Annotated in this window: 52 protein-coding genes and 5 tRNA genes (1 of these 57 running past the window's edge); 17 read left to right on the plus strand and 40 right to left on the minus strand. The window is 39.5% G+C overall.

What is annotated here, in order from left to right; all coding sequences use genetic code 11:
* Positions 1-22: 22 nt before the first annotated feature.
* From CVS93_RS06420 to CVS93_RS06435, 5 genes are all read right to left on the minus strand, one after another.
* A tRNA-Ser gene (locus CVS93_RS06420) sits at positions 23-112 on the minus strand.
* A 58-nt stretch (positions 113-170) separates the two neighbouring features.
* Positions 171-326, minus strand: coding sequence for a hypothetical protein (locus tag CVS93_RS09835; protein ID WP_187422162.1), 156 nt, complete (start codon positions 324-326; stop codon positions 171-173).
* A gap of 32 nt (positions 327-358) precedes the next feature.
* Positions 359-432, minus strand: a tRNA-Cys gene (locus CVS93_RS06425).
* A 6-nt stretch (positions 433-438) separates the two neighbouring features.
* Positions 439-525 (minus strand) — tRNA-Leu (locus tag CVS93_RS06430).
* Between the two features lie 8 nt (positions 526-533).
* Positions 534-608 (minus strand) — tRNA-Gly (locus CVS93_RS06435).
* Positions 609-713: 105 nt separating this feature from the next.
* Here CVS93_RS06435 and CVS93_RS06440 point away from each other — a divergent pair.
* The 6 genes from CVS93_RS06440 to CVS93_RS06465 all read left to right on the plus strand — a co-directional run bounded on the left by CVS93_RS06440 (position 714) and on the right by CVS93_RS06465 (position 5,168).
* Positions 714-789 (plus strand) — tRNA-Ala (locus tag CVS93_RS06440).
* A 218-nt stretch (positions 790-1,007) separates the two neighbouring features.
* On the plus strand, positions 1,008-2,135 hold the full coding sequence (locus CVS93_RS06445) for a PepSY-associated TM helix domain-containing protein (RefSeq protein WP_107687014.1): 1,128 nt from the start codon (positions 1,008-1,010) through the stop codon (positions 2,133-2,135).
* Positions 2,136-2,202: 67 nt separating this feature from the next.
* Complete coding sequence (locus tag CVS93_RS06450) at positions 2,203-3,225, plus strand: ribonucleotide-diphosphate reductase subunit beta (protein WP_009494790.1); 1,023 nt, start codon at positions 2,203-2,205, stop codon at positions 3,223-3,225.
* A gap of 161 nt (positions 3,226-3,386) precedes the next feature.
* Positions 3,387-3,707 carry a hypothetical protein gene (locus CVS93_RS06455; RefSeq protein WP_199907244.1) on the plus strand — a complete coding sequence of 107 codons (321 nt, stop codon included), beginning with the start codon at positions 3,387-3,389 and terminating at the stop codon, positions 3,705-3,707.
* Positions 3,708-4,475: a carbon-nitrogen hydrolase family protein gene (locus CVS93_RS06460; RefSeq protein ID WP_107687015.1), complete on the plus strand. Its 768-nt coding sequence runs from the start codon at positions 3,708-3,710 to the stop codon at positions 4,473-4,475.
* Positions 4,476-4,535: 60 nt separating this feature from the next.
* Positions 4,536-5,168 carry a protein-L-isoaspartate(D-aspartate) O-methyltransferase gene (locus CVS93_RS06465; RefSeq protein WP_107687016.1) on the plus strand — a complete coding sequence of 211 codons (633 nt, stop codon included), beginning with the start codon at positions 4,536-4,538 and terminating at the stop codon, positions 5,166-5,168.
* A 37-nt stretch (positions 5,169-5,205) separates the two neighbouring features.
* Here the strand turns inward: CVS93_RS06465 and CVS93_RS06470 are convergent, their stop codons facing one another.
* The 5 genes from CVS93_RS06470 to CVS93_RS06490 form a co-directional block, all read right to left on the minus strand.
* A complete protein-coding gene (locus CVS93_RS06470; RefSeq protein ID WP_107687017.1) occupies positions 5,206-5,790 on the minus strand; it encodes a hypothetical protein in 585 nt (194 codons plus the stop codon).
* A 222-nt stretch (positions 5,791-6,012) separates the two neighbouring features.
* Entirely contained in the window at positions 6,013-8,019 is a 2,007-nt protein-coding gene (locus tag CVS93_RS06475; protein ID WP_107687018.1) for a TonB-dependent receptor domain-containing protein, read from the minus strand.
* 225 nt (positions 8,020-8,244) lie between these two features.
* The gene (gene recJ, locus CVS93_RS06480; protein ID WP_107687019.1) at positions 8,245-9,819 is read right to left on the minus strand and encodes a single-stranded-DNA-specific exonuclease RecJ; all 1,575 of its coding nucleotides are present in this window, start codon (positions 9,817-9,819) and stop codon (positions 8,245-8,247) included.
* 352 nt (positions 9,820-10,171) lie between these two features.
* Positions 10,172-10,723 (minus strand): NAD(P)H-dependent oxidoreductase, encoded by a 552-nt coding sequence (locus CVS93_RS06485; protein ID WP_107687020.1) that lies wholly within the window; start codon positions 10,721-10,723, stop codon positions 10,172-10,174.
* 105 nt (positions 10,724-10,828) lie between these two features.
* On the minus strand, positions 10,829-12,463 hold the full coding sequence (locus CVS93_RS06490; RefSeq protein ID WP_107687021.1) for a CTP synthase: 1,635 nt from the start codon (positions 12,461-12,463) through the stop codon (positions 10,829-10,831).
* A gap of 125 nt (positions 12,464-12,588) precedes the next feature.
* Here CVS93_RS06490 and CVS93_RS06495 point away from each other — a divergent pair, with 125 nt between their 5' ends.
* The 4 genes from CVS93_RS06495 to CVS93_RS06510 all read left to right on the plus strand — a co-directional run bounded on the left by CVS93_RS06495 (position 12,589) and on the right by CVS93_RS06510 (position 17,493).
* Complete coding sequence (locus CVS93_RS06495; protein ID WP_021091886.1) at positions 12,589-12,804, plus strand: DUF4492 domain-containing protein; 216 nt, start codon at positions 12,589-12,591, stop codon at positions 12,802-12,804.
* Position 12,805: 1 nt separating this feature from the next.
* On the plus strand, positions 12,806-14,341 hold the full coding sequence (locus tag CVS93_RS06500; RefSeq protein WP_107687022.1) for a cytochrome ubiquinol oxidase subunit I: 1,536 nt from the start codon (positions 12,806-12,808) through the stop codon (positions 14,339-14,341).
* Complete coding sequence (locus tag CVS93_RS06505; protein ID WP_107687104.1) at positions 14,334-15,458, plus strand: cytochrome d ubiquinol oxidase subunit II; 1,125 nt, start codon at positions 14,334-14,336, stop codon at positions 15,456-15,458. The genes CVS93_RS06500 and CVS93_RS06505 overlap by 8 nt, the downstream gene beginning before the upstream one ends.
* Positions 15,459-15,723: 265 nt before the next feature.
* On the plus strand, positions 15,724-17,493 hold the full coding sequence (locus CVS93_RS06510; protein ID WP_107687023.1) for an aryl-sulfate sulfotransferase: 1,770 nt from the start codon (positions 15,724-15,726) through the stop codon (positions 17,491-17,493).
* Between the two features lie 35 nt (positions 17,494-17,528).
* Here the strand turns inward: CVS93_RS06510 and CVS93_RS06515 are convergent, their stop codons facing one another.
* Both CVS93_RS06515 and CVS93_RS10010 read right to left on the minus strand, forming a co-directional pair.
* Complete coding sequence (locus CVS93_RS06515) at positions 17,529-17,879, minus strand: hypothetical protein (protein ID WP_085658427.1); 351 nt, start codon at positions 17,877-17,879, stop codon at positions 17,529-17,531.
* A gap of 75 nt (positions 17,880-17,954) precedes the next feature.
* Positions 17,955-18,083 (minus strand): hypothetical protein, encoded by a 129-nt coding sequence (locus tag CVS93_RS10010; RefSeq protein WP_257638070.1) that lies wholly within the window; start codon positions 18,081-18,083, stop codon positions 17,955-17,957.
* A 318-nt stretch (positions 18,084-18,401) separates the two neighbouring features.
* Here CVS93_RS10010 and ilvD point away from each other — a divergent pair, with 318 nt between their 5' ends.
* Together ilvD and rmuC are read left to right on the plus strand one after the other, a co-directional pair.
* Positions 18,402-20,075, plus strand: coding sequence for a dihydroxy-acid dehydratase (gene ilvD / locus CVS93_RS06520; RefSeq protein ID WP_107687024.1), 1,674 nt, complete (start codon positions 18,402-18,404; stop codon positions 20,073-20,075).
* Between the two features lie 78 nt (positions 20,076-20,153).
* Positions 20,154-21,722 (plus strand): DNA recombination protein RmuC, encoded by a 1,569-nt coding sequence (gene rmuC, locus CVS93_RS06525; protein WP_107687025.1) that lies wholly within the window; start codon positions 20,154-20,156, stop codon positions 21,720-21,722.
* Between the two features lie 31 nt (positions 21,723-21,753).
* On the opposite strand, the gene CVS93_RS06530 is transcribed toward rmuC, so the two are convergent.
* The 16 genes from CVS93_RS06530 to purB all read right to left on the minus strand — a co-directional run bounded on the left by CVS93_RS06530 (position 21,754) and on the right by purB (position 38,251).
* Entirely contained in the window at positions 21,754-22,044 is a 291-nt protein-coding gene (locus CVS93_RS06530; RefSeq protein ID WP_107687026.1) for a DUF5339 domain-containing protein, read from the minus strand.
* Between the two features lie 99 nt (positions 22,045-22,143).
* A complete protein-coding gene (locus tag CVS93_RS06535; RefSeq protein ID WP_107687027.1) occupies positions 22,144-22,788 on the minus strand; it encodes a ferritin family protein in 645 nt (214 codons plus the stop codon).
* A gap of 93 nt (positions 22,789-22,881) precedes the next feature.
* A complete protein-coding gene (locus CVS93_RS06540) occupies positions 22,882-23,106 on the minus strand; it encodes a DUF2798 domain-containing protein (RefSeq protein WP_107687028.1) in 225 nt (74 codons plus the stop codon).
* The gene (locus CVS93_RS06545) at positions 23,103-23,663 is read right to left on the minus strand and encodes an NAD(P)H-dependent oxidoreductase (RefSeq protein WP_107687029.1); all 561 of its coding nucleotides are present in this window, start codon (positions 23,661-23,663) and stop codon (positions 23,103-23,105) included. Before CVS93_RS06545 ends, CVS93_RS06540 begins: the two co-directional genes overlap by 4 nt.
* Before the next feature lie 29 nt (positions 23,664-23,692).
* Positions 23,693-25,228, minus strand: a complete 1,536-nt coding sequence (locus tag CVS93_RS06550; protein ID WP_234400103.1) for a tannase/feruloyl esterase family alpha/beta hydrolase — start codon at positions 25,226-25,228, stop codon at positions 23,693-23,695.
* Between the two features lie 41 nt (positions 25,229-25,269).
* Positions 25,270-25,950: a putative quinol monooxygenase gene (locus CVS93_RS06555; RefSeq protein WP_107687030.1), complete on the minus strand. Its 681-nt coding sequence runs from the start codon at positions 25,948-25,950 to the stop codon at positions 25,270-25,272.
* 15 nt (positions 25,951-25,965) lie between these two features.
* On the minus strand, positions 25,966-27,402 hold the full coding sequence (locus CVS93_RS06560) for a subtype B tannase (protein ID WP_107687031.1): 1,437 nt from the start codon (positions 27,400-27,402) through the stop codon (positions 25,966-25,968).
* Between the two features lie 69 nt (positions 27,403-27,471).
* The gene (locus CVS93_RS06565) at positions 27,472-28,242 is read right to left on the minus strand and encodes an SDR family NAD(P)-dependent oxidoreductase (RefSeq protein WP_107687032.1); all 771 of its coding nucleotides are present in this window, start codon (positions 28,240-28,242) and stop codon (positions 27,472-27,474) included.
* Positions 28,239-28,880 (minus strand): NAD(P)H-binding protein, encoded by a 642-nt coding sequence (locus tag CVS93_RS06570; RefSeq protein WP_107687033.1) that lies wholly within the window; start codon positions 28,878-28,880, stop codon positions 28,239-28,241. Before CVS93_RS06570 ends, CVS93_RS06565 begins: the two co-directional genes overlap by 4 nt.
* 29 nt (positions 28,881-28,909) lie before the next feature.
* Positions 28,910-30,055: an iron-containing alcohol dehydrogenase gene (locus tag CVS93_RS06575; RefSeq protein ID WP_107687034.1), complete on the minus strand. Its 1,146-nt coding sequence runs from the start codon at positions 30,053-30,055 to the stop codon at positions 28,910-28,912.
* 74 nt (positions 30,056-30,129) lie between these two features.
* The gene (locus CVS93_RS06580; RefSeq protein ID WP_107687035.1) at positions 30,130-30,804 is read right to left on the minus strand and encodes an anaerobic ribonucleoside-triphosphate reductase activating protein; all 675 of its coding nucleotides are present in this window, start codon (positions 30,802-30,804) and stop codon (positions 30,130-30,132) included.
* 84 nt (positions 30,805-30,888) lie between these two features.
* A complete protein-coding gene (gene nrdD / locus CVS93_RS10015; protein WP_021091903.1) occupies positions 30,889-31,059 on the minus strand; it encodes an anaerobic ribonucleoside-triphosphate reductase in 171 nt (56 codons plus the stop codon).
* Between the two features lie 10 nt (positions 31,060-31,069).
* Entirely contained in the window at positions 31,070-33,172 is a 2,103-nt protein-coding gene (locus tag CVS93_RS06590; protein WP_107687036.1) for a ribonucleoside triphosphate reductase, read from the minus strand.
* 238 nt (positions 33,173-33,410) lie between these two features.
* Positions 33,411-34,250, minus strand: a complete 840-nt coding sequence (locus CVS93_RS06595; RefSeq protein ID WP_107687037.1) for a hypothetical protein — start codon at positions 34,248-34,250, stop codon at positions 33,411-33,413.
* A gap of 76 nt (positions 34,251-34,326) precedes the next feature.
* Entirely contained in the window at positions 34,327-36,702 is a 2,376-nt protein-coding gene (locus CVS93_RS06600) for a ribonucleoside-diphosphate reductase subunit alpha (protein ID WP_107687038.1), read from the minus strand.
* 217 nt (positions 36,703-36,919) lie between these two features.
* Positions 36,920-38,251 (minus strand): adenylosuccinate lyase, encoded by a 1,332-nt coding sequence (gene purB, locus CVS93_RS06605; protein ID WP_107687039.1) that lies wholly within the window; start codon positions 38,249-38,251, stop codon positions 36,920-36,922.
* A 186-nt stretch (positions 38,252-38,437) separates the two neighbouring features.
* Between purB and CVS93_RS06610 the strand changes: the two genes are divergently transcribed.
* Positions 38,438-39,352 (plus strand): pseudouridine synthase family protein, encoded by a 915-nt coding sequence (locus CVS93_RS06610; protein ID WP_107687040.1) that lies wholly within the window; start codon positions 38,438-38,440, stop codon positions 39,350-39,352.
* 272 nt (positions 39,353-39,624) lie between these two features.
* Here CVS93_RS06610 and rlmN read toward each other — a convergent pair whose 3' ends face one another.
* From rlmN to CVS93_RS06630, 4 genes are read right to left on the minus strand one after another with little or no spacing between them, the layout of a single operon-like run.
* Positions 39,625-40,761: a 23S rRNA (adenine(2503)-C(2))-methyltransferase RlmN gene (rlmN, locus tag CVS93_RS06615; protein WP_103625241.1), complete on the minus strand. Its 1,137-nt coding sequence runs from the start codon at positions 40,759-40,761 to the stop codon at positions 39,625-39,627.
* On the minus strand, positions 40,758-41,438 hold the full coding sequence (locus tag CVS93_RS06620; RefSeq protein ID WP_103640268.1) for a purine-nucleoside phosphorylase: 681 nt from the start codon (positions 41,436-41,438) through the stop codon (positions 40,758-40,760). The genes rlmN and CVS93_RS06620 overlap by 4 nt, the downstream gene beginning before the upstream one ends.
* Complete coding sequence (hisF, locus tag CVS93_RS06625; RefSeq protein WP_107687041.1) at positions 41,438-42,193, minus strand: imidazole glycerol phosphate synthase subunit HisF; 756 nt, start codon at positions 42,191-42,193, stop codon at positions 41,438-41,440. The genes CVS93_RS06620 and hisF overlap by 1 nt, the downstream gene beginning before the upstream one ends.
* Entirely contained in the window at positions 42,190-45,474 is a 3,285-nt protein-coding gene (locus CVS93_RS06630; RefSeq protein ID WP_107687042.1) for a DEAD/DEAH box helicase, read from the minus strand. Before CVS93_RS06630 ends, hisF begins: the two co-directional genes overlap by 4 nt.
* Before the next feature lie 106 nt (positions 45,475-45,580).
* Between CVS93_RS06630 and rsmA the strand changes: the two genes are divergently transcribed.
* The 4 genes from rsmA to CVS93_RS06650 are packed head-to-tail and all read left to right on the plus strand — an operon-like array spanning position 45,581 to position 50,257.
* Positions 45,581-46,423, plus strand: coding sequence for a 16S rRNA (adenine(1518)-N(6)/adenine(1519)-N(6))-dimethyltransferase RsmA (gene rsmA / locus CVS93_RS06635; RefSeq protein WP_107687106.1), 843 nt, complete (start codon positions 45,581-45,583; stop codon positions 46,421-46,423).
* On the plus strand, positions 46,389-48,518 hold the full coding sequence (locus CVS93_RS06640; RefSeq protein ID WP_199907245.1) for an RNase J family beta-CASP ribonuclease: 2,130 nt from the start codon (positions 46,389-46,391) through the stop codon (positions 48,516-48,518). The genes rsmA and CVS93_RS06640 overlap by 35 nt, the downstream gene beginning before the upstream one ends.
* A 9-nt stretch (positions 48,519-48,527) precedes the next feature.
* On the plus strand, positions 48,528-49,481 hold the full coding sequence (locus tag CVS93_RS06645; RefSeq protein WP_107687043.1) for a KpsF/GutQ family sugar-phosphate isomerase: 954 nt from the start codon (positions 48,528-48,530) through the stop codon (positions 49,479-49,481).
* 2 nt (positions 49,482-49,483) lie between these two features.
* Positions 49,484-50,257, plus strand: a complete 774-nt coding sequence (locus CVS93_RS06650; RefSeq protein WP_009295179.1) for a pseudouridine synthase — start codon at positions 49,484-49,486, stop codon at positions 50,255-50,257.
* Between the two features lie 420 nt (positions 50,258-50,677).
* Here the strand turns inward: CVS93_RS06650 and CVS93_RS06660 are convergent, their stop codons facing one another.
* The 8 genes from CVS93_RS06660 to ccsA all read right to left on the minus strand — a co-directional run.
* On the minus strand, positions 50,678-51,187 hold the full coding sequence (locus tag CVS93_RS06660; protein WP_107687044.1) for a hypothetical protein: 510 nt from the start codon (positions 51,185-51,187) through the stop codon (positions 50,678-50,680).
* Entirely contained in the window at positions 51,184-52,137 is a 954-nt protein-coding gene (locus tag CVS93_RS06665) for a hypothetical protein (RefSeq protein WP_107687045.1), read from the minus strand. Before CVS93_RS06665 ends, CVS93_RS06660 begins: the two co-directional genes overlap by 4 nt.
* Positions 52,134-52,802 (minus strand): ABC transporter ATP-binding protein, encoded by a 669-nt coding sequence (locus tag CVS93_RS06670; protein ID WP_107687046.1) that lies wholly within the window; start codon positions 52,800-52,802, stop codon positions 52,134-52,136. Before CVS93_RS06670 ends, CVS93_RS06665 begins: the two co-directional genes overlap by 4 nt.
* Positions 52,799-53,908: an ABC transporter permease gene (locus CVS93_RS06675; RefSeq protein ID WP_107687047.1), complete on the minus strand. Its 1,110-nt coding sequence runs from the start codon at positions 53,906-53,908 to the stop codon at positions 52,799-52,801. Before CVS93_RS06675 ends, CVS93_RS06670 begins: the two co-directional genes overlap by 4 nt.
* Entirely contained in the window at positions 53,898-54,083 is a 186-nt protein-coding gene (locus tag CVS93_RS06680) for a hypothetical protein (protein ID WP_085658400.1), read from the minus strand. Before CVS93_RS06680 ends, CVS93_RS06675 begins: the two co-directional genes overlap by 11 nt.
* A gap of 1 nt (position 54,084) precedes the next feature.
* On the minus strand, positions 54,085-55,206 hold the full coding sequence (locus tag CVS93_RS06685; RefSeq protein ID WP_107687048.1) for a nitrous oxide reductase accessory protein NosL: 1,122 nt from the start codon (positions 55,204-55,206) through the stop codon (positions 54,085-54,087).
* 72 nt (positions 55,207-55,278) lie between these two features.
* Positions 55,279-56,103, minus strand: a complete 825-nt coding sequence (locus CVS93_RS06690) for a tetratricopeptide repeat protein (RefSeq protein ID WP_107687049.1) — start codon at positions 56,101-56,103, stop codon at positions 55,279-55,281.
* A gap of 8 nt (positions 56,104-56,111) precedes the next feature.
* Positions 56,112-57,671 carry the 3' portion of a cytochrome c biogenesis protein gene (gene ccsA, locus CVS93_RS06695; protein WP_107687050.1) on the minus strand. Its footprint extends 1,056 nt past the window's final position, so the window shows 1,560 of its 2,616 coding nt (coding positions 1,057-2,616); the start codon falls outside the window, past its right edge — the gene reads right to left on this strand; its stop codon occupies positions 56,112-56,114.

Genomic DNA, 57,671 nt, shown 5'->3' on the forward strand with positions numbered 1-57,671 from the left:
AATATACAAGGAATTAGATAGGTGGCCGGGAGATAGGGATTCGAACCCCAGGAGGCTTTCACACCTCAACGGTTTTCAAGACCGCCGCTTTCGACCGCTCAGCCATCTCCCGAATTAAAGATTTGTGATTATAACCAACTTTGCTTAAAATTTACTATAATCTATAAAATTTACTCTGTTTTTTCTTTAATATATGTAGCTCCATCATTTATCTTTTCTTTGGTCCATTCTTTAGCATTATGAGTATCTTCTTTTACACCATGCCAAGTATTTGAACAACCAGCCACAAAAAATGCTATAAACACTGCTAAAAGTAAATTTCTCACTGTTATTCCTTCGAGTAGTTATTTTTGAAATTTGGAGGCGACACCCGGATTCGAACCGGGGATCAAAGCTTTGCAGGCTCATGCCTTACCACTTGGCCATGTCGCCATATCGTGGTGCCCGAGACCGGACTTGAACCGGTACGGTAAAAACTACCGAGGGATTTTAAGTCCCTTGCGTCTACCATTCCGCCACTCGGGCTAAGTTAATGGAGCGGGAAACGAGATTCGAACTCGCGACCCCAACCTTGGCAAGGTTGTGCTCTACCCCTGAGCTATTCCCGCGTTAAAGTTTGCAATATTATCCAAAAATTGCTTAAAATTTTATTTTACTAAAACGAATTTCAAAATATTGTAAGCCATAAAAAGATAAAATGCCAAAATCTATTTGGGGTTATAGCTCAGCTGGGAGAGCGCTTGAATGGCATTCAAGAGGTCGGCGGTTCGATCCCGCTTAACTCCACCATAAATCTAAATACATCTATCATTATTTATACCTTACTGCAAAAATAACTTTTTACCAAAAAAATAAGATACCAATATGTAAAAATTTAATGGGTAATTGATATTAAGACCCTTACCAACATTAGTAAAAGTTAATAACTAAAAAATAATTTTATAAATTTTTATCTTGCTTTAACAAAAAATAAAATAATATTCGCTATTAAAATTTAAAGGAAAAAAATGTTTTTAAAAAGAGGAAAAATTATTTTCAACATCCACCTAATAATCGGTCTAATCGCTGCTATACCGCTACTTATCATGACGCTTATGGCACCATTTGCCTCATATAGAAACGAGATAAAAGAAGCCATAAACGACAAATATATAAATTTAGCGGCAAGCGAGAAGCCAAATTTAAGTCTAAGTGAGATCCTCGCCAAGGCAAAAGACAAGATCAAATTTGACACGCTTGAAAACGTGCAAATCGGCGGCGAAAACAAAGCTTATAGCATCAGCGTTACTAAAGACAAAAAGCTCTTAAATTTCTTCATCGATCCCCGCACCGGCGAGGTGATCAGCGAAGACTGGGGCGAGAAAACTCGCATGATAATACTAAGCCTACATAGAAATTTAGGCCTTGCTCTGCTTGATAGCAAAGTCCCAGCCAACATCGGCAAGCAAATAGTCGCCATTAGCTCCATCATCATGGCGCTTCTTGCCATCAGCGGCCTCATCCTCTACGCACCAGCAATCAAGCGAAATTTACTAAATTCGCTAAAGATCAAAACAAACGCCAAGGGCTACGCCTGCTTTTACAACCTCCACACGAGCCTTGGCACCTACGTGGCGATCCTGCTTGTCGTGATGTCGCTAACTGGTCTTTACTGGTCTTATGGCTGGGTCAGAAACAGCGTAAATAGCATATTTTTCGAGCTAAAACCAAGCCAAGCGCAAAGGGTAATGCCTCAAAGAAATTTAATCCCAATAAGCGATGAGAAATTTAAAGAGATCGAGACTGCGGAGCAAATTTTTAAAGACAATGTCACACTAGAGCTAAAATCACTCACGATAAATGTGCCTGAAAACAACCAAAGCACCTACACCATAAACTACGAAACTAGCGAGAGCCAAGTGGGCAAACTAAAGCTTGACGCGAGCGCTGGTAAGATCAAAGAAAACAAGCTTGTTAGCAAGGCTGAAAGCATCCCAGAGGCAAAAAGGGCTGGCCGCAAGGTGCTTAGCCTGCACACTGGAGAGATGTTTGGCGAGATCGGTCAGATCGTCTTTGCCATCTCTTGCGTGATCGCCGTTTTACTAATAATAACTGGCTTTTTGATGACCATAAAAAGGGCAAAGCCATATAAATAAAAGTAAATTTTTACCTTGCTTTGGGTAAGATTTTAAGAAATTTTTACCACAAACAAGAGAGAAATTTATGAACAGAAAACGCATCTACAACCCAAGTTCAAATGAAAATTTGACCGACAGAAGAGTCTTTAACGGCAACCCACATGGGATTTTAAATTTCACCAAGGCAAAATACGAGTGGGCGTTAAAGCTCTGGGACCTCATGGAGGCAAATACCTGGTTTCCAAAAGAGGTCGATACCACAGACGACGTGCGCGACTACGCCTACAACCTCACAGAGGCTGAAAAACGTATGTACGACCTCGTCTGGAGCCAGCTCATCTCGATGGATAGCTTTCAGACAAACAACCTAGCAGATAACATCAACCCTTACATCACCGCACCAGAGATCAACGCCGTGCTAAGCCGCCAAGCCTACGAAGAGGCAAACCACAGTAAGTCTTACGCTGTCATGGTCGAGGCGATCTGTGATAATACCGACCTGATCTATGAGATGGAGAAGCACGACGATGTATTGCGTGAGAAAAATGACTACATCTCAAGCGTCTATGAGGAGCTTGCAGGCGAAGTGACTGATGAGAAGCTACTTCTTGCGATGGTGGCAAATCAAATTTTAGAGGGTATCTACTTTTACAGCGGCTTTACAGCGATCTACGCTCTAGCTCGCGCAGGCAAGATGCTAGGCTCAGCGCAGATGATCCGCTTTATCCAACGCGACGAGATCACGCACCTGCTTTTGTTTCAAAACATGATAAATTCAGTCCGCAAAGAGAGGCCTGACCTTTTCACGCCTGAGACTGAGGCGAAAATTTATGATATGTTTGAAAAAGCTGGAAATTTAGAGATAAAATGGGGCAAATATATCACCCAAAACCAAATAATGGGCTTTACAGACGACATCATCGAGCAGTACATCCACTATCTCATCGACCAACGCCTAGTTGCAATCGGTCTAAAACGCAAATATAACGTTGCTCACCCGATCAAATGGGTCGATGACTTTGCGAAATTTAACGACCAAAAGTCAAATTTCTTTGAAGCAAAGGTGACAAACTACAGTAAAGGAAGTATTAGCTTTGATGACTTTTAAAAATAGTATCTTAGCCCTCGCATGCGTGCTTTTTGTAGGGTGTGCTAGCAGTAGCAGCCAGAGGGCGATTGACATAACAAATAAGGATCTATTAAATAAGTTTTAACCCTTACATACTTGTCAAAACAGACGAAACCAAATATGCTATCATCTACCAAAGCATGCCAGCTGGCGATATCCGGCCAAGCCTTGCACCTATTGGATCGGCTCTTTTTGTCGATGTTTTAAAGCAGATAAATAGGGTATGTAACTTTAAATCCGCCGACCTAAAAGAGACTAGAGTGGTATATTTTGACGATAAAACCTCGTTTTCGTATGAAGTCTGGGTCTTTAACGACCCGCTTTCAGAGCGTGATAACAAGACTACGGCCATAACAGTTTTGCTAAAGCCAACGCCTGAAATTGGCGGGACGGATATGGATTTTAGAATTCCGGAAAATTGCCATGCGCCAAAGCAAACTATATTTGTATTTGGAAAATAAATGAGCGAAAATTTAAACCTGATAAGCCTAACTTTAAAGGCAAAAAGTGCTACCGAGCGGCTAGAAGAGCTTGCAAATTTAGTTGAAGCAGCACCTGAAAATTCACTCCTGCTTGCAAGCGAGCTTTGCATCAGCGGATATGACTTTGACGGCTTTTTTACTGGGGCGAACAAAGCGATGCTTGGTGGCATGATAGGTAGCTTTGATGCGATGCTGCTTGAACGCTTGCAAGAGGCACTTAGTCCAGATAAATTTCTTGGTTTTACGCACCTTACTAGCCTAAACAAAAGCGCAGGGCTCGCTCAAATTTCAAATCTAAATCCGCACCAACCAAAAATTTATAACGAATTTTTACTTCTTAACTCAAATAACGTCTTTCATTCGCAGTTTAAAGCCGAACTTTTTAGGCCAAATTTGGAGCATGAAATTTTTACTGCCGGCGATGTGGACGAGATAAATGCCTTTGATTTTAGAGGGCTAAAGCTTGGCGTGCTAATCTGTTTTGAACTACGCGATAGCACACTTTGGGCAAAGCTAAAAGGATGTGACATCATCATGGTACCAGCCATGTGGGGTAAGGCTAGAGAGGATGCTTATCTTAGCCTTTGCAAGGCTCTAGCTATCGCAAACAACTGCTACGTCATGATCTCAAGCTCGCTAGATCTTGAGATCACTGGGGTCTTTTTGCCAGATGGCATTCTAGAGCAAAGTGCGGTTTTTGACGCAAATTTGATCGCACAGATAAAGAAAAATTTAGGGCTTTTATAAATTTTAAGATAAGTTTTAAATCGTATAATAACGATTTAATTTTTATTTAGGATATAAATTTTGACCCAACTAGAAGCGATAAAATGCCAAAATTTAGCTAGCGATATAGCCGACGAGATCACGCTAAGTCCGCTTTTGTTCGATACGATAGCTACCACTGAGCGCGAAATTTTTGTACCAATCACTGCACATGCTTATAAACTTGACGCTCAGCCAATACTGGGCAATCAATGGATCAGCTCACCGCTAACCGTTGCAAAAATGACGATGGCACTAGAGTGCGAAAATACGGACAACATCCTAGAGATAGGCTGCGGTAGTGGCTATCAAGCAGCTATTTTAAGCAAACTTGCACATAGAATTTTTAGCGTCGAGCGAATAGAGAAACTAGCCATGGAGGCGAAAAAACGCTTCGAGGCACTAAAAATAAAAAACGTACATGTAAGATATGATGATGGCAACAATGGCTGGCGAAGCTACGCACCATTTGATCGTATCTTGCTCTCGGCAGCTGCTGATGAGATCTCGCCAAATTTATTTAAGCAGCTTAAAAATGGTGGAATTTTAGTAGCTCCAATGAAGAAGGATGGCAAGCAATTTATCGCTAAATTTAAAAAAGATAAAGATGGAAATCTAGAAAAAGAGTACTTGGATGAGTGCCTTTTTGTGCCACTTCTTGAAGGTAGAGAGTAGCCCAAAATAAGGCAAAGCCTAAGGCCTTACCTAAAGGTTAGAATTTATAAGTATAGCCTGTATAAATTCCTATAGTCGTATCTCTTAGCTGAGCTCCGCTATTTTTCTTATAAAAAGTCTTATCAGCTTTTAAGCCAAACTCGATCGCGTTATGTTCGTCAAATGAGTAAATACCGCCCGCTTTTGCGCCAACTAGCAAGCCTTTGAAATTTTTCTTACTTGTTTCGTTATTAAATCTCTCTCTAACGCTCAAGTAGCCAAGACCTGTGTATCCACCAAGAACGGCTTTAAAATTTTCAGTGATATTTGGCGTATAATCAATACCGCCTAGAAATTTATGCTTACTCCATTTTGCATCTGATTCACCAGCATTTTTCCTGGCTTTAAAGTCATAATAATAACCACCATAAGCTCTATAGCTGTCAAAATCATAACCGCCATAAAAGCCAAGACCATAGTGACCTTTTTTGAAGTTATTTTTCTCACTACTTGCTATGTTTTTTGTTTTGATTTTTGAGTTAAACGAGTAATCACTTTCACCACCAACAAATGCGCCTTGAGCTAGTGCCACTGAGCTTACCAAAGCTAGAACCAAGCTTGATTTTACAAGTAAATTTTTCATACCTCTCCTTTAAAAAATTTCTGAGATTTTACATCTAAGCTTTTAATCTATATAAAATTTAAATTTAATAAGAAATTTTATACCAAGTGCCAATTTATTGCTAATGGTAAATGTAGTAAGCGTGAGTATTGTTAAGAATATAAGAGTAAAAATACTTAAATTTAGCACGGCTTTAGGGCAAATCCTAAGCCCGTAGCCATGCCAAATTTATTAAGTTACGCCCTAAAAATGCACCTTAAATTTCGCCCAAAAGCTTCTGCCCGGCTCATAAAGCCTCGTGCCGTTTGGGATAGTCTCGTAGCCTGCGATACCGCCGCCGTAGCCGCCTTTTGAGTTATGATAGGCGTATTTGGCATCGTTTAGGTTTTCCGCCGCTAGCAAAAATTGATAATTTTTGTATTTATAGCCCGCGCTTAGCCCCAGCGTCCAAAAACTATCGCTTTTGCCAAGATCCATACCGCCCACGTCGCCGTAGCCTTTTTGCGCGCGGTTTTGCGATGCATTAGCGTAGAAGTCGGCTTTGACGAACCAGTCTGGCTTTTCTAGGCCGGCGCTTAGTTTAAACGTTAGAGGAGAAACCTTAGGCAGCGCATCGCCGTCTTTTAGGCCGCCCGCGTTTTTAGTCACCTTGCCGTAGACGTAGGATACGCCGGCACCCAGTCTAAATATATCGGCCAGTAGCGTATCGCCCTCGATCTCGCCGCCGTATAGTAAGGCATCGGTATTAAATACGTTTGAAGACATACCCATAGGGTTATACTTTATCATTATGTAATCATCCATCTTTGAGACGAAGAAATTTGCGTTTAGTTCGTAGTTTTTATCTTTTAGCACTGCGCCAAAATCCAGCTGAGTATTTTTTTCTTTACGTAGCTCTAAGTTCGGGTCCTTATTTGTTTCCCAGTGATCAGGCAGTCTTTGTGCATGCCCTAGCCCTGCATAAAGCGTTAAATTTTGCAGATATTTTTCGTATCTAAAAAAGCCTGAGAATAAATTTTCGCTCCTACTTTTATGCGTTAGTAATTGCTTTCTCTCGCCCGCGTCCAGCCTAAGTCCGCCAAAAAGCCCGTAGTCGTTTTCAAGGACGTATTCATTTTGAGTGTATATCGTTTTATACGTTACCTTGCGCTCTTTTACGTGCGGCTTTGATAGAGCGGCGTCCATAACGGCTTTAGGCACACCGGCTCCGCCCGTTCCGGCGCCTCGCCATTTAAAGGAGTCTTGCGAATATCCAGCACCAAGGTAGCTCGTTAGATTATCGAAATTTAACTCGCCTTCTAGCTTAAAGCCGTACATATCTCGTATCGGGTGACTGATGCTATATCCTCTGCCCATTGCGTTACCAGGCACTATCGGACGCACCGGACGCATGGTAAAGTTATCCATTATGTGATCGATTTGATGATAATACGAGCTTAGCCTGATCTTGTGCTCGCCGACGTCTTGTTCAAATTTTAGTCCGAAAGACTTGCGGTCAAACTGCACGCCGTCTCTCATCCTATCGGCATACGCCGCTTCTCCATTACCCAGGTCCGCGCTTAGCTGCAATGCGGTAGTATCCGTGGGTGTTAGCGTACCCACGAGTGAGACGCTGTTGCGTTTATAGTGCGTATGCATTTTCTGTCCGTCGCCGCTTTTATAATCGCCACTCTGGTAGTGCCCGCCAGAAATTTCTAAGCTGCCCAGCTCGTTGCCCGCCGCTACGTCTGCAGCAGTTTCAAATCTTCTAAAACTACCACCCAGCACGCTTACGTTTCCTCCGAAGCTCGGTTTTGAAAGCCTTGCTATCTCTCTATCGAAAAATATACCACCGCTAATGAGCGCGCCGTATCTGACGTCTTGCGGGCCTTTTACGATGCGAACCGAGCTATAATTTTGTGCCGAGATGTAGGTGATGGGCGTATCCATGCGCATGCCGCAACCGCCGTTTAGCGTGCTACCGTCGATCAGCACCGGCAGTCTGGCCGCCGTCTGCGAGCGGTAATAAACCTCGCTGCCGCCTCCGCCCTTGCGCTCCATCGTAAAGCCGCTCAAATTTAAAAGCGATTTAGCGATGTCGCCGTTTTCTAGTATCGCGCCTTTGCCCACTATTTGAGCCTTTGTCGGTTCGTCAAGAACGGACTTTTGTATCTTTGCGGAAACGGTAACCGGAGCCAGGTCTATCGTTTCTTCAGCACCAAGCATTAAATTTGGTACTAGAGCAAATGCTAAAACGTAAGAAATTTTCATGTTTAGTCCTATGAAATTAATATTTAAAATTAAAATTAAAGCAAAAATGAACTTAAATAAAATATAAATATTTATATAACATTAATTTTACAATACAGAAATTTGAATCAAATAGTATTATTTTAGTTGGACTACATTAAATATATAAAGAAACGATTTTGGTGAATTAAACCGAAGCAATCTCGGTTTCATTAAAATTTAGCATTATAAAACCGAGATAAAATTTTATAAAATCTCTTTTATGAGTAGCTGTGGAGTAACAAGTCCACGGAATGAATTTTTTGATATACAAAAGATAATATCTATCATCTCGCCAACTCTAGCATGTCTTGTAAAGTTAAAAAATAGAGCCTCAAGTGTTTTATTATCCTTTTGCAAGATGAGCTTTAGGTGATTTTGATCTCTACCTATAAGTCTTTCGTTTTTAACAAGAGCATTTTTTATCTTAAAGACTGGGCGAGGATTTTTCTGTCCGTATGGCTCATAAAATTCTAAAATTTCAAGCAGTTCAAAGTCTATCTCGCTTGGCATTATGTCACCAAGTAACTCGTCCGAGCTTTTGCACTCTTGCATATTTAGACATGAGCAGCTTTTATTTATCGCTTCTTTAAATTTCACCAAATTTTCAGGTGCAAGCGTAAGTCCAGCCGCTCCTTTGTGACCGCCGTAGCTTGTTAGCAAATTTTCGTGGCTTGCTATAAGAGATAAGATATCAAGCTTACCAATGCTTCTAGCACTACCTTTTGCACGGCCTTTATCTATACTAAAGACGATAGCTGGCTTTGCAAAGTGCTTTGCTAGGCGGCTAGCTACGATGCCTATCACACCCTCGTGCCACTGCTCGCCCCAAGTGATGATGACTTCATCGTCTTCTTTTACGTCCTTTAGCGAGCACTCAAAGAGTTGGCGCTCCTCCTCTTTTCTAGAGTTATTAAACTCTATTATCATATCAAGATAGTTGTAAGCCTCTTCGATGCTCTTTGCACGCAAAAAGTTAAATGAATTCATCGCATCGTCCATGCGCCCAGCTGAATTTATAAGTGGGGCTATAAGAAAGCTAATATCATCGCACTCAAATTTTTCCTTACCATAAAACTCTTTTATAGCGTGAAATGCGGAACGCTTAGACGCATTTAGCTTACAAATGCCAAGGCGAACAAGCATTCTATTCATATCTCTTAGCTCCATCATATCAGCGATTATCGCGATAGCTAAAAGCTCTAAAAACTTGCTCATATCGTAATTTAGTCCAAAAACATCCTTTAACGCTCCAACCAAATACCAAGCGACCTCAGCGCCACAAATTTCGATATTTGGGAAGTTGCAGTCTTCTTGTTTTGGGTTAATGATCGCATAAGCTTCTGGTAGAACAGCTGGAGGCATGTGATGATCAGTAATGATAAGATCGATGCCTTTTTCTTTACAGATAATGGCCGCATCGTTTGCAGAGATGCCGTTATCAACGGTGATAATCAGGCTTACATCGGCTAAGAGTTCGTCTATTATCTCAGGATTTAGCCCATATCCATCTTTAAATCTATTTGGAATTTTTACTAGGTAGTCTTTCACGCCAAGATCATCAAAAAACTCGGCCAAAATTACGCTCGAAACAACACCATCAACATCATAATCGCCCACAATGGCTATGCGCTCGTTTTTTTCGATCGCTTCTTTTATGCGATTAGCGCCTTTATAGATATCTTTTAAGGCACTTGGTGTCGGAATTTCACTAATTTTTTTATGTGTGTCGTTACAAAATCTATGCGCTAGTAAATTCCTTATATCCTCTTTATTTAGCATGGTTTTGGCAAGAATTTTTAAAGAACTTACCAACTTTATTTAATGCCACTTGTTCACTTAAATTTACACCCATATTGCCAAAAATTTGGCTATAAAAATACTTCTTTCTCATCGCAATCTTTCGTCTTTATTTTGAATGCTTTGATTATATCTTTTTGAAATTTAATTTCTTATAATTTTCATTGAAAGTAAGATTTTAGGGCTCATGGCGAGGTTAAAAGCTTTGTTAAATTGATAGTCTTTACAAATTTAACCCGCCAAAAATAGTAAGTATTAGCAAAAATTTATACAATTAAATTTATAAATTTTTAAATGGTTTATGCTAGAGAATTTAAACCATTTTTATAAAAATTTATTCCAAATTTCTCAAAAACTCCGCGTATTCTCTGGTGCTGCGTTCTATTTCGCTGTCGCTTGATACGTAGTCCACGCCCGGAGTCTCCTCGGCGCCGTAAAATGCGAAAAAATCGCGGTAATCGGCGTGAAAATAGTATTTAAACCCAAGCTCAAACGGCGTAAGAACCTCGCGCAAGCTAAAATGATAGCGTCCTTGCGAGCTGTAGTCGCTCTTTTTGATGCCCGCAGTCACGGCTAGCGCCACCTTACGCCCCGCTATGCCGTCTGAACCGCGTCCGTAGGCAAAGCCGTGCGTCATCACCGCGTCGATCCATGATTTTAAAATCGGAGGGCAGGAGAAGTTGTGAAGCGGAAACTGCAAAACAATGGTGTCGTGGGCTCTGATGAGCTCTTGCTCGCGCGCGGCGTTGATGTTGCCGCCTGCGTAAACCTGTATCAAATCATGAACGCTATAGCGCTGCGGCTCTTTGAGAGCCTCTTGCAGCAGGCGTTTGTTTATGACCGAGTTTTGAATGTCAGGATGTGCTAAGATGATTAGAGTTTTCATTTTTCTCCTTAAAAATTTATGGCAAGTAGTGGGATTTATTTGGCAAATAATTGAATAAAAACAGCAAAATTTTAAAAGAATTTTTAGAGCCAGATGGCTCTAAATTTAAGATTTGACGTTTTCTAAACTTGCCTTTATGAAGCCTAATATCACAGGATTTGGCTTAGTTAGACGGCTAGTAAATTCAGGATGACACTGCACGCCCACAAACCACGGATGACCTTTTAGCTCGATAGCCTCTATTAGCCCATCGCTCTCACCGCTTACCAAAAGACCATTTTTCTCAAAAATTTCTTTATATTTTGGATTTGCCTCGTAGCGGTGGCGGTGACGCTCTTTTACACTCTTTGCATTGCCATAAATTTCAGCTAGAAGTGTCTTTGGTTTTATCTCACAGTTATATGCTCCAAGCCTCATCGTGCCGCCAAGTGGGCTTGTGTGCGTTCTTATCTGTTTTTTGCCGTGAGCGTCAATGAAGCTATCTATTAGATAGATGATAGGATTTTTACACTCTTTGTCAAATTCCATAGAATTTGCATCTTCTAAGCCCAAAACATCCCTTGCAAACTCAATGAGTGCTAGCTGCATACCAAGGCAAATTCCAAGATATGGGATCTTATTTTCACGAGCAAATTTTATAGCCTGCATCTTGCCTAAAACGCCCCTTTCGCCAAAGCCGCCAGCGACTAAGATACCATCAACGTCTTTTAAAAGCTCATTTACATTACTCTCTTCTATCTTTTCGCTATCTATCCAGCGTAAATTTACCCTAGCATCCAAATTTGCTCCAGCGTGGATAATGCCCTCAGTTAGGCTCTTGTAGCTCTCTTTTAGATCGATATATTTACCTACAAATGCTATTGTAGTTTCATTTGTTGGAGCGATTATCCTTTTTACTAGGCTATCCCACTTTGCCATGTCTGGTTTTAGCTCATTAAAGCCTAAATTTTCAGCGATCGGCGTTAATATATCTTGCTTTAAAAATGAAAGCGGAATTTGATAGATACTTGCGCTGTCTAAGCTCTCTATAACGCAGTTTTTTTCAACACCACAGCTTGCTGCGATCTTATCTTTTAGCTCGCGGTTTAGTGGCATTTCAGATCTGCAGATGATGATGTCTGGTGTTATACCTATACGTCTTAGCTCACCTACACTATGCTGGGTTGGCTTTGTCTTTAGCTCGCCAGCTACTTTGATAAATGGCACAAGCGTTAGGTGGATATTTAGCGCTCTTTTTTTGCCAACTTCCACCCTTAGCGCTCTTATCGCCTCTAAAAATGGTAAGCCCTCGATGTCGCCAACTGTTCCACCAATCTCAACGATGAGCACATCTTTGCCCTCGCCTGCTTTTTTGATGCGATCAACTATCTCGCCAACGATGTGAGGGATAACCTGTATAGTCTTTCCAAGGTAGTCACCACGGCGCTCTTTTTCGATCACTGAGCTATAAACTCTACCGGTTGTGAAGTTATTATCTTGACTTAGGCTCTCATCTAAAAATCTCTCATAATGTCCCAAATCCAAATCTGTCTCTGCACCATCGTCTGTGACAAAGACTTCACCGTGTTCTAACGGGCTCATCGTGCCAGGATCTACGTTGATATATGGGTCAGCTTTTAAAACACTTACTTTTAGTCCAGAATTTTTTAAAAGAGTCGCAATAGACGCAGCTGCGATGCCTTTTCCAAGTGAGCTTAAAACGCCACCTGTGATAAAAATATACTTCGTCTCTTTTGCCATTAAATTTCCTTAAATTTATTTATTTTTTAATTGCGGATTATACCCCTTAAATATTTAGTAAGGCATTAATCGTATAAATTTTAAAAATTATTCTTTAAGTCTTTTTGTTATAGACTTCAAAAACTATGATAAAAAACTACCTAAACATCATTGCCTCTTTATATATAGAGGGCTTTAAAAACATGAAAATAGGCAAAAAATTATGGCTTCTCATAATAATAAAGCTTATCATCATGTTTGGAATTTTAAAAGCCTTCATCTTTAACGAGACTCTAAATACCAAATTTCAAACCGACGAAGAAAAAAGCGAATTTGTAATTCGTAATTTAATAAAGGAATAAAATGTCTGAGATGGATTTTGTTGACTGGTCTAGGGCTCAGTTTGCGCTGACTGCCATTTACCACTTTTTGTTTGTCCCACTTACTTTGGGGCTAAGTTTTATCATCGCCATTATGGAGACGATATATGTTAAAACCGGCGATAAAGTCTGGCTTGAGATAACGAAATTTTGGCTAAAGCTCTTTGGCATAAATTTCGCTATCGGTGTGGCTACTGGCATCATTATGGAATTTGAGTTTGGTACAAACTGGGCGAATTACAGCTGGTTTGTCGGCGATATCTTCGGCGCTCCACTTGCGATAGAAGGCTTGCTTGCATTTTTCATGGAGAGTACATTTTTTGCCATTATGTTTTTTGGCTGGGATAAAGTCAGCAAGAAATTTCACCTGCTTTCAACTTGGCTTGTCGCGATCGGTTCAAATTTAAGTGCACTTTGGATCTTAATTGCAAACGGCTGGATGCAATACCCAATCGGTATGAAATTTAACCCAGATACCGCCAGAATGGAGATGGAAAATTTCTTCGAAGTCGCGCTAAATCCTCTTGGCATTAGCAAATTTTTACACACAGTAACTAGCGGCTACACCATCTCAGCTATCTTTGTGATAGGAATTTCTGCTTGGTTTTTGATCCAAAAACGCCACATCTTACTAGCTAAAAAAAGTATCGTCGTTGCTAGCGCATTTGGCCTTATCACTTCGGCATTTTTGTTACTTAGTGGCGATGAAAGTGCATATTTTGTAGCTCAAAAGCAGCCTATGAAGCTAGCAGCCATGGAGGGACTTTATAAAGGTGAGAAAAACGCTGGTCTAGTTGCTGCTGGTATTTTAAACCTAGCTAAAAAGCTTGGCGACGAGAGCGAGCCATTTTTGCTTGAGATAAAGGTGCCTTATGCACTTGGCATCATGGCAAACAGAGAGCTTGACTCATTTACGCCAGGTATAAATGACCTACTTTATGGTACTAGCGAGCACAATCTAATAAGCGTAGAAGAGAAGATGGCAAAGGGTAAAGTAGCTATCGAAGCTCTCAAAAACTACAAAGAAGCTAAAAAAGCAAATGATGAGAGCCTAATGAAAACTTCGCTTTCAAATTTAGAAAGTAATCTAAATTTCTTAGGATATGGCTATCTTAAAGACGCAAAAGAAGCCGTGCCACCAGTTGCACTTACATTTTATAGCTTCCACATCATGGTCGCACTTGGCACTTACTTCATAGCTCTTTTTGCTATCACTCTTTATCTAAATCTTTCAAGAAAATATAAATTTGAAAACATAAGAGCATTTTTGTGGATCTGCGTATTTACCATACCGCTTGGCTACATCGCAGCTGAAGCTGGCTGGATAGTAGCAGAGGTTGGTCGTCAGCCTTGGGCGATACAAGATCTCATGACCGTTGGTGTTGGAGCAACAAATTTAGCGGATTCAAACGTAAAAATTTCATTTACATTATTTGCTGTTTTATTCACGATTTTACTAATCGCCGAGATCAAAATCATGCTTAAGCAAATAAAGATAGGATTTAATGACCATGCATAGTTTAGGTTTAGAAAATTTACAAATTTATTGGTGGTTTATAGTTAGCCTTCTTGGCGGACTTTTGGTCTTTATGATGTTTGTTCAAGGCGGCCAGTCGCTAATCTTTAGCCTTGGCAAAGACGAGCTTAAAAAAGATATGCTCATAAATTCTATCGGTAGAAAATGGGAGCTTACATTTACGACGCTTGTTATGTTTGGTGGTGCGTGCTTTGCGGCATTCCCGCTATTTTACGCTACTAGCTTTGGTGGCGCTTACTGGGTTTGGCTGGCTATTTTATTTTGCTTTATCGTCCAAGCTGTAAGCTACGAGTACCGCAAAAAGCCTGATAACTTCTTAGGCGCTAGAACTTATGAAATTTTCCTTTTCATAAATGGCTCACTTGGCGTTATTCTTATCGGTATGGCGGTTAGTACATTTTTTAGTGGTAGTGACTTTGTGCTAAATGAGCACAACTTTGTCGAGTGGAAGACTCCTTTTCGCGGCCTTGAAGCATTGGCAAATCCTTACTTGTATTTGCTCGGCATAGCGATGTTTTTCTTATCTCGCGTAGGTGGCTGCTTATATCTTATGAACAACATCGCTGATGGCGAATTTATACAAAACGCCAGAAAACAGCTACTTATCAACACCGTGCTATTCTTGCCATTTTTTCTAGGATTTCTTGCTTGGGTGCTTACAAAAGATGGCTTTGCATACGACGCAAATGGCGTAGTTAGCCTTATGCCTTACAAATACGCTATAAATTTGATTGAGATGCCTATCGTTGGTATATTGCTTCTTGTTGGCGTTGTTTTGGTACTTGTTGGAATTTTCCAAGGGGCATTTACAAAAAGTATTCGTGGAATTTTTGCTTATGGCCTTGGCGTTACGCTAGCTGTGACCGCACTATTTTTGATAACAGGACTAAATGGTACAGCATTTTATCCGTCATTTAGCGACCTCTCTAGTTCGCTAACTATCAAAAATGCAAGCTCTAGCCACTACACACTTGGCGTTATGGCCTATGTTAGCTTGCTAGTGCCTTTCGTGCTTGCCTATATCGTCGTAGTTTGGAGAGCGATAGATAGCAAGAAGATCACGCAAGATGAGATCAAAAACGATCATCACGCATACTAAGGATAAAAGATGTTAGAAGCAGGAATTTTTTTGATACTTTGGCCAGTGACATTGTTTGCTAGCTACAAATTTGTACTATTTGCTTTAAAGAAATTTGAAGCAAATAACTAAAATTTAGGGGCTTTTGCTCCTAAATTCTTCTTTTTATTTTTACCTCTTAAAACGACTTCTTTATAAATTTATTTAAGCCACTTTTCATATAAGCGTTAGTTTTGTGTGAAATTTCAGTAGTAAGATATCATTAAATTTTATTAAAGGAGCGAAAATGAGCAAGAATTTCTTAGGTTCTGTTGCCCTTGCGGCTGTTTTGGTTAGTGGTCTTAGTGTAGGCATCACGCCACTAGAGGCTGGAGTCCTAGCTCATCACGTAAAGGTTCAAGGCGAGCTTGGATCAGTCTTTATAAATCCTTATGACGTATCGCCTCTAACTGCTATCATCGATAGAGCTGGCAAAGATATCAAAGATATCCACGTCAAAGTAAAAGGCAAGCCAGATGGTGGTATCGATATCGACTACAATGTCTCAGAGCATGCCCTGCTTACGCATGATGGTGTGCCTATTTGGGGACTTTATCCTGACTATCTAAACGAGGTCGTGCTTAGTTATACATTTAACGGAGCTAAAAAGGTAGAAATATATAAAATTTACGCCCAGCCTATCGTCACATATAGCCGTGATTTTAGATTTTCTCACATGCAAAAGACTCGCGTCAAAAAGGTCGATCCTGCCTTTAAAAACAGGCTCTATCTCATAAATAACACGATCACAAGCGTCTATAAACCACTTGATTGGAAAAATGGCGGAGCTGCTAGCTGGAACGACTTTACCGAAAACTACATCGTAGATACCAAAGGCGAAGTCAGATGGTATCTTGACTATCAAAAATTTTACGACCGCAGCGAGCGCAGAGTGATGGATGGAGGCATGATGATGGGCTTTCATCAGCTAAAAAATGGCGATATCAGCTTTGGTATGGCTCAAAGATATCTAAGATATGACCTTATGGGAAAAGAAATTTATAACCGCCCGCTTCCAAGAGGCTACATCGATCTAAGCCATGAAGTTATGCCATTAAAGGATGATCACGCACTTCTTAGGGTTGGCAAATACAACTACCACCACAAAGATGGCAAAATTTCTCACACTATAAGAGACCACATCATCGAGGTCGATAGCACCGGTAAGGTGGTCGAAGAGTGGGATCTAAATGAAATTTTTGGTAACAACGTCTACCGCAGCAACCTCATAAAAGCGCTTGATGCTAGAGCTGTTTGCCTAAACATCGACATGGACGCAAAAGAGATAAAGATAAGCAACGATCTACCATTTGGCGACATCACCTCTACTGGTACAGGTAGAAACTGGGCTCACGTAAATTCTATCTCATATGATGAGAGCGACGATAGCATTATCCTCTCACTTCGCCACCAAGGTATCGTTAAAATCGGACGCGATAAAAAAGTAAAATGGATACTAGCTTCGCCTGAGGGCTGGAGTGAAGAATTTAAAGCTAAAGTGCTAACTCCGGTTGATAGCAAAGGCAATAAAATAAAATGCGAAAACTCAAAATGCGAGGGCGAATTTGACTGGTCATGGACTCAGCACACTGCATGGCTAACGCCAAGATACGATAACAAAGGCAGCATAAAACACCTAAGTGTCTTTGACAATGGCGATGCAAGGGGTATGGAGCAGCCAGCCTTTAAAGAGGATAAATACTCTCGTGCGGTTGAGTACAAGATAGATGAGAAAAAGGGCACGGTTGAACAAACTTGGCAGTTTGGCAAGGAGCGTGGCTTTGACTTTTATAGCGCAGTTACTAGCAACGTCGAGTGGCAAAAGGATAAAAATACCTATTTCATCTCAAGCTCAAATGTAAATTTGCTCCGTCCTGATAAGACTATCAAAATGGTCTTAGTTGAGATCGATCCAAAAACAAATGAGATCAAATTTGAGATGGATGTGGACTCTGCTTCAAGAGATGATGTTGCTTATAGAGCGATGGTTATTGATCCGGAGGTATTTAGTTATTAGCAGTATCTGGTGTGAGACTTTTCTCGCACCAGCTTTTAGTTGTTGTTTTGAAATTTATATATTGCTTCTTTGATTCTAGTAAGGTTAAAATTTATTGCTCGCTCTAGTTCTGGCAAGTCTATATCTTTATCCGCTTCAAATGCTTTTACCATTTCGCTTAGCTCTTTTGTCTCATCACTTGCAAGGACTATGCTTTTAAAATTATCATCGTCTATCTGGTCAAATTTTAAAAAGATCGATGCAAATTTATCTTTCAAAATTTCTTTATTTAGCTTTCTATTTTCCAAAGCTTTCTTTGTTCCACCATTTTTATTACAGGTTCTAAATATCGAATCTATTGTTTCATTCACTTCATCAAGTAAAATTTCTATTTTTTCACTTTGCATATAAAACTCTCTTAACTATAAATTAAATTTAAAATAAAAGCTAAATCGCTCTTGTTTTGGAGATTAGAAGTTGTTTTACTTCTTCGCGTAAAAAGGAAAAATTAAAGTTGTATTTGTGAAGTTATTTTCATAAAAGTTTGTGCCAGAATTTAAAATTTTAGTTTGCATTGGCATCACTTTTATGCCCTCTGTTTTTGCGATCATTTTCTCATCCTTGTTAAAAAATTTTATCGCATTGTATAAATTTTTATAAGTCTTGTAAATTGTACCAAGGTACAATAAAGCCCTATAAATCAATATTTATAACACATTGATAATATTTTTACGTTATTATTTTGCATACTGCTTTGATTAAAATTACCGAAATTTCGTAGCTATTTAGCTCATCCTTTTTGGATAAATTTTAAAAATTTAATGTGTTATTTATGTAATAAAAAAATTTTTAAATTTTCAAAAATTTTTTAAAATCTTTGATACTTTATATGTGATAAAATCCTCTCAAATTTTAAAAAAGGATCAAATTTGAGAAGCGATATAATCAAAAAAGGCTACACAAGAGCCCCACACCGCTCACTTTTGCGTGCGACTGGGCTAAAAGACGATGACTTTGCTAAACCCTTTATCGGCGTTGCAAACAGCTTTATAGAGATCATACCTGGGCACTTTTTCTTAAACAAATATGCACAAATTTTAAAAGATGAAATTCGCAAAAATGGCTGTATTCCATTTGAGTTTAACTGCATCGGCGTGGATGACGGCATCGCGATGGGGCATGGAGGCATGCTATATAGCTTGCCTAGCCGCGAAATCATCGCAAACTCGATAGAGACCGTGATGAACGCTCACGCGCTTGACGCACTTGTTTGTATGCCAAACTGCGACAAGATCGTCCCTGGTATGGTTATGGGCGCTTTAAGGGTCAATGTCCCGACCATTTTTGTAAGTGGCGGCCCTATGAAAAAAGGCTACACCAAAGATGGCAAGCCGATCGATCTTGCGACTGCGTTTGAGGCGGTTGGTAAATTTGAGACCAAAGAGATAGATGAGGCTGAACTAAAAGATATCGAGTGCAACGCATGTCCAAGTGGTGGTAGCTGTAGCGGTATGTTTACAGCAAATTCTATGAACACGCTTTGCGAGGCGATGGGCATAGCGCTCCCTGGCAACGGCACTATCCTAGCGCTAACTCCAGAGCGTGAGGAACTTATTAGACAGGCTGCTCGCAGGATCTGTGAAATCGCACTTGATGAGAAATTTAAAATCAGAAACATACTAAATGAAAAAGCGATCCGCAACGCGCTTGTCGTTGATATGGCAATGGGTGGTAGCAGCAACACCGTTCTTCACATGCTAGCCATCTCAAGAGAGGCTGGCGTAAATTTAGACATCAAAGAGCTAAATAAAATCAGCCAAAACATCGCTCACATCGCTAAGATCAGTCCAAGCTTGCCAAACGTGCACATGGAGGACATCGGCAGGGCTGGTGGCATGAATGCAGTGATAAAAGAAATTTCACGCAGAGATAATGGCATGCTAAATTTGGACAACCTAACAGTTAGCGGCGAAACTCTAGGAGAGCGCGTAAAGGTAAGTGACATCAAAGATGAAAACATCATTCACAAAGTAGAAAACGCCTATTCGCAAGTTGGCGGACTTGCCATTTTGTTTGGAAATTTAGCCGAGCAAGGCTGTGTCATCAAGACAGCTGGTATCGTTGGCGAGCGTAAATTTAGCGGTAAAGCGGTCTGCTTTAACTCACAAGATGAAGCAATAGCTGGCATCTCAAGCGGTAAAGTAGATAAAGGCGACGTCGTCGTCATCCGCTACGAAGGCCCACGTGGAGGCCCTGGTATGCAAGAGATGCTAAGCCCTACTTCGCTTATCATGGGACGAGGACTTGGTGCGGACGTAGCGCTCATCACAGATGGTCGCTTTAGCGGGGCGACAAGAGGTCTAAGCATCGGCCACGTAAGCCCAGAAGCAGCTGAGGGCGGCATGATAGGCTTGCTACAAGATGGCGATATCATCGATATAGACGTCGATAAATACGAGATAAACGTTCGCCTAAGCGAAGCCGAGATCGCAAATAGAAGAGCAGAATTTAAGCCAGTCGATAAGGCGCTAACCTCTCGCTGGCTAAGGCAATACCGCAAACTAGTCACAAACGCAAGCAACGGAGCAGTGCTAGAAGCATAAAAATTTACTATAAAGCAAGGAGTAATCTCTTTGCTTTTGTAAAAATATAAAAATTTCTTCATTTTTTAAGGATACTAAATGCAACAAGATTTTTATTTTTATGCTGCCATATTTTTAGGAGTACTATTTTTGATTGCGATATTTGTCATCTATTCATTTAATAGGGACAAACTCGAGCTAAAGAGAAATTTGGCGCAAAAAGAGCAAGAAAATTTTGAAATTTCATCAAATCTAACAAATTTAGTATCTAAAAATAGTGAAAATCTGCAGCTAATCAGTGAGCAAAAAGCAAGACTTATGTCAAATCACGAGCGAATAGACGAGCTCATCAGTGAGATCGATGCGTTAAAAACCAAAATAGCACAAAAAGACGAAGCTGAAGATGCGATGGAGCGCGTGATAAATGAGCTTAAAGAGAGTATCGGTACAGCAAATGAAAGGGCCAAGAATAACGAGGCAAATTTCACTGCAACACTAGCTGAGCTAAATCAAAATAAAAATGCTTTAGCTGAAGCGAGTGAGAGAGAAAATAGATTAAAACGTGATATGGCTGTACTTAGAAATGAAATAGAAGCAAAAGAAAATAGCCTAAAAGAGCAAGAGGCAAATTTATTAAAAGTAAAAAATGAATTAAACCTGGAATTTTCTAATCTTGCAAATAAAATATTTGAAGAAAAAAGTGCAAATTTCACACAAAATAGCCAAAATTCTTTAGATCTTTTACTAAAGCCACTAAAGGAGCAAATTTCAACCTTTCAAGAGCGCGTAAATGCAGTCCACGACGAATCAGTTAAAGGCATGAGTGAGTTAGGAGTGCAGATTAAGCACATAAGTGAAATTGGTATCTCAATGTCAAAAGAGGCAAACTCGCTAGCCACTGCACTAAAAGGTAGCAATAAAACACTTGGAAACTGGGGTGAAATACAGCTTGAACGCACATTTGAGGCTTCTGGACTTGTAAAAGATGAGCATTACTTGACACAACAAAATTTCAAGAACGAAGAAGGCAAACGTCTTATTCCTGATTTTATAGTAAAGATACCAGATGGCAAACACCTAATAGTTGATTCTAAAGTCTCACTTATAGCTTACGAAAAGGCTATCACAGCCAGCAATGAGGAGGAGCTAAATTTAGCATTGAAAGAGCATATTGCTTCTATGAAAAATCACATAGATAGTTTAAATAGTAAAAATTACGGCGAGATCGTACCTGATAGCCCTGATTTTGTATTGATGTTTATACCAATTGAGCCAGCATATATCGAGGCTATGAAATTTGATAGTTCCCTTTTTGACTACGCATTTCAAAAGCGCGTAATACTAGTATCTCACACTACGCTTATGCCTATTCTTCGCACAGTGGCAAATTTATGGCGCATAGAGCGTGGCAATGAAGAGGCCAAAAATATCGTAAAGAGTGCGATTAAAATTTATGATAAAGTCCGCAATGTGGCCGAGCATATGAATAGACTTAGCAATACACTAAATACTGCAAATAAACATTTTAACGCCCTTGCATCAAGTTTTAGTGGTAGAGATGGTCTTGTTAGTAGACTTGAAAATTTTAAACGCTTGTCTCCAGATGAGCAAAAAGATATAGAAGTAAAAGAGATCGGTGTAAATAACGAATTAGAAAAAGAGGATTAGGATATGGCTAGAAAAACTAGCCATAAAAAATTTATTTTAAAAGACCTTGTTTTTTCATTTGTTCCATTACTTGAGCAAACATCTCTTTAGCTTGTTTGCAAGTAGCGTCTTGTTGCTCTTTTGGAAGTGCAGCAAATTGTTCCATTGATTGTTTCTTTTGATCTTCATAAATTTTTACTTGTTGCTCTTGTCCAGCTTGTTTGTAAGCTTCAACCAACTTATCAATGTCTGAGAAGTATGATTTGCAAGTATCTGTAAGATCTGCAGCGTTTAGGCTTAGTGCAAAGCCAAGAGTAGCTAAAACTAAAAGTGATTTTTTCATCTCTTTCTCCTTGTGAAAATTTGAAAGGATTGTATCATTTTTATAATATTTTATAACTTAAATTAATAGTCAAGGCAAACACCTTGACTATTTTGGCTTTTAGCCTAGAAATTCGCGTTTAAAATACTCTTTTGGAGCTTTGCAAAGTGGGCAAGCGCCTGGAGCTTTTTTGCCTCTATGAACGTGTCCACATACCTCACAAACCCAGATATCTTCTTCATCGCTCTCAAAAAAGCCCTCTTCATCAAGCATCTTTTTAAGCTCTAGATACTCCCTCTCATGCTCAACCTCTACCTTGCCGATCGCGTTAAATAGCCTTTCAACATCTCTTAGCTCTTCTTCTTTTGCGATCTTTGCAAAGTCTGGATACATCGTCGTATGCTCGTAGTTTTCACCAGCTGCAGCGTCAAGTAAATTTTTATCCATCTTATCTATCGGATCGTTCATCATCTCGTGATACTTCTTAAACTCAGCCCTTGCGTGCCATTTCTCGTTTTCAGCTGCTTCGTAAAAGTGTCTAGCTATCGCGTGATAGCCTGCTTCTTTGGCTAGATCGCCGTAAAGCTCGTACTTGTTTCTAGCTTGTGACTCGCCAGCAAATGCCTTCATTAAATTTACCGCTGTTAAATTTTCAGTCACGCACTTCATCTCTTCGCCGCAACAGGTTAGTATACCGCCGCCAACCTTTTGCACCTCGATCTCGTTGCCGCATTTTTCGCATTTGTATGTTTCGTACTGTCTCATTTTGACTCCTATTTTGATAAATTTTGAGTGGATTATAACCAAATAATTAAAATAAGTAAATAATAATTTTTATTGATAACGTATATTATTATTTTATTTTTTACATAAAATTTGTGTGAGTTTTGCTACAAATGGAGAGACTAGCAAAAGCACTGGATACGCTACTACAAAGGCTTTTACGTAAGCAGTTAGCCAAATTTTTACAAAGCCATCAACAAAGCCAAGATTTAAATATGTCAGCACAAATGACATGAAAAAAGCCATAAATGCTGACATTATAAACGCAAAAATATATTTATAAAATTTTGCTGGTATCATGAAATTTTGCCTATCAGCTCCCCTAACCTTTTTGCGTGATCAAGCGCCTTTTGCCTCATCAAAGCAAGTTTTGCCTCATTGTACCTGCTCTGATACGATAAACCTCCGCTATAAACATATCCTGCAAACTCCATGCCACACATATTTGCTAATGCCTTAAGTGACGGCAAAAATTCCTCTATCTCGTAGTGTTGAAGTGCTTCTTTTTTATAAAGCTCTTCAGGCGCTCCAGAAGTAAATGAAAGCACTAGCTTTTTGCCCCGTAGCTTATCTCCGCTACTGCCATGAGAGAAGCCATGAACTAGAACGTCTTCAAGCCACTTTTGCAAAAGTGACGGCACGCCGTACCAGAAAAATGGATAAACAAGCACGATCACATCAGCCTTTACTAGCTTTTCTTGCTCGGCTTTTACATCGATCACGTAGTTTTTATAAAGCTCGCTTAGTATGTCAAATTTAGCCTCTGGCACGTACTTTTTTAGCTCGCTCAATATAATCTTATTTGCAAAGGAATTTTCAAGGTCGGTGTGACCTGATACGACTAAAATTTCACTCATTTTCTCTCCTTAAATTTACTTTCTTAAATTTACTTGCAAACAAAGCTACTTGCCTTGCTGGTATCGCCACCCACGTATGTAGCTACCTTTGTATAGGCACACACTAAAAATTCCTTGCCAGCGTAGGTCCTACTTTTTGCTAGCATGCTCTTTGGCGCTTCGCCCTTTTCGTGCCACGCTTCAAGCGCACTAAGAGGATCGACGTCATCTATGCCGTTTCCGCCACCGCAGTGGTTCATCCCAGGTAGCGCAAAAAATGCCGCGAAATTTTGGCTATTTTCATTATCAGCCTCTAGCTTTTTAAACCAATCCCTTTGATCTTTTGCCGAAAAAACTGGGTCTGAGACGCCAGTTACGATGATTATCTTGCCGCCATTTGCGCTAAATGTGCTAAGGCTTGTTGAGATGGCGTCATTTATCGCTGCGGTCTCGAAAGTCTTTGGCGTATCTTTGTCAAAGTCAAAATTTATCGTGTCAAAATTTGGCTGCGCGGGCGTTAAAAAGTAGTAATTCACCGAGCCACTTGAAAGCGTGATGTTTCTAGCGTTTGGCTTGGCGCTTTGTGAGTCGCCTAGTTTCCACCGCCTCCAGCCCTCAGCGCTCACGCCTGAGTCGTAAAACCAACCGCTATAAATTTGCTCGCCCTTGCTGTTTTTAGCTCCGTTAAAGATTTTCTCTATCGCCTCTATCTTTTGCTTATCTAAATTTAGACTTTTTGGGTCAAATTTGCACGCTTCCCACGCATTTATGATCCCATCTTTTAGTCCGTCCAAGGCGTCACATTTTTCTAGCACGGCTTGGCTTAGCTTGTCAAGATCGTCCTTAGTTAGTGCATTTGCAAAAATTTTCTCGCCTTTTTCATTTTTCGGAGCTATCTTCATAAGGGCTTGATTGTCCCACTGCTGAGCGATCGCCGCGCGAGATAGCCTAAAGCCAGGGTTTGCAGCGATGACGCCATCAAATTCTAGCGGATAACGCTGGGCTGCTATGAGCGCTGCCCTGCCGCCATTTGAGCAGCCCATGAAGTAACTATGTTTTGGCTTTTTAGCGTATGCGGCGGCTAAAATTTGCTTAGATGCGTCTGCGACCTTGCCGATCGCCTGATAGGCGTAGTCTAGCCTTGCTTGCTGATCTAGTCCAAACTCAGCCGTTGGTTTTGGGTGTCCTGAGTTTGTAGTAACGACCGCGTAGCCTCTAAGAAGCGCTGGCGTGGCTGTGCTTGTTCGTATCGGCACCGCGCCAAGAGCAGGCGCTACAAAGCCGTCCATACCGCCCCCGCCTTGAAATAAAAATTTCTCATTCCACTGCTCTGGCAGCCTTAGCTCATAATCAATCGCATACTCTTTGCCGTCACTTCCAGTGCGTTTATAGAGCTTGCCATGCACCACGCAGTGAGGCTTTGCTTTGATATTATTTTTACTACCACCAGTTAGCGTGGACATCTTATCGGCTGATACTTCGCTACTCTCATTCCACACCGTATCTATCATCTCGTTGTTTAAAATTTTCACATCTTTTAAGCTCTCGCATCCTGTCTTATCAATGATAAAAGCCGTGCTGCACAAGTGCTAGTGCGTAAAAAGTGAAATTTTATTCATAATATCCCCTAAAATTTTACCTTACTAAACGAGATCTCATTTTTTAGACCAAAGCCGTCAAATTCATCTATGAGCCCAACTCGCTCTTTGGCGTAAACTTTGTAGTTTTCGCTGTGGCGATAGCTCTCAAAGGTAGCCTCGTCTTTGTAAATTTCAACCAGCACCCACTTGTTAGGTGCCTCTTTTTGACTAAAGGCAAACTGCGCGTAAGCTCCCTCATCTACGCTTTTTTGCATATATTTTTTGATAATCTTTTCAAATTTCGCATCACTATTTGCCAAAAGGCTTAAATTTGTGATGTGAAAGTAGCTATCTTTTAGGCGCTCTGGGGTTAAATTTTTAGAAAAAGTAGCCCGTTTTTTCAAGCTTATAGCCTTTTTGCTAGCCAAAATTTCAGCGCTCGCACTTGCAAATTTCTTATAGTGCGCTGAAGCTACATGCTTTTTATAAGCCGCCTCGTCCTTGTAAAACTCAAGCACATAAAATAGCTCTGGCTTGCTCTTTGCACTCGCAAAAAAGATCGCCTGCGTGCCTGGCTCGCTCTTTGAGCTTAGTATTTTTTTCCTGCCAAGCTGTCTCAGCAAGCTCTTATTATTTGGCGTCACAAGCAGCTCCTGTAAGCTCACTTTCGCCTCCGCTCCAAAGGCAAAAGCTACCAAAACCGCTAATAAAAATAGCTTTTTAATCATCAAATTTCCTTAAATTTATTTCTCAACTACTCTTTTAATCCAAGCAAAAAGCTCGTCTAAATCGTAGTCGCCGCCATGTCCTTGTCCCCAGACCGCTTCAAAATCAACCTCTTTGCCAGCATTTTTAAGCGAAAGCGCGAGCATAGCAGGTACGGCAAGGGCTAAGTCGGTGTCGTTTGTGCCCTGTCTTATGCGGTAAAATTTCGCCGAATTTTTATTTTTGACGTAGTTCATCGCATTCATCATCTTTATGACGCCAGCCTCTGCCATCTCGCCGCCACTTCGCTCTTTTGCAAATTTAGTAAAGTGCTTTGCGGGCGTTTTGCTATCGCCAAAAAGGTCGTTTTCAGGATTTTCTAGCCCAAGGCCGTCAAAGGCAACCACCTCTTTGGCGCGTTTTAGCGAGGCAATGAAGTCTTCAAGCTTAAATGTATATCCAAGCGAGCAGCCCTGCGTGTCAAGGGTGATAAATTTAGGCGTGAGCGTGCTTTTATCGCTGCTTTTTGTAGCAGTAAACGCCTTTGAGATGAGGGCATTTATATACTCTTTGAAGCTGCCCTCGCCCTTTTCATCAAGGCTTAGCGCGTGGCCTTTGGCGTCTTTTAAATTTAGCGAGTTTAGATAGGCTGGAAATTTGCTCTTTAGCTCACGTGAGAGCTCTTTTTGCGTGGCGTTTAGCTCGCCTGTGATAGTCTTTGGCTTTTTGCTCCTGTTGTTAAAAGTGCTCACATCAAGACTTGTAAAATCAATCCTTTCAAATTTATCCAAATCCCCAAACATCCACTCGTAAGCCTCGTCCTCATGCTCTAAATTTGTCACAGGGCAGTAGGCTGAGACGGCATAAATTTGATCGTCCGCCTTTGCAGCGCCTAGCTCTTTAAGATATGGCTCATACTCTTTTGCGCAAACGCTCGTGCCTAGAAGTGCCGACATCGCGCCGCCTGCGCTCGTACCATTTGAGATGATTTTATTTGCGTCGCCTGCCATAATTTTGTCGTTAAATTTAAGATATCTAACAGCCGCTTTTAGATCGACTATCGCAGCTGGCGCTTTGCCGATAAATTTCTCGCCATCTTTTAGCGTCCTGCCCCTAGCGCCAACGCTTGCCACGACGTATCCTCTAAGAAGTGCCTCAAGTGTGGCATTTGGCTTTTTGTTTTGAATTTCTGGCTTTGGTGGCATTGCGCTCATATAGCCGCCGATAGCGTTTGGCATAAAGATAGCGCTCTTTTGGTCGCTAAATTTACCCTCTGGCACATAAAAATTTAAGACCTGATAGTCGCTAACTGGCTTTGCCACATAGACTATGCCTTCATATGCTCTAAATTTAAGCGTCCTCTCGCCAACTTGCACGCTTTTTAGCTCAAATTTGCTTTCATCAAATTTAAGTTCATTTCCAAAGCAAGCGCCCACCAAACAAACCCCTAAAATAGCAACTCTAACACCTTTCATGATCTGCCTTTTTATTTTGTCCTACTTTTTGCTCCACATCCTTGGCGTAGGCTACCAGGGCTTTAGCGCCTAGTTATCTTTTGGCTCGTATTTGACCGCATAGTCAAATTTTGGCTTACTTAGGCTAAACTCAAAGCTATCTCTATCGACCGAGCCAACGCAGTAATGGCTATCATAAAGGCGAAGCAAAAACTCCGCCATCTGCTCGCTCGTATGATACTTTTTAAACGCTTTGTCGTAGTCGTAGTTCTCTTTGCTAGTTGCCACCATGCCAAATTCTGTCTTTGTGGCAGCTGGGGCCAGCACTTTTGCTTGCATCTTTGCCTGCTTATCTTGTGCTAGTTCGTGGTAAAGTCCCTCACTAAAGGCACTTACGAAAAATTTGCTAGCGCAGTACGTGACGGCGTTTGACACTATATTGTAGCCGCCTATCGAAGAGATATTTATAAGCTGCGTATTTTTGTCTTTATACTTTTTCGTAAAGAGCGTTGAGAGCGTGACAAGGGAGATGATGTTTAAATTTATCATCTGTGTGATTTTTTCTAAATTTTGCTCGCCGACCTTGTTGTAGTCGCCAAAGCCAGCATTGTTTATAAGCGCTTTTAGCTCAAATTTTTCTAAATTACGCCAAAGAGAGAGGACGTTTTCTTGCTTTGAAAGGTCGCAAAGCTCTATCACCACATCGACATCTGCAAATTTAGCTATCTCGCTTTTTAGCTCCTCTAAAAGCTCGCCACGCCTTGCGATAAGGATCAAATTCTCCCCACGCCTTGCAAATGCCTTTGCCGCAGCCGCTCCTATGCCTGAACTTGCTCCAGTGATGGCGATGTATCTTTTCACTTCGCGTACTCCATCGGACTATAAATTTTCACACCATCGCTGTGGTCATCTTGCGCTACTTGCACGATCACTTTAGCGATGTCAGCCGCCCTCATCGGACGATACTCGTCAAAAAAGCCTTTTGGGATAAATTTAAACGCCTTTATAGCTAGATACTCGCCAAGTCTAAAGTCCTTTCTCTCAGCCTCGATAAGTGGCAGCCTAACGACGTGAAATGAGCTATATCCAAGCTCTTTTATCTTTGCTTCTGCTTGGCCTTTTGCCTTTAGGTAAAATGAGCCTGACTTTCTGCTAGCACCTGCAGCTGAGAGTAAAACAAAGCGTTTTGCGCCGCACTCCAAGCCAAATTTGGCAAAATTTAGCGGATAGGTCACATCGACTTTGTAAAACTGCTCCTTGTGCTTTGCCACCTTCATCGTCGTGCCAAGCGCGCAAAATACATCATCAGCGATAAATGGCACCTCATCTTTAAAATCATCAAAATTTACTATCTTTACTTCAAGCTTTTCATGGGTAAATTTTAGCTCGTGCCTAGCAAGGGCGATAACCTTACTATAATGCTCGCTCACGCATAAATTTTTTAAAATCTCACTTCCCAAAGCACCGCTAGCTCCAGCTATAAGGGCGATCTTTTTCATATCTTTCCTTTGTAAAATTTAGATAAATTCTATCTCGCTAAGGCAAAAATTTCACTTATTGCCTCTTTTGTATAAATTTGCTCTAGTCCCCTGCCCTTGGCGTAGTCATAAACTAGCGCCATGATTTCGTCCAAGTTTGACTCATCGACTCCAATTTCGATGAGACTTGTTGGCGTGCCAATCTTGCTAAACCACTCTTTAAGCTTTTCAATAGCCTCGTCTGCGTCATCCACGCCAAAAATTTCTTTGCCAAAGCGCTTAAATGCCTCTAAATTTCTACTCTTATACCACTTCATCCAAGCTGGCATGACCACACTTAGCCCAGCTCCATGAGCGCAATCAACCACCGCTCCTATGGCGTGCTCGATCATGTGATTTGGATAAGAGTAGCCAGCTGTGCCAACGTAAGTTAAGCCATTTAGAGCCATCGTAGCAGCCCAGGCAAACTCGCCTCTAGCGTCGTAATTACTTGGCTCTTTTAGCAAAATTTCTGTTGTTTTCATGACGGTTTTTATGTTTGCTTCGATGTATAAATTTATGATCTCAGGCTGAATGCTCGCTGTAAAGTAGCCCTCGATGCTATGAGCGATAATGTCGGAAGCCGAATAGACCAAATACTCCTTGCTTACACTTGCTTGAAGTAGTGGATTTACCACCGATACTTTTGGGTAAAGACAAGCTCCGTGCATAGCAAATTTCTGTTTCGTGGCTTCGTTTGTGACGACCGAGCCGCCGTTCATCTCTGAGCCAGTTGCTGCAAGCGTTATGATGTCAAAGATCATAAGCGCTTCGCTTGGATCTTTACCGGTAAAAAAGTCCCAAACGTCACCATTATATTTAACTCCAGCAGCCACAGCCTTGGCGCTATCAAGCACCGAGCCACCGCCTATTGCTAGCACGCTATCGACGCCTTGCTTTTTAGCTAAATTTATAGCCTCATTTACCTTGCTTAGCACTGGATTTGACTTCACGCCACCGATCTTGCAAAACTCGATGCCATTTGCACTTAGGCTCTTTGCTACGACATCAAAAAGGCCATTTTTTATGATCCTATCGCTGCCATAGATGATAAGCGTCTTTTTAACGCCAAATTCTTTCATATATCTGCCGATATTTTGCTCTTTATCTTTGCCAAATTCTATTTTTGTAGGGTTTAAAAAGCTAAAATTTTGCATAGTTTCTCCTTATTAGTTTTAATGATTATAGTTTTGCAAAGCAAAAATTTTTGTTAAAAATAATGAGTAGAAATTTAAAAGTTTCTTAGTTTGATAGGAAGTTTCGAGATGATTTTTTTCGGATCAAAGCTATTTTTAGCATCAACCAAATTCCCAAAATTTTCACCTGTGCTAAGGAATTTTTGCAAATAATAATTGCCTCTATATCCAAGGTCATAAAGAATTTCAGACATCAAAGAAATATCTATTTCGTTTAGAAAGTCTGCATGCACGGTTGTTCTTACTTCAAAATCAAAATTTATCTCAAGCAGATATTTTAGCGTGCTAATAAATTTTTCATATAAATTTGAGCCAGTTATGCCCGTAAATTTCTCTTTTGGCGCTTTAAAATCAAGTGCGATATAGTCAATCAGCCCTTCGCCTATCGCCTCTTTTAAAATCTCAATATGAGAGCCATTTGTATCGACCTTTAGGCAAAAATTTCTTGACTTGACCTCTCTTGCAAGTTTTAAAAACAAAGGATTTGCCGTGCATTCGCCACCGCTAAAGACGATGCCGTTTAGCTTACCTATACGGCGGTCCAAGAAATTACAAACCTCAGCCATTTCTATATTGCCATTTGAATTTACAACTTCTATATTGTAGCAATACACGCATCGCATATTACAGCCTGCAAACCAAACTACTGCAGCCACTTTGTCTGGATAATCAAGCGTAGTAAATGGCGTTATACTAAAGACTTTATGCAAATTTATGGACCTTTTGAGATTTAAAAGGCACAGAAGATTGTGCCTTTTTATTTGAGTTTTTTATATTTTTATTGGCTGCGGTGATTATCTTTTGCAGCAACTTGCGTATTCATCAAATTTAATACGCTCTTTATGCTCACCTTTTTTACCAAGGTTAAAGCTCTCAACTGGGCGATGATAACCCATAACACGAGTATAGACTACGCATTTTGTACGTTTGTCTTGTACTTTTTCTAAAATTTCTTTTTCTGTCATTTTCCTCTCCTTATTTGGAATTGTTTTTCTCTTTTTCTATTAATTCTGCATCACAAAGCGGACAAAATTCATGCTCTCCAGCAATGTATCCATGCTTTGAACAAACGCTAAATACTGGCGTTATCGTGATATATGGAAGCTTATAATTTGAGATTATGCTCTTTACAAGCTCCTTGCAAGCTTTAGGTGAGCTGATCCTTTCTTTCATATAAAGGTGAAATACTGTGCCACCAGTGTATGAAGTCTGAAGATCATCTTGCAAATCAAGCGCCTCGTAAGCATCATCTGTAAAATTTGCTGGAAGCTGAGTTGAGTTTGTATAGTAAATATTCTCCCCAGCACCTGCTTGGATGATGTCCGGATAGCGCTTTTTATCCTCTTTAGCAAAGCGGTATGTTGTGCCTTCAGCTGGAGTCGCCTCAAGGTTGTATAAATTTCCAGTCTCTTCTTGAAATGTCCTTATCTTGTCGCGCAAAAACTCGACCATCTCAATAGCAAAATCACGTCCAAATTTTGTTGAGATATTCTCCTTATCATTTGTGAAATTTCTAAGAAGCTCGTTCATGCCATTTATACCGATCGTGCTAAAGTGGTTGTTAAAGTGCTTTAGATATCTAGCCGTATAAGGATAAAGCCCTCTGTCATACATCTCTTGGATAAATTTGCGCTTCTTTTCAAGTGTTGATTTAGCAAGTTCTAAAAGATAGCTAAGCCTGTTATAAAGTGCGACTTTATCGCCTTTGAAGTTGTATCCTAGGCGAGCTAAATTTATAGTAACGACGCCAATCGAGCCTGTCATCTCAGCACTACCAAAAAGACCACCACCTCGTTTTAAAAGCTCTCTTAGATCAAGCTGCAAGCGGCAGCACATAGAGCGAACATGTCCTGGTTTGTAGGCTTTTTCGTTTTCTATCTTGTTGCCATTTTCGTCATAAGTGTATTGTGAGCCGATAAAATTTTGAAAGTAGCTTGAGCCCATTTTGGCGGTATTTTCAAAGAGTACATCCGCCACTTCGCTATCCCAATCAAAATCCTCTGTAATATTTACCGTTGGTATCGGAAATGTAAAAGGCTGCGAGCACTTATCGCCAGCTGTCAAAACCTCATAAAATGCCTTATCTATGCGTGCCATCTCAGGCTCGAAGTCCTTGTAGGTCATATCGATCAAATTTTTCCTGCCACGCTCGTTTGCTTTTTTCAAAATTTTCTCGTCTTTTACGTTTGTAAAAAGGTGTATATCATCACTCGTTGGGATCTGATCTCTTAGGTCGCTTGGGCAGGTGATGTCTATTGTTACGTTTGTAAATGGACTTTGTCCCCAGCGTGCAGGAACGTTTAAGTTAAAAATAAAACTCGTGATCGCCTTTTTGATCTCGGCGTCACTCAGATCGTCTTTAAAAACATAAGGCGCAAGGTAGGTGTCAAAGCTAGAAAACGCCTGAGCACCAGCCCACTCGCTTTGCAAAATTCCTAAGAAATTTGCCATTTGATAGAGCGCTTCTCTAAAGTGCTTTGGCGCCCTGCTCTCGACCCTACCGCGAACGCCGTTAAAGCCTTCATTTAGTAAGGCTCGCAAGCTCCAGCCAGCACAGTATCCTGTAAGGCAGTCAAGGTCGTGGATGTGGTAGTCGCCATTTCTGTGCGCTAGGCCCTCTTCTTTGTTATAAACGGCGTCTAGCCAGTAGTTTGCGATGACTTTACCAGCGGTGTTGTTGATGAGTCCTGCGTTCGAGTAGCTGGTGTTTGAATTTGCAGAAATTCTCCAGTCGGTGCCGTTTATATACTCATTTATCGTTTGAGTTGAATTTATATAAGTCGTATCGTCATTTAGGCCTAAAATTTGCTCACGTTGAAGCTTATGCGTGTGGCGGTAGAGCATAAAGCTCTTTAAAACGTCGAAATATCCACTATTAAATAGCTCTTTTTCGATCGCATCTTGGATGTCTTCGACTGTTATCGCACTTGATTTTTGAAAGATATCTTGGACAACATTTGTAAAAACTTTCTCATCATAAGCTAAATTTTCGCTAGCAAATGCTTTTTTTATCGCATCTACTATCTTATATGCTACAAATTCTTGTCTTGTGCCATCTCTCTTCAAAATCTCACGCATTACTCGCTCTTTCTTCTAAATTTTTCAATATAAAGTTTAAAAGTATAGGACAAGAAAGCTTAAATAATAGATAACTATTTTATTTTGTTTAATAATATTTATCAAAAAATATAAAATTTTAAAGACTTTTCTTAAAGGATAAATTTACGTTATTTAGCATATATAATGTATATTATTATTTTTTATATTAATTAAAAATATTAATTATTTTTTATAATATAATAAAACAAAACTACTACTATTGTAGTTTTGTATCTCTTTGTTTTTTTAAATCTAAAATAGCCATTTTTAAAACTTGAAAAGCAACTTTAGCTGTTTGATCGTCGGGTTTAAAATTATTAGCTAACTGCTCCATGGGATGTATATAGTTTCTAAAATTTCTTAGTTCATGTGAAAATTTTTTAGTATCTTGAGATAGTAACTCAATACCGCCAGATACATCTATCATTTCTGATAGTTTCCAATCTTGAAAAGGTTTTACTTTGTCAGTTTTGTCTTTTGGCGATTGGCTATATGTATTAAATTGTTTTGGATTTTTTAGCATATAGCTCAATAAAAGACATTCTAAGACGCTTCCGCATAGTATAATTGCCGACATATATGCACCAATGTCCAAACATTTATCTATCTCCAGCATTCTATGCTCCAAGACCTTTTCCAAACCAAGGTCTAAAGATAAATCTTTAATATTGATATCGTCAAATTTTATCTTTAATAATTCGTCCCTTGAATCTATAGTATTTTTAATGCCAAGAAGCCTGTTTGTAATTTTTACGCATTCATTATAGATTTTTTCGTTAAATTTAATCTTTCCGCTATCAACATTAAATTTATAGCGTTCTAATAAACCTTTTAATACTCTTCCATTTACTGAGTCACTTTCAGTTTGCCAAAAGACTCTTAACTTTTTGGCTTTAGAGCCTCCGTAGATTTGATATTTTATATCATGTATGTCAATGCCGGTGATATTTTTTATAAATTCATAGAAAGTTTGATTACTAAAATCTAAGACATAGCCAGTATCCATTTCAAAAAGCGTTTCTAAATATCTTTTTTCAATATCTGTTAAACTAGACAAAATAAGTACCTTTGTTTTTAATATGGATATGGAAAGATACCTAAGGTAAAAATATTCATAGGTATCTAATTAAATTTTACTGACAACCTTCGCATTCGATTGAGCGGTCGGCTACGTCGTTTAGCTTTTCGCTGTCTGGTGACTCAGAGCGTAGATAATAAGTTGATTTTAGTCCAAGCTCCCATGCAAGCGTGTAAATTTCGCTTAGATATCCGCCGCTTGCTTTGTCTAAGCTCATGAAGATATTTAGACTTTGACCTTGATCGATCCATTTTTGACGGATAGCGCCTGCTTTTATCAAAATTCTCTGATCAAGCTCGTATGCTGGTGTGTAAAACTGCCAAGTGTCAGGGCTTAAATTTGGCACGACATTTGGGATCATACCGCTTAGGTTGTGCTCAAACCACTTACGTTTATAGACTGGCTCGATGGTCTGAGTAGTGCCAACAAGGATCGAGATCGAGCTAGTTGGGGCGATCGCCATTAGGTAGCCGTTTCTCATGCCGTCGCGCTTGACCTTCTCTCTTAGCTTGTCCCAGTCGCAGACATTTTCGTCAAATAGTCCGCCTTTGTCGTTTAAAAGGGCTTTTGCGTTCTCGTTTGCGGTGTCTATCGGCATGATGCCTTTGCTCCATTTTGAGCCTTCAAAATTTGGATATATGCCCTTTTCTACGGCTAAATTTGAGCTAGCGTAGATGGCGTTATAGCTTATATTTTCCATTATGCTGTCAATGAGCGCCAAATGCTCGTAACTGCCCCATTTTACGTTTTTCTCAGCTAGCATTTGCGCCTCACCCATGACGCCAAGGCCGATCGAGCGAGAGGCTAGGTTTGTGTGTTTTACCTTTTTGTGTGGGTAGAAATTTAGATCTATAACGTTATCAAGCATCCTAATAGCTATCGGCACGACACGCTCGATATCCTCTTTGCTGTTTATCTTGCTTAAATTTATACTCGCAAGGTTGCAAACTGCCGTTTTACCCTCGATGCTCTCTTTTTCTACGATAAAAATTTGCTTACCTTTTAGGCTATCAAGCGCGCTAAGCTTTTTGGCCTTTTTAGTTATGCCGCTATCGACCGTGACGTCTTCTTCTTCGTCAAATAGCTCCTCGCCGCCATCTTCATAAGTGATCTTGATCTTATAGTAGTTTGGCGCTGTGTTTTGAAAAATTTCGGTGCATAAATTTGAGCTTCTGATGATGCCCTCGTGGTCGTTTGGATTTGTTTTGTTGGCATTGTCTTTAAAGCACAAAAATGGCATGCCAGTTTCAAAATAGCTAGTTAAAATTTTCTTCCAAAGCTCTTTTGCAAGGATGGTATTTTTCTGGATATTTTCGTCGTTTTCATATTCCAAGTATCTCTTCTCAAACTCCTCGCCGTAAAGGTCGCAAAGATCACTTACTTGAGCTGGGTCAAAAAGACTCCAGCGGCCATTTTCTTTAACACGCTTCATAAATAGGTCGTTTATCCAAAGTGCAGGAAAAAGCTCGTGTGCACGGCGTCTCTCTTCGCCTGAATTTTTACGAAGATCGAGAAAATCGCTCACGTCCATATGCCAAGGCTCGATATAAACGGCTATCGCGCCCTTTCTAGTGCCTAGCTGATCGACCGCTACTGCGATGTCGTTTGTCACTTTTAAAAATGGTATGATACCGCCAGCTGCGTTCTTGTGTCCATCGATACTGCCGCCCATCGCACGCACCTTGCTCCAGTCCCAGCCGATACCACCGCCAAATTTTGAAAGAAGAGCCATCTCTTTGTAGCTATCAAAAATTCCTTCGATATTATCAGGCGTGCTACCTACATAACAGCTACTTAGCTGGTGGCGCGTAGTCCTTGCGTTTGAGAGCGTTGGCGTGGCTAGCATCACTTCAAATTTAGAGATAAGGTCGTAAAATTTCTTAGCCCAGCCTTGACTGTCTAGCTCGTTTTGCGCTAGAAACATCGCGATTGCCATAAACATATGCTGTGGTAGCTCTATTGGCATGCCATTCTTATCTTTGATGAGATAGCGGTCATAAAGCGTCTTGATACCAAGGTATGCAAACTGAAGGTCACGCTCGGGCTTGATATAAGCGTTTAGGTCCTCAAGATCGTACTTCTCTTTTAGCCCAGGGATGATGCGACCTACTTTTTCGCCCTTTACAAGATAATCTTTTAGGTGGTTGTAGCCATTAAAGCCGGTCACTTTATGATAAAGGTCGAACAAAAATAGCCTCGCAGCGACAAATGTCCAATTTGGGCGGTCGATGTCGATCTTGTCAACTGCTGTTTTTATAAGAGTCTGCTGAATTTCCTCAGTCGTTATCATATCTCTAAACTGGATTTTCGCGTCTACTTCAAGTTCACTAAGGCTTACATTGCTAAGGCCAAAAACGGCTTCATTTGTATATTTTTTGATCTTACTTATATCAAGCTCTTCGGTTCTGCCATTACGTTTTATAACTTTCAAAAATATCTCTCCATGTTAAATTTTAATTTGGGATTTTATCCAAAAGGAGATAAAAACTCTCTTTGTTAAAAAAGTGCTTTTAAATATAAAATTTGACTCAAAAAATAATATTTTATTTTTAAAAATTAAAAAATTTGATCTTATTTTAAAATGATTGTAAAAATTTTTGAAGTGATATTTTGAAGCAAGAAGCATAAATTTGCTTCTTGCATTTAAATTACTTGCCAAAGACTCTGGCGAAAATTCTATCTACATTTTTGGTGTAGTAGTTGTAGTCAAAGCACTCTTTGATCTCATCTTTGCTAAGGCTCTTAGTTAGGTCCTCGTCGTTTAGTAAATTTTGCAAAAACAGGCTGTGACCTTGCTCGTCGATCGCTTTTTTGCCCTCTTGCAAGTCTGCCCAGACCTTCATAGCGTTGCGTTGAACGATCTTATATGCGTCCTCTCTAGAGATTCCGCGCTGCGGCAGTTGTAAAAGTACGCGCTGTGAAAAGACTAGACCGCCTGTTAAATTTAAATTTTTCATCATATTTTCTGGATATACGACTAAATTTGCTATCAAATTTTTGATGCGAACCAGCATAAAATCAGCCGTGATAAACATATCTGGCAGGATAAATCTCTCAACCGAGCTGTGGCTAATGTCGCGCTCGTGCCAAAGGGCGACGTTTTCAAGTGCAGGCGTAACGTATGAGCGTAGCACCCTGCAAAGACCAGTGATGTTTTCGCTAAGGACTGGATTGCGCTTGTGTGGCATCGCGCTTGAGCCCTTTTGTCCTGGGCTAAAATACTCCTCTGCCTCATAAACCTCGGTCCTTTGGTAGTGCCTAATGGCAACTGCGATCTTCTCGCACGTAGAGGCTAGAACTGCGATGGCGCTCACCACATGTGCGTAGCGGTCACGCTGGATCACTTGGTTTGACGCTGGGGCAGCTTTGAGACCGAGCTCCTCACATGTTAGCTCTTCAAATTCCATCGGAGCGTGGGCTAAATTTCCCATAGCGCCTGAGAGTTTGCCGTAGCTGATCGTATCTTTTGCGTCTTTGATGAGCTTTAGCGCCCTTGCAATCTCATCGTACCAGATGGCAAGCACAAGGCCAAAAGTTATCGGCTCGCCGTGGATGCCGTGGCTTCTGCCGACCATGAGCGTGTGCTTGTGCTCGATCGCTCTGTTTTTGACCGCCTGCATAAATTCCTCTACGTCGCTGATGATGAGCTCTAGGCTCTCTTTCATCTGAAGTGCGACAGCTGTGTCGATGCAGTCGCTTGAGGTCATGCCATAATGCACAAACCTACTCTCCTCGCCAAGGCTCTCACTAACGCTTGTTAAAAACGCGATGACATCGTGCTTTGTCGTCTTTTCTATCTCATCGATACGAGCTACTTCAAAATTAGCGTTTTTGCAAATTTTCTCGCAGTCGCCGTCGCTTATGAAGCCAAGCTTATTCCAAGCTTTAACGGCAGCTTTTTCTACCTTGAGCCAAGCGTCATACTTTGCTTGCATGCTCCACTTATCAGCCATCTCTTTACGCGAGTATCTTTCGACCATTGTTGAACCTTTTTGTATTAGTTTTTCTTATCATAAAAGTAAATTTTAACCTTGAAAGCTAAAAACTACATCGTATAATTTTTATAAAATTTAAGTTTTGATTATATAAAATCCGGGCTGAAATATCGGTTATACACTTATAAATTTGAGCTTAAGATAGCTCGCTCATTTTTTAAAGGATTATTTTTGCCCTATGTAAATAAATTTATCGCTATTACAGATCATCAAAAAGCTTATGAAATTTTGCTGCAAAATGGCTTTAGTATGAGAGAAGCACAGCGCTTCATTGACAAGGGTAGACTGATATGTGGTGGCAATGTCGTGAGCGAGAAAAATGCCATATTGTGTGGAGAGGTCTTTTTGATCGACTATAAGGCGGAGCCAAAGGGACTTAAGCCGATCTTTGAGTGTGAAAGCTTTGCTGTATTTGACAAGCCAAGCGGCGTATTAAGCCACCCAAATGGTAGGCATTGCGAATACTCACTAAATGATGAAATTTACACGCTTTTTGGGCGAGAAGCGAGCGTGGCACATAGGCTGGACTTTGAAACAAGCGGCGTAATAGTCGTGGGAAAAGATAGAAATTCCACGATAAAACTAAAGAAATTTTTTGAAAACAGAGAGGTTTTTAAAAGCTACGTCGCTATGGTACAAGGCAAAATCGAACGAGAATTTACGATCAATGCAAAAATGGATCTAGCAAACAACTATGACGATGTAAAAATGCGGATGCAAATTTGTGAAAATGGCAAGAGTGCGGTGACTAAAATTTTGCCTATAAAGTATTTTGACGATATCGATACGACTTTGGTTCGGGCTATCCCACTCACTGGTAGACAGCATCAAATTCGCTTACATTTGTTTCATGTGAAACACAAGATACTTGGTGAACCACTTTATGGTTTACTATGTCCGCAGATCGAGAAAATTTTAGATAAAGAGATGAGCGAGCGTGAACGGATAAATTTAACTGGAGCAAAAAGGCTCTTACTCCACTCAGATGAAATTTCTTTTAAATTTGATGAAATTTTTTATAACATAAAAAGCAAATTTGACGCTGAAAGCGAATTTTATAGATTTGCAAAAGAAGGTTTACTTTAGTCTAAAATTTTTTAATAAATTTCTATTTCTCATAAACCCTTACCTACGTTTTGCCAAAGTTTATCACTTTTAGATACCACAATGATAATTTTATAGTTTATGCAATTAACACTCCATTTTATTTCTTTATGAGAGCTAGATTTTATCTTGATGTTAAGACTCAGAATTTATACCTATCTTTTTCATCTTTTAAAACTTTTAAAATAAGTCCTAATCCGAGTAAAACCACCACAGCAACAAAGACTATTTCGGCTATATCAAGTGCACTCATTTTAACTCACACTGGCTTTACTATTATCTTCAAGCGACTGTCTTTTTAAATTTTTATCACTGGCAATGGTTTTAAATTTTGTATTTTCATTGCGTTGTTTTAACTGTCCACAAGCTGCACTTATATCAAGTCCTTTACTCTGTCTAATCGTGCAAGTAACGCCATGATCTCTTAGATATTCTTGAAATTTTAGCATGCTGGTAAGCTCGGGTCGTCCAAATTCACTGCCTTCATGCGGGTTAAAATAGATCAAATTTACCTTTGCCTTGATACCATGCAGCAGTTTTACCAGCTTTTTTGCATCACTAACGCTGTCATTTAGATCTTTGATAACAAGGTATTCAAACATCACGCGTTTGCGCATATCGATAGGGAATCCCCTAACAGCATCCATAACAGCCTCGATATTATACGCCTTATTTATCGGCATCAGACGGCTTCTAAGCTCATTAGTAACAGCATGAAGCGATATGGCTAATAACACACCAATATCCATCTCGCCAAGCTTTTTTATCTGGCTGCCAAGTCCGCTAGTTGAAACGGTTTGACGACGCGGCGATATGGCTAGACCCTCGTTAAGTGCTAAAATTTTGATCGCTTTACTAACGTTAGCAAGATTATCAAGTGGCTCACCCATACCCATATAAACGACATTTATGCGTCTTTCATAAGGTATTTTATTTTCTCTTTTTATCCATAAAATTTGCCCTACGATCTCACCGGCAGTCAAATTTCTAACAAGTCCACCCTTTGCTGTTAGACAAAAAGCACATCCCATTTTACAGCCAACCTGCGAACTAACACAAACCGTATAACGAGCATGGCGACTGACCTTTCCATTCTCATCACTAATCTCCTCTTTCATCGGGAGTAAGACACTCTCTATCTTTAGCCCATCTTTTAGCTCAAAAAGATACTTGATCGAACCATCACTACTTTGCTCAAATTTTACACATTTTAAAGGATCGATATAAAATTTTTCAGCCAGATCTTGACGCATATCTTTAGGTAAATTTAGCATTTGGCTAAATTCGGTTGCATTTTTTTTATATATCCACTCGTAGATTTGTGTTGCTCTAAATGGTGGAGAAACTAACTCTTTTAGCTCATCAATACTAAGATCAAGCAAATTTATCACATATTTTCCTTTATATATTTTGTTAGAATTTTCTTGGCCTCTGCGTGATTTTTTATAAAATCAGCATGTGCATTTTTATCACAAAAATTTGTCGCTACAAAAATTCCATAAGCTGGAATTTTAAAAATTTGAGCTACTCTTAGAACAGAAAAAAACTCCATATTTTCTAAAAAATAGCCTTTTTCAAATATCTTATGAGCCAAATTTTTGTCTGTCGTTATGAAATTTGACGAATTTATTTTGATAGTTCCACGTGAAACGATAGAAGAAATTTCACACTCAATCGGTGAATAAGATCTATTTTCTACGCTAGAAATTTCAATATTTGCCCCAACTGAGCTTTCATAAATTTGTAAAATTTCACCATCTTTATAAAGACCTGCCGAGCCAACGAAAACTATTTTTTCTGGCATCTTATATAAATTTCGTTCAGGATTTTTTGACAAATTTTGACTTATATCTTTTAGCTCTGGATTTGATGAGTTTGCAAATTTAGCTTCGATCTTTGCAAAATAGTGCGGATCGATATTTTTTAAATTTATACCATTTTCATCCGCTCCAATACATGCTCGTTTCTGCAAAAATTTTGTCAAATTTATCGCCATATCAACTAGGCCCACACCCATTGGCAAAGCAAAGTCAAAAATTTCGTTTTTTCCAGCAGAGATAACTAACATTAGAGCCTAACCTCAACGCCATTTGCCTTGAGATACTCTTTTAGTTTTTTTATCTCGATTTCGCCAAAGTGAAATATCGAAGCAGCTAAACACGCATCAGCCCCGGCTTCAAAAGCATCTTTAAAATGCTCCATCTTACCAGCGCCACCACTTGCGATAGTTGGTATAGAAAGCATGCTAAATACCTTTGTTAGCTCAAGGTTAAAACCTTGTTTGACGCCATCGTTATCCATAGACGTTAGCAATATCTCCCCTGCTCCACGCGACTCAACCTCTTTTGCCCAAGCAAAGGCATCTTTTTTGGTATCGATCCTGCCACCATTTATAAAAACACTATAACCATTTTCGATCTTTTTGGTATCGATAGCAACGACGACACATTGTGAGCCAAATTTCTTAGCTGCCTCATCGATCAAATTTGGATCTTGTATAGCTGATGAATTTAAGCTTACTTTATCGCAACCGGCATTTAAAAGGCGAGAGATATCATCGATCGTGCGTATACCTCCGCCAACTGTTAGTGGGATAAAAAGCTTACTTGCGACCTTTTTTACGACATCAACTATCGTATCACGCCCAAGATGAGAGGCAGTGATATCCAAAAAGCAAAGCTCATCAGCGCCCTCGTCATTGTATCTTTTAGCTATCTCGACAGGATCTCCAGCATCAACAAGCCCTACGAAATTTACGCCTTTTACGACTCTGCCATCTTTTACATCAAGGCATGGGATTATGCGTTTTGCAAAATGATTCAAATCTGTCCTTTATCTATTTTTCTAGCCGCTACCTCAAAATATGGCAAATTAGACCAATTTTCTCGGTTACCAACTATATAAACAACCTCTTTTGCTCTTGTTAGTGCTACATTTAGTAGGTTTGGCGTACTAGCAGCCCATGCTCTAGCACCTTTTGTGGCACCGCCAAGAACAAAGATAACAACATCAGCTTCTTTACCTTGCATGGTGTGAATAGTACCAGCCCCTTTTAAATTTTTACAAACATCTTTAAAAGGTGTTATTATTTTAACACTATCTTTTAGCTTGGCTAGCTTACCATCTAAAAGCTCTTTAACGATCATACCTTCGGCTTTATTATAGTTACCTATCCATTCATCACTACTAACGTCAATCCACTCTGTTTTGATATTAGGATCACTAAGTTTACTTTCACTACTTCTGCCAAGTATCATCATATCATCATATGTTGTTTCGTTTGAAATTTTAAACATAGGGTTGGCGCACCTTCTATGAACGATAAGTGGCGAACCAACCCAAATGGACTTACCCTCTCCTTTTATATATGTACCAATATTTTGTACTTTATCGGCTCGAAGTTGAACTGATGATTTTAGTAGATTAAACTCATCCTTTGCATCGCAGTAGCGTAAAATAGCATTATTTAAAGCTGGTGGCAATGTTACAACAGGCTCAAGTTGAAGTGGATCGCCAACTACAACAGCCATGTTCGAACGAAGCAATGCACCTAATGCGTTAGTTAAATTTGCCTGCCCTGCTTCATCTATCAAAAGCAAGCCTATATCGCCATTTAAAAGGTCTTTAAAAGTGTTATTAAACGAGGCAAAAGTCGAGCTAACAACTGGCGTTAGTAAAAATAATCCTTTGATTATCTCACGCCTGTCTTTAGACTTAAGACCGTTTTTTTCAGCCATCTTTTCATCATTAAAGATAACGCTAACAGCACGCAAATTTGCCCTAACAGCCTCTTTGCAAGCAAAAATAGTAGCTTTATGCAGATTAAGCGCTTCTTTAAAAAGCTTGATTCTTGCCTTAAAAAGCTTCGTCTTGTGGGATTTCTCATCAAGATCACGTTCCATCATAAATGGCATACTCTTTTGTATTTCTTCATTACTCTGATTAAAACTACCATTTAAAAAGCTATCAAGCTCTTCGCTTCTACCAATTAATTTTTGACGTCTAATAAAGTCATCATTAAGCTTGTTTAGATGGTCTATCTTGGTGTTAAGTTCTAAAATTTTCTCTTCAAGCTGAGTTATTTGAGCTTTTAGTTCGTTTAATTTTACTTCACTCTTCTCTTTGTTTTCACTATTTTGCTTGCTTGCTTTCAAATTTTGCTCAGCTATTTGGCGATTTATCTCACTAACTTTTTGCGCTTCATTGTTATATTTTTCAAAAGCTTGTGTCCTTAAAATTTGCTGGAAAATAAAAAATGATGGCTTTGGAGGCGCACTGAGGTACTCTTGTAAAATTTCATTTTGACCAATAAGTTTTGTTAGCTCGTTAGCTTCAGCTGCCTTTTGCTCTAGCTCATTTTTGCTCAAATCTAGCTCATCTATTAGTGGTTTTAAAAGCTCGTCTATTTGCTTTGCTGAATTATAGTTATCAAGTCTTTTATCGATATTTATAAGCTCACTATTTATACTTTTTAGCTCCTCTTCTTTGATCCTGATCTCGCTAAAAAGTAGATTTACTTCATGTAGGGCTTGATTAAATTTCTCCTTTGCCTCGTCGTAATCATCAATTCCTTCGCCGGTAGCCAAGTATTTGCCAAGCCCCATTAAAAAGCCATCTTGTTCTATAAATTCTTTAAATTCTTTTGAAATATCTTCAAACTGACTATGCGTTTTTTCGATCTTTACGCCATTAATCGCATTAAAAACAAAATTTGACTTATTTTGCTTTGAGCCAAGAGGTATGCAAAAAAGCCCCCATGCAGGTTTTGAGATAAAAGATTTTTCTCCAAAATTTGTCTTTTCATCGGCCGAGAGAAGCCTTGTAGCTATAAATTTAAAATAATCAATCTCGCCTGCGTAACTACCGATGCTTTTTAGTTGGCTAAGCTCTTTACTTAAAATTTCAACCGCACCGTTATTGCAAGAGCTAACAACCATCTCATAGCCCTGGAGTTCTTTATTTAGAGTAAAATAAAGCACCTTATCGCTACTATCTCGAACTGGAGTAAAGATATCATGTCTGCTCATTTGCGCGAGTTTCATCGCTCTAAGCGTAACAACTTCAGCCATTACGTCTTTTAAAAGCGTTGTTTTACCAGTGCCTGGAGCGCCATTTACGCTATAAATTCCACCACTTTTTTCTTTAAATTTTTTAATGATGTTATTAACAGCAATTTGCTGTGAGAAATTTAAAGCAAAGTCGCTAGCAAAGGCCGATCTTGGATACTCTTCTGCTTTAAAAAAATCTCTAACAAGCCTTTTATTTTGCTCATCTCTTACATCAAGTCTTTCAAATTTATTCTCACTGCCCTCATCCAAAAACTGATCCGTTAGCTCGTGCGTCCTGCCTGACTCGTAAAATTTGATAAGCAAATTTATATCATCTATGAAAAAGCTATTTAAAAGGCTATCATTTTCTTTAAAATTTGGATTTATGATCTTTACTTCAAGCCTGATCACATCTTTGCAAAATGGCGTCTTTAGCGAGCTTTTTAGCTCCTCATGGACTGCTTTTACATAGTCGCTAAGCCTCATTTTCTCTTTGTGGATAGAAATTTTATCCTTGATGCGCTCACACTCTTTGCTAAAATCACTTTGGCTTATCTCTTTTAGATAATCTAGGCGAGCCATTGCCCAAGGAGCTGTTGAGATGAAAAGATCATCAGACGAGTTTGGTGTAAAAAATAGAGTTAAATCATCATCTAAATTTACATCTTTTAAAGCAAAACTTTGCTCATTTTTGCAAAATACCAAATCACCGGCAAGCTTAAATTTATAGCAAAATGCCTTATCAAAGCTCGTTTGCTCAGAGCGTAGCTCATCTAAAATTTGCTCTTTTTCAAATTTCACGTTTGCTAGCTTTGAGATAAAAAGGGCAAGTAGGTCAGTTTCAAAAATGCCACCATAAATTGAAATTTCTACACCATTCTTTAAAAGAGATCTATCAAACGCTCTTAAAATTTGCAGAAATTTCTCATCAAAATTTGTAATCTCAAGATCCATTGATTTTTTAAATTTGCTATTTGTCTTTTTTGGCTCATCTAAAGTTTTTGGCTCTAAATATTGTGATAATAAAAAGTATTTTAAGGTATTTGCCTTGCTCAAATTTATGCCCTATTTCGTTATTATTTAGTGATTATAATCCATTTTATATATGATTAAACTAAACTTGTAATCATTGTATAAGTAATTTTTGGCTAATATCGCGGCTATGATAAAGGCAAAAAAGCACTTTGGACAGAATTTTTTACAAGACAAAGCGACACTAGATAAGATCATCCAAGCGATACCCAATGACGTAGCAAACGTCGTTGAGATTGGGCCTGGCTTAGGTGATTTGACATTTAGACTTTTGCAAATTTACAAGACGACCTGTTTTGAGATAGATTGTGAGCTGTTTCAAATTTTAAAGGTCAAATTTGCAAATGAGATCCAAAATGGACAATTAAAACTTTTTTGTAAAGATGCTTTAGAGCAGTGGCAGCAAGAGGGCGGACTAAGTAGCGAAAACTACTTTTTGGTCGCAAATTTGCCCTATTACGTTGCTACGAAGATGATCCTAAATGCGATAGATGACGAAAAATGCCTTGGCCTTATTGTGATGATACAAAAAGAGGTTGCTCTTAAATTTAGTGCAAAGAGCAAGGATAAAGAATTTAGCGCTTTATCGATCCTTGCTTCACTTCAAGGCAGGTGTGAGCTTTTGTTTGACGTGGATGCAAAGCTTTTTAATCCACCCCCAAAGGTCACATCCTCAGTCATCAAGCTACAAAAAACAAAAAAGATTTTTGGCAAAGACGGGATTTTCAAAGATGCAAAACAATACGAGGCTTTTAAAGTATTTTTAAAAGCTGCGTTTGCTTCTCCAAGAAAGACGCTTTTGAAAAATTTATCTACAAATTTCGAGAAAAAAGCGTTAGAAGAAATTTTTGAGAGCCTAGCTTTAAACCAAAATTTACGTCCACACGAGCTAGATGTCGATTCTTATCTAAAAGTATTTAAAAGATTAAAGGAAGATAATGAACGACAAAAACGAAGAGAAAGTTGTAACTAACCAAAGCAAAAACAACAAAAGACGAAGATTTAGACCAAAAAATAAACCAAAACAAGAAGGCGAAACTACCGAGCAAGCTTCACTAGCAAGCAAAAGCGTAATAGATAACTTCTTTGCAGCAGAGCAGGCTGAGAATAAAGCGCATGCCAAGCCAAAGAGCCAAATTTCTCGCCCAAAAAAGCCAAGAAATAACAAAAATCAAAACAAAAACGGCGAAAATAATAAGCCAAAAGAGCAAAAACAAGAATCACAAGAAATAAAAGCCAAAACACAAGAACAAAAAGAAAAGCCAAAAAAGGCCAAAAAGCCAAAGAAAAATTTACCTGCAAAACTAAACGGCAATGAACAATGGCAGCAAGATATCGCAAGTGCAATGGTAGCAAACAAGGCCGTTCACGAGCTTCGTCTGGAGCCGATGAAGTATCTAAACTCAAGCGAACATAAAATTCGTATAACGCCACTTGGCGGTCTTGGTGAGATCGGCGGCAATATGACGATATTTGAGACCGAAACTAGCGCGATCATCGTTGATATCGGCATGAGCTTTCCAAGCGAGAGTATGCACGGCGTGGATATACTAATCCCTGACTTTGACTATGTTAGAAAAATAAAAGATAAGATAAAAGGCGTCATCATCACTCACGCGCACGAGGATCACATCGGCGCAGTGCCATATTTTTACAAAGAGTTTAAATTTCCGATTTACGCCACACCGCTTCCGCTTGGCATGATAAATAATAAATTTGAAGAGCACGGACTAAAGCAAGAGCGCTCACTCTTTCGCTCAGTCGAAAAGAGAAAACCATATCTTATAGGCGACTTTGAAGTCGAGTGGATACACATCACCCACTCTATCATCGATGCTAGCGCGCTAGCCATCACGACAAAGGCAGGCACCATCATCCATACGGGCGACTTTAAGATCGACCATACGCCGATCGACGGCTACCCAACTGATCTTGGCAGACTTGCATACTACGGCGAAAGAGGTGTATTGTGTCTAATGAGCGATAGCACAAATAGCTACCGAGAGGGCTTTACAAAAAGCGAAAGTAGTGTTGGCAAGACCTTTGACGCGATATTCTCAAAGGCCAAAGGTCGCGTCATTATGAGCACATTTAGTTCAAACATCCACCGCGTCTATCAAGCGATCGAGTGGGGACTAAAATATAACCGCAAAGTCTGTGTCATCGGCAGATCAATGGAGAGAAATTTATATACTGCAATGGAGCTTGGCTATATCAAACTTGATAAGAAAATTTTTATCGACGCTAACGAGGTTGGTAAATTCAAAGATGATGAGGTGTTAATCGTAACAACAGGGAGCCAAGGTGAGACCATGAGTGCGCTATACCGAATGGCTACCGATGAGCACAAATATATAAAAATAAAACCAACAGATCAGATCATCATCAGTTCAAAGGCGATCCCTGGTAATGAAAGCAGTATCTCAACTGTATTAAATTTCCTAATAAAATCAGGCGCGAGCGTCGCTTACCAGGACTTTAGCGAGATCCACGTCAGCGGTCACGCAGCACAAGAAGAGCAAAAGCTGATGCTACGTCTTATAAAACCAAAATTTTTCTTACCAGTTCACGGCGAGTACAATCACATCGCAAAACACAAAGAGACGGCTATAAGCTGCGGCGTAGATGAGAGAAATATCTATCTGATGAGCGATGGCGATCAAATGGAGCTTTGCCAAAAGTACTTAAAGCGTGTAAAAACCGTAAAAACCGGCAAAGTTTTCATAGACAATCAAATAAATAAACAAATTTCAGATGATGTCGTCATCGATAGGCAAAACTTAGCTGAAGCAGGGGTCGTCATGATAATCGCTCAAATTTCACGCCACGGTGCAAAACTCATCAATAAGCCTCGCGTCATTAGCTACGGCCTTGTGGGAGATAAGCAAGATGGCGAGTTTAGAAAAGAGATGGAGGGCGTGTTGGAGCAATACCTAAGCAACGTTAAAGAGGAGCTTTTGAAAGACAGCAGGATGCTCGAGGGGCAGGTGCGTCAGGTCATCCGAAAACACATCTTTAGAAAAGTCAAAAAATACCCGACTATCGTGCCTATTATCTATCTAATGTAAGGGAAATTTATGCAGACAATGAACCAAATCGCGGCCGAAGTTTTAAAGATAGAAGCAAACGAGCTTTTAAGGCATGCTAAAAATTTAGCCATAGAAGATGCTGTAAATTTGATATTTAATACAAAGGGCAAGGTCATAGTCACAGGCGTTGGCAAGAGTGGTCATGTGGGCGCAAAGATCGCTGCCACACTTGCAAGTACTGGCACGCCAAGCTTTTTCTTACACCCAACAGAGGCTATGCACGGCGACCTTGGCATGATAGAAAAAGATGATGTTTTGTTAGCCATTAGCTTTAGTGGCGAAAGCGATGAGCTTATCAAAATTTTACCTCACGTAAAGCGCTTTGGCGTAAAGATCGTCGCCATGGCAAGAAGTAAAACAAGCTCACTTGGTAAATTTAGCGATGCATTTATTAGCATAGATGTAGAGAAAGAGGCCTGCCCACTAAATGCTGCTCCAACAGCATCAACTACGCTAACGTTAGCTCTTGGCGATGCGCTAGCTGTTTGTTTGATGAAAAAGCGAGACTTTAAAAAAGAGGACTTTGCAAATTTTCATCCAGGTGGTAGCCTTGGCAAGAGGCTATTTTTAAAGGTCAAAGATGTGATGAGAAGCGAAAATTTACCGATAGTTCGTTGGAATGCGAGCCTAAAAAAAGCAATCGATACGATGACGCATGGCAAACTTGGCACGGTCCTAATCGTCGATAAAGATGGTGTGTTAGATGCTATTTTAAGCGACGGCGATCTTAGACGTGCACTTATGAGGGAAGACTTTGACCTAGACGAGCCAGCAATGAAATTTGCAACCTTACATCCAAAAGAGATAAACAACAAGGAAATGTTAGCCGTGGATGCGTTAGCCCTCATAGAAAAATATAAAATTCAGCTTCTAGCCGTCGTAGAAAACAGCGTGCCTGTAGGTGTTTTACACATCCATGACCTTGCAAATTTAGGACTATAAAAATGGAAAAAACAAGACTTAATAAATTTATCTCACACAACACAAACTACTCACGCCGTGAGGCAGATGAGCTGATAAAAGCTGGCAAGGTTAGTATAGCAGGGCGTGTGGTTAGCGATCTTGCGACAAGTGTGGACGAAGATGATAAAGTTCGTATAAATGGCCGTTTGATAAAGCTAAAGAAGGAATTTACTGTTATCGTTTATCACAAACAAAAGGGCGAGCTAGTTAGCAAGAAAGATGACCGCGGACGAAAGACGATCTATGATACGTTAGATAAGAAATTTGCTAAATTTGTTAGTGTGGGGCGCTTAGACTACGCGAGCGAAGGACTACTTTTGCTAACTGACGCCCCAGCGATCGCCACAGCTCTCATGAATAGCGACTTAGAGCGCGAATACTATCTAAAAGTAAAAGGCGAAGTAACGAAAGAGGTTATTGAGGCAATGACAAATGGCTTCTTTGCCAAGGATGCTACCAAAGGCGCGCACGCAAAAACTACTATAAAATCAATGGAGTTTAAGCCTTTTCTAGCCTACAAAGTCTTTGGCTCAAGCGGCGGCTATACAAAACTAAAGGTCATCATCAACGAGGGTCAAAACAGAGAGCTTCGCCGTTTCTTTGGATACTTTGACCTTGAAGTAATGGATCTAAAAAGGGTTAGTTTTGGACGTGTTAGCCTTGATATGCTAAAGCCTGGCAAATGGCGCTACTTTGAAAACAGCGAATACGAAGATCTAAGAGACTTTTTAAAAGTTAATAACGTTAGATACTAATATTAGGCTTGTTTCTCTAACAAAGAGGCAAGCCAAACCACAATAACTACGAATTTGCAAAATGGAGAAAAAATGAAAAAGGCTGTTCTTTTATCTGTGATATTGCTAACCACTGGCTTTTGCGAGGATCTTTTTGAGCTTAGACTTGAAGCACAATAAAGGTGACTTATGATAAAGCAACTAAGCAATAGCAAAATGCTTATGATAGTTGAAATATTGATTGTTGCTTTAATTTAGGAGTTATATATGAAAATAAACAAGGATTAAGACAAAATATCGCACCGAAAAAGAATATTTTGGTAAAGCTTGCGAATTAGGGCTTCAACCAGGGTGTGACGTTTATAAAAAGTTAAACGAAAAAGGCCTTTAATACTAAAAATAATCCAACAGGGTTCTAGCAAATTTAGAGCTCTAATAAATTTATATCTTATTTTCTGAAAGTAGGATGTTTATATATGGATTTAGTAGCGTCTCACCACGTGCTGCGTATAACAAGACCTCTTTAAAGTAGTTGTCGTTTATGCCATATGTGTGAAACTCATATGCCCCTATGCCGTATCCCATCGGCGTTATATCAACCCTTGAGTACCACGCATTTTGCGCTAGGATGTAGCGATTTGTATCTCTTGAATAGACATATAGCTTGATCTTTTCCTTATCTTTTTCAGCCATATACCAGATGAAAGAATTTGTGATGTCGTTAAAAAAGTAGATGTCGCCATTTGGCATGATGGCTTGGGCTGTGTCGTTGTTATCAGCAATAAGCGTCCTACTCTCATAACATATAAATTTATTTGGCGTAAGTTGCTCGATCGGCTCAGATTTGCCATTATTTAAAACTAAAATTTTATCGTCGCTTATATCAGCATTATAGGCAAGTACAGCTAGAACTAGAGCTAACAAACACAAAGAAAAAATTTGCTTTATCAAAATAAAAATCCTCTTAGCAAATAATATTTTAGGACATAAAGCGAGCATATCAGCACGCAAACACCTAGCCAGATCGATGAAAATTTGAGCTTGTGTGAGTAGTTTGTCTTTGTGATCATCTCAACAAGATATGGCATAAGGCCGTAAAATACACCGAGAAACAAACTGCCCCAGATGAGGTAGCCAACATAAAAATAATCACCTTTTAGCATGCAGTATGGGCATTTGTGGTTTGGCTGCTCGTAAACATAAAGGCCAAAAAAGTAGGTGATGGCGTAGTAGCTAAGCACTAAAAATAACAAATTTGCCACAAAGCTCGCCATACTTTGCTTTAAAAAATTTAGCACCAAAATGACAAAAAATAGCACGAAAAATACGCTCACTAAACCAAAATTTGTATAGCCAAATGGTAGCTTTGGAGCTTGAAAAGTAACAGAACAGCAAAAGACTGGCACCTTTAGTGGGATATTGTAAAAAAACGAAATTTCTATACCAAGCTCGAGCAATATCATCACAAAAAGGCAGATAAAAATGGCGTATTTTTTCTTTAGATAAGGGAAATTTAGAGCCTGCAAGTCAAGCTTATTTATAACCAGCCAAATACCAAGTCCAAAGATCAGCAAAATTTTAGTGAGCATCAATATGCCACCAAATTTATTTGAGCCAATCACGCCAGCTGAACACATGGCACCAGGCACAATGTCAGAGAGTTCATTTAGGCAAAGTGCAAAAAATATAAACAATACGATCTTGATACAGACACAAAAAAGCAAGATAGTATTTACAAGATAGTTTTGCTTTTCAAGCGAGTATTGAAGCGATGTTAGTGCGTTGTAGTCCCACGACCTCACTATCCTAACGACGTAAAAGAGCGAAATACTCATCAAAACTAAAAGCACAAACTCCGCTAACAAAAAGGCAATAACGGCGTTTGATAAAAAGACACTCATACTATCTCTCCATTTTGTAAGCTGACAACTCTATCTGTTGCACTTAGCTCATCAAAAATGCTATCGTGAGTAGCGACAATGACACTCTTTTTTAGAGTTTTAAAAGACTCTAGTAAGCCCAAAAATGCACGTGCATTTTGTCTGTCTAAATTTGCCGTTGGCTCATCAGCCAAGATGATGTTAGCATCCATAGATAAAGCTCTAGCTACCGCGCATCTTTGACGCTCGCCACCACTTAAATTTGATACGTTCTCATCTTTTTTATGAGCAATATTTGCGAGGCTTAGAGCCTTTTTTATCATCTCATCTCGCACATTTGCCTTAAAATTTGTTAGAGCAAATGGAGCTAATAAATTTTCATATACACTTAGCCCCTCGATGAGGTTAAAATTTTGAAAGATAAGCCCAAGCCTTTTGTGTCTAAGCTCAGAGCAAAAGACATCAGGCAGCTTTGCGATGTTAGTGCCATCTATCAAAATTTCTCCACTAGTTGGCTTTTGAAGTAGGGCGATAAGAGAAAGTAGAGTGCTTTTACCGCTTCCACTAATGCCTTTTAGTATCACTAGCTCGCCGTCATTAATATCTAAATTTATATTTTTTAAAGCACAAAACTCATTTTGTTTGTTTTGGTTATAAACCAGGCTAACACCTCTTATATTTATCATTTTAGCCCCTCATTTATGTCACTACTCGCTACTCTCCATGAAGGTATGAGTACAAACGCCAAAAATGGTATTACGCCAAAAACAAAGATCAAAAAGAGCTTATCAAACTCTAAAATAGGTGTGAAATTTGTAAAATTTAAAAGCTCATCACCTAAAAATATCCCTTTTAGAAGTGGAGCGTTTAATACAAAAACAAAGAGATAAGCCAGTATAACACCGAGTAAAAAAGCACTAACGCTCACGATGAAATTTTGTATAAATTTTAAAAATATAATATCTTTTATACAAAAACCAATGCTCCTTAAAATAGCTATTTCACGCTTTTTACTACCATATGCGAGTGAAATTTGGTTTTTAAGCAAGACAAAGAATATAAGCATAACGCTAACGTAAATGCTCATGAAAATTCCACCCTTATAATAGTAAAGGTGCCTAACCTTAGCCACCTCATCTTCTATACTAAGGGCGAAAGAATTTGGATATAAATTCTCTATTTTTAAAGCTACTTCACTGATCTCATCAGTATTTGGCACTTCAACGTAGAGCTTCGTATACTCTTCATCTTTTAAATTTAAGATAGCCCTTAGCGTATTTGGATGCAAAAATATAGCGTTATTTGAGATTAAACCACTTTGTGTCGGCATAGTCTTTAATATCTTTACTGGTATCATGCGCTCTTCAGTCAAAAAATTAAAGCTCTCATCGTAGTAAAGCTCATTCATCGCCGCCTTTACACCTTCTCCGACGATCATCTCATCCTCTTTTAAGCTATCATCTTCATATAGATGAAACCAAACACGCTTTTGAACGAAGTAGTACTCTCCATCAACCACGCCCCTTACATCACTTACGCCATCGATCTTTGAGATGTCGTAGATATAGCCAGGGTGCATGAGATCATTTTTGCCAGCACGAAATGCACTCACTACGATACTTGATCTATCTTTTACTAAATTTATAAGATCATGTTGGATCGATCCAGAGATGAAAAGTACCGAGCTTAGCACAAAGATAATAAGTGCAAAGAGGCAAAAGCTAAAAAGGTGATCCTTCATATCTTTAAAAAGCAGAACCACAGCATAGTTTATAAAATTTTTACCTATCATAGACAAAGCCTTTTTGCCCCTTTTGGTTAAAACTAAAAGCAGCATTTGCTCTTGTTATCTTAGAAATTTCTCTTAGCTCATCTTGCTTTGATTTGTGGTCAAAGCTAAGGTAGTGCGCCGCCAAAAGCGTATAAGAGAGTCCAAAAAATAACGCCAAAAAAACTAGAAATTTCACACTATTTACCGATAAAATTCTTTATCTCGTCAAATCTTATGACACCTTTGCCGGCATGATCTTTTAAAAAGCTCTCTGCCTTTGCTTCATCTTTAAATGGGATAAACTCATCGCCCATTGGTCCGTAAACGTTTGAGCCGTGAACATAAAACGCATCTTTTGCATCAAGCTTTTCTAGCGTGTAATAATCACTCACATAAGCATCTTTCATTTTGCCATCCGCAAAGTAAAATTGTGCCATATCTTTTACACCATCAAAATAATAATCCTTGCCATCTGCTTTGATGAGTGTCGCCCATGGAGAATTTTTGACAAGCATGCCGCATACCGCACATCTTGCGCCCTTTGGCACGACTATTCTCTCAGGTTTTTTTATTTCTTGTTTAGCTTTTGAGGCTTGGTTGCTAGCGCCTAAATTTGCCGGAGCATCCCATAGGTACAAAGCAGCAGCTTGTAGGTGTTTATCATACTCTGGGGCTTTGCTAGCTTCTTTTGCGTCGCATACTTTTTTGAGATGAGCTTTTAGCTCAGAGATAGCCTTAAAGCTTTTTGGATCAGTTTTGTCGCAGTTTGCTTCATAAAATTCTTTACCATGTGCATAAACACCATCTTCACGCTTAGCTTTTATCATTTTATTATCACCCTCGAAATCCTGTCCAGCGATCTCGTAAGCTTTAGCAAAATTCATTATCTCGCCACCATTTTCTGCTTGAAATTCTTTTGCGTCAGCCTCGGTTGAGAAGGCGTATTTGCTATTTCTAGTCATTGTGCCTTTGACGCTACTACCAACTACGTAAAAGGCTTTATTTACATCGATCAAATTTAAATTTTTAGTATCAACAACCTGCGCATCACTTGGGATCTTACCTTCTGTTAGCTCGTATAAGCAGTGGAGTGATGCTACTTGCTTGCCATTGTAGACGTGATTGGTCTTATAAAATTTAACCAAATTCATTCCACAAACGGCGCAGTACTCCTTGCCCTCGCCATTTCCTACTAGTGTAGCCTTGCTAGGATCCACGCTTTGAAACATCGGTTTCATTTTGACGGTTTGCTCATTTGCCGAGGCACCAAAAATCAAGGTCGCTAACAGTGCTGAACCCAAGATAGAACGTAAAATCATATTATCTCCTTTAGTATTTTTTATTTTTATATTTATAAGCTTTAAATGCCACTAGGCTAGCTTTATCAAGCATCAATGCTTTCCTAAAATTTCTAAATTCTCGCACGCTTCTTTTAAGCCATTTTTGCAGCTTCTAGTAAAAATTTCACGTGCTTTCTCCGCGTCTTCTTTCACACCTTTGCCCTCTGCTAGCATGATAGCGTAATTATTGCAGCCCTTTTCATATCCATATATACACGCTTGCTCATAAAGTTTTGTGGCTTTTGTGAGGTTTTGATCAACGCCTTGGCCATAAACATATAAAAAGCCAAGGTTGTCACACCCTATGCCAGCTTCGTTTGCGCAAGCCATTTCGTAGTTTACTTTGGCTTTTGCATAGTCTTTCTCGACACCTTCACCTTGCGCGTACAAATAGCCAAGATTACTACATCCTATGCCGTCCCCTGCCATGCAAGCCTTTTCGTAAAGCTCTTTTGCCTTTTTAAGATCCTTTGTCACGCCGGTGCCATTTGCATAAAGCAAGCCAAGCTCCGTGCAACCCTCATTATCCTTACAAGCCTTTTCATAAAATTTAACTGCTTTTTCTAGGTCTTTCTCCACACCTTTGCCTTTTTCATAGGCGTAGCCAAGATTACTGCAAGCCATAGAGAAATTTTGATCACAAGCTTTTTCATAAAGCATTGCTGCCTTTGCTTCGTCCTTTTTGACATTGCCATCACCTCTGCTGTAAAGTACAGCTAGGTTATAGCAGCCTGATGCCTTTTTCTCTTTGTCACAAGCATCTTCATAAATTTGTGCTAGCTTGTTGTGATCGTCTTTTGCACTTAAAGCCTCTTTGATATAGCCAGCATTTAATAGTCCCAAACAAGCAAACAATAAAACTAAACCCTTTTTCATCATATCTCCTAAATCTCTTTTATATCCTTACCTCTATAAGCAAAGGCGATTAGCAAAGCCAAGAGCATTAAAAGCAAATAAAGCAAATTTGAAACGCTAAATCCATCACCATTTGCGTATGAGTGAAGTCCGCTTAGATAGAAATTTACACCAAAATAGGTAAAAATAACTGAACCAAAAGAGAGCACGCTAGCTACTAAAAAGGTAAAAATATTTTTTAATCTTGGGATAAATCTTAAATGAAGCGCAATAGCATAAATAATTATCGTAATGTACGACCAGCTCTCTTTGCTATCCCAGCCCCAGTATCTACCCCAGCTCTCGTTTGCCCAGACACCGCCAAGGAAATTTCCAATAGTTAGCAAGCTAAGTCCTATGATGAGGCTTAGCTCATTAGTTGCGGTGAGGTATCTTATCTGCTCGCTAAGCTTTTGCTCGTTTTTTTGATTTTTTATAGCCATTAAAAGAAGCCCAAGAAGCCCAAGCACAAAGCTAAAGCCTAAAAAGCCGTAGCTTGCCGTGATGACACTTACATGCACACTAAGCCAAAATGACTTTAAAACTGGAACTAGATTTGTTATTTGTGGATTTATAAAATTTAGATGAGCTACAAGCAAGCTCACACTTGCAAAAAGTGAAGCAGCTCCAAGAGCAAAGCTTTGATGTTTAAAAAATAAAACTCCAGCTAATACACTTGCAAGCGAGATATACACTAAGCTCTCATAGGCATCACTCCAAGGTGCATGCCCTGAGATATAAGCACGAAGAGCTAAATTTAACAAATGCACCGCAAAGCCAAAATAAAATGCAAGGCTAAGCGCTTTTTCAAATCTAAATTTCTTTCCAGAAAATAGCCTATAAAAGCCAAGAGCGAGCGAAACTAATCCAAGGATCATGTAAAAATATATAAGAAATTTAAAAATTTCCATTTGGTTATAAAGCACTTCAAGCTCCACCTTTGCCTCGCTTGGCGCAAGAGAGCCTAGAATGCTTCTTTGATAGCTTGAAATTTTCTCCAAGCTCTTATCAGCTTCTTTGCACTCACCACTTTTTACGCAAAGGCTTAAATTTTCTATATAAGCGCCCAAAATGCTTTTAAGCTCGTTTGAAATTTCACTTGAGCTAAAGGCTTCATTTACGCCTAGCCACGTGAGCTTATCACCATTTTTAGCTGGGATAAATTTAAGCATCTCGCCCTTTAGCGCAAGATATAAGACATTTAATCTCTCGTCAAATTTTATAACGTCGTTGTCAAATTTATCTCTTTTTGAGGCGGATTTTTCATTTGCAGCTTCTACAAATTTAGCCAGCTTATACTCGCCATTTTCGTTAAAGACATCGTTAAAACTAGCAAATTTTTCATTAACTCCCAAAAGCTCGCCCACACGCTCACTTGTGATCTTTACCATCCTTTTATCCATCCACTCTTTTGGCGAGATAGCAAAAGAGAGCATTAGCTCCTCGCTACTAAGCCCAAATAGCGTAGTTTTGGTTGAAATTTTACTTATCACAGCTCTTGAGTAAGAGCCAGCTGGAGCGATTCTGTTATCAGCTTGAGTTAAAATTTT

Origin of the sequence: Campylobacter concisus, from assembly GCF_003048535.1 — a bacterium.
In the GTDB taxonomy this organism is placed as follows: Bacteria; Campylobacterota; Campylobacteria; order Campylobacterales; family Campylobacteraceae; genus Campylobacter_A; species Campylobacter_A concisus_S.

Excerpts from the sequence above, each read along its gene's own strand:
- CVS93_RS06445 (WP_107687014.1), top strand. The coding sequence starts at position 1,008 with ATGTTTTTAAAAAGAGGAAAAATTATTTTCAACATCCACCTAATAATC.
- CVS93_RS06450 (WP_009494790.1), top strand. The coding sequence starts at position 2,203 with ATGAACAGAAAACGCATCTACAACCCAAGTTCAAATGAAAATTTGACC.
- CVS93_RS06455 (WP_199907244.1), top strand. The coding sequence starts at position 3,387 with ATGCCAGCTGGCGATATCCGGCCAAGCCTTGCACCTATTGGATCGGCT.
- CVS93_RS06460 (WP_107687015.1), top strand. The coding sequence starts at position 3,708 with ATGAGCGAAAATTTAAACCTGATAAGCCTAACTTTAAAGGCAAAAAGT.
- CVS93_RS06470 (WP_107687017.1), bottom strand. The coding sequence starts at position 5,790 with ATGAAAAATTTACTTGTAAAATCAAGCTTGGTTCTAGCTTTGGTAAGC.
- CVS93_RS06475 (WP_107687018.1), bottom strand. The coding sequence starts at position 8,019 with ATGAAAATTTCTTACGTTTTAGCATTTGCTCTAGTACCAAATTTAATG.
- recJ (WP_107687019.1), bottom strand. The coding sequence starts at position 9,819 with ATGCTAAATAAAGAGGATATAAGGAATTTACTAGCGCATAGATTTTGT.
- CVS93_RS06485 (WP_107687020.1), bottom strand. The coding sequence starts at position 10,723 with ATGAAAACTCTAATCATCTTAGCACATCCTGACATTCAAAACTCGGTC.
- CVS93_RS06490 (WP_107687021.1), bottom strand. The coding sequence starts at position 12,463 with ATGGCAAAAGAGACGAAGTATATTTTTATCACAGGTGGCGTTTTAAGC.
- CVS93_RS06495 (WP_021091886.1), top strand. The coding sequence starts at position 12,589 with ATGATAAAAAACTACCTAAACATCATTGCCTCTTTATATATAGAGGGC.
- CVS93_RS06500 (WP_107687022.1), top strand. The coding sequence starts at position 12,806 with ATGTCTGAGATGGATTTTGTTGACTGGTCTAGGGCTCAGTTTGCGCTG.
- CVS93_RS06505 (WP_107687104.1), top strand. The coding sequence starts at position 14,334 with ATGCATAGTTTAGGTTTAGAAAATTTACAAATTTATTGGTGGTTTATA.
- CVS93_RS06510 (WP_107687023.1), top strand. The coding sequence starts at position 15,724 with ATGAGCAAGAATTTCTTAGGTTCTGTTGCCCTTGCGGCTGTTTTGGTT.
- CVS93_RS06515 (WP_085658427.1), bottom strand. The coding sequence starts at position 17,879 with ATGCAAAGTGAAAAAATAGAAATTTTACTTGATGAAGTGAATGAAACA.
- CVS93_RS10010 (WP_257638070.1), bottom strand. The coding sequence starts at position 18,083 with ATGATCGCAAAAACAGAGGGCATAAAAGTGATGCCAATGCAAACTAAA.
- rmuC (WP_107687025.1), top strand. The coding sequence starts at position 20,154 with ATGCAACAAGATTTTTATTTTTATGCTGCCATATTTTTAGGAGTACTA.
- CVS93_RS06530 (WP_107687026.1), bottom strand. The coding sequence starts at position 22,044 with ATGAAAAAATCACTTTTAGTTTTAGCTACTCTTGGCTTTGCACTAAGC.
- CVS93_RS06535 (WP_107687027.1), bottom strand. The coding sequence starts at position 22,788 with ATGAGACAGTACGAAACATACAAATGCGAAAAATGCGGCAACGAGATC.
- CVS93_RS06540 (WP_107687028.1), bottom strand. The coding sequence starts at position 23,106 with ATGATACCAGCAAAATTTTATAAATATATTTTTGCGTTTATAATGTCA.
- CVS93_RS06545 (WP_107687029.1), bottom strand. The coding sequence starts at position 23,663 with ATGAGTGAAATTTTAGTCGTATCAGGTCACACCGACCTTGAAAATTCC.
- CVS93_RS06555 (WP_107687030.1), bottom strand. The coding sequence starts at position 25,950 with ATGATTAAAAAGCTATTTTTATTAGCGGTTTTGGTAGCTTTTGCCTTT.
- CVS93_RS06560 (WP_107687031.1), bottom strand. The coding sequence starts at position 27,402 with ATGAAAGGTGTTAGAGTTGCTATTTTAGGGGTTTGTTTGGTGGGCGCT.
- CVS93_RS06570 (WP_107687033.1), bottom strand. The coding sequence starts at position 28,880 with ATGAAAAAGATCGCCCTTATAGCTGGAGCTAGCGGTGCTTTGGGAAGT.
- CVS93_RS06575 (WP_107687034.1), bottom strand. The coding sequence starts at position 30,055 with ATGCAAAATTTTAGCTTTTTAAACCCTACAAAAATAGAATTTGGCAAA.
- nrdD (WP_021091903.1), bottom strand. The coding sequence starts at position 31,059 with ATGACAGAAAAAGAAATTTTAGAAAAAGTACAAGACAAACGTACAAAA.
- CVS93_RS06590 (WP_107687036.1), bottom strand. The coding sequence starts at position 33,172 with ATGCGTGAGATTTTGAAGAGAGATGGCACAAGACAAGAATTTGTAGCA.
- purB (WP_107687039.1), bottom strand. The coding sequence starts at position 38,251 with ATGGTCGAAAGATACTCGCGTAAAGAGATGGCTGATAAGTGGAGCATG.
- CVS93_RS06620 (WP_103640268.1), bottom strand. The coding sequence starts at position 41,438 with ATGTTAGTTATCTCTGCTGGAAAAAACGAAATTTTTGACTTTGCTTTG.
- rsmA (WP_107687106.1), top strand. The coding sequence starts at position 45,581 with ATGATAAAGGCAAAAAAGCACTTTGGACAGAATTTTTTACAAGACAAA.
- CVS93_RS06640 (WP_199907245.1), top strand. The coding sequence starts at position 46,389 with ATGAACGACAAAAACGAAGAGAAAGTTGTAACTAACCAAAGCAAAAAC.
- CVS93_RS06645 (WP_107687043.1), top strand. The coding sequence starts at position 48,528 with ATGCAGACAATGAACCAAATCGCGGCCGAAGTTTTAAAGATAGAAGCA.
- CVS93_RS06650 (WP_009295179.1), top strand. The coding sequence starts at position 49,484 with ATGGAAAAAACAAGACTTAATAAATTTATCTCACACAACACAAACTAC.
- CVS93_RS06665 (WP_107687045.1), bottom strand. The coding sequence starts at position 52,137 with ATGAGTGTCTTTTTATCAAACGCCGTTATTGCCTTTTTGTTAGCGGAG.
- CVS93_RS06670 (WP_107687046.1), bottom strand. The coding sequence starts at position 52,802 with ATGATAAATATAAGAGGTGTTAGCCTGGTTTATAACCAAAACAAACAA.
- CVS93_RS06675 (WP_107687047.1), bottom strand. The coding sequence starts at position 53,908 with ATGATAGGTAAAAATTTTATAAACTATGCTGTGGTTCTGCTTTTTAAA.
- CVS93_RS06685 (WP_107687048.1), bottom strand. The coding sequence starts at position 55,206 with ATGATTTTACGTTCTATCTTGGGTTCAGCACTGTTAGCGACCTTGATT.
- CVS93_RS06690 (WP_107687049.1), bottom strand. The coding sequence starts at position 56,103 with ATGAAAAAGGGTTTAGTTTTATTGTTTGCTTGTTTGGGACTATTAAAT.